This window comes from Blastococcus sp. SYSU D00868 (genome assembly GCF_054050575.1).
In genome coordinates this window covers 57,672-103,166 of the sequence record NZ_JBJGZO010000016.1, presented here as the reverse complement: position 1 = coordinate 103,166, position 45,495 = coordinate 57,672, and the positions used below count along the sequence as shown (strand labels likewise).

47 protein-coding genes and 2 tRNA genes are annotated in these 45,495 nt (G+C 75.8%); 30 read left to right on the top strand and 19 right to left on the bottom strand.

All coding sequences use genetic code 11. The annotated features are described in order from the left end of the window. Positions 1-1,927, bottom strand: a 1,927-nt coding sequence (locus ACI79F_RS14920; protein ID WP_456578916.1) for an AAA family ATPase, incomplete at its 3' end; no start/stop codon positions are given. A 125-nt stretch (positions 1,928-2,052) separates the two neighbouring features. Between ACI79F_RS14920 and ACI79F_RS14915 the strand changes: the two genes are divergently transcribed. The 10 genes from ACI79F_RS14915 (at position 2,053) to ACI79F_RS14870 (ending at position 14,683) form a co-directional block, all read left to right on the top strand. Further along, a complete protein-coding gene (locus ACI79F_RS14915) occupies positions 2,053-3,561 on the top strand; it encodes an MFS transporter (RefSeq protein WP_456545552.1) in 1,509 nt (502 codons plus the stop codon). 107 nt (positions 3,562-3,668) lie between these two features. Further along, complete coding sequence (locus tag ACI79F_RS14910) at positions 3,669-3,902, top strand: heavy-metal-associated domain-containing protein (protein ID WP_456545553.1); 234 nt, start codon at positions 3,669-3,671, stop codon at positions 3,900-3,902. Between the two features lie 103 nt (positions 3,903-4,005). Then, entirely contained in the window at positions 4,006-4,503 is a 498-nt protein-coding gene (locus tag ACI79F_RS14905) for an N-acetyltransferase family protein (RefSeq protein ID WP_456545554.1), read from the top strand. Positions 4,504-4,592: 89 nt separating this feature from the next. Then, the gene (locus ACI79F_RS14900; protein WP_456545555.1) at positions 4,593-7,823 is read left to right on the top strand and encodes a heavy metal translocating P-type ATPase; all 3,231 of its coding nucleotides are present in this window, start codon (positions 4,593-4,595) and stop codon (positions 7,821-7,823) included. A gap of 207 nt (positions 7,824-8,030) precedes the next feature. Then, a complete protein-coding gene (locus tag ACI79F_RS14895) occupies positions 8,031-10,721 on the top strand; it encodes a LuxR C-terminal-related transcriptional regulator (RefSeq protein ID WP_456545556.1) in 2,691 nt (896 codons plus the stop codon). 111 nt (positions 10,722-10,832) lie between these two features. Then, on the top strand, positions 10,833-11,117 hold the full coding sequence (locus ACI79F_RS14890; RefSeq protein WP_456545557.1) for a hypothetical protein: 285 nt from the start codon (positions 10,833-10,835) through the stop codon (positions 11,115-11,117). After that, entirely contained in the window at positions 11,114-11,860 is a 747-nt protein-coding gene (locus tag ACI79F_RS14885; protein ID WP_456545558.1) for a DUF4386 domain-containing protein, read from the top strand. The genes ACI79F_RS14890 and ACI79F_RS14885 overlap by 4 nt, the downstream gene beginning before the upstream one ends. Beyond that, positions 11,857-12,885, top strand: coding sequence for an NAD(P)-dependent alcohol dehydrogenase (locus ACI79F_RS14880; RefSeq protein ID WP_456545559.1), 1,029 nt, complete (start codon positions 11,857-11,859; stop codon positions 12,883-12,885). Before ACI79F_RS14885 ends, ACI79F_RS14880 begins: the two co-directional genes overlap by 4 nt. Next, entirely contained in the window at positions 12,882-13,826 is a 945-nt protein-coding gene (locus ACI79F_RS14875; protein ID WP_456545560.1) for an ABC transporter ATP-binding protein, read from the top strand. The genes ACI79F_RS14880 and ACI79F_RS14875 overlap by 4 nt, the downstream gene beginning before the upstream one ends. Then, positions 13,823-14,683, top strand: coding sequence for an ABC transporter permease subunit (locus ACI79F_RS14870; RefSeq protein WP_456545561.1), 861 nt, complete (start codon positions 13,823-13,825; stop codon positions 14,681-14,683). Before ACI79F_RS14875 ends, ACI79F_RS14870 begins: the two co-directional genes overlap by 4 nt. A 60-nt stretch (positions 14,684-14,743) precedes the next feature. On the opposite strand, the gene ACI79F_RS14865 is transcribed toward ACI79F_RS14870, so the two are convergent. The 3 genes from ACI79F_RS14865 to ACI79F_RS14855 form a co-directional block, all read right to left on the bottom strand. Continuing rightward, positions 14,744-14,816 (bottom strand) — tRNA-Arg (locus tag ACI79F_RS14865). 64 nt (positions 14,817-14,880) lie between these two features. Then, the gene (locus tag ACI79F_RS14860; protein WP_456545657.1) at positions 14,881-16,383 is read right to left on the bottom strand and encodes a PKD domain-containing protein; all 1,503 of its coding nucleotides are present in this window, start codon (positions 16,381-16,383) and stop codon (positions 14,881-14,883) included. A 54-nt stretch (positions 16,384-16,437) separates the two neighbouring features. After that, positions 16,438-16,821, bottom strand: coding sequence for a metallophosphoesterase (locus tag ACI79F_RS14855; protein ID WP_456545562.1), 384 nt, complete (start codon positions 16,819-16,821; stop codon positions 16,438-16,440). Between the two features lie 180 nt (positions 16,822-17,001). Between ACI79F_RS14855 and ACI79F_RS14850 the strand changes: the two genes are divergently transcribed. Next, positions 17,002-17,379, top strand: coding sequence for a hypothetical protein (locus ACI79F_RS14850; RefSeq protein WP_456545563.1), 378 nt, complete (start codon positions 17,002-17,004; stop codon positions 17,377-17,379). 43 nt (positions 17,380-17,422) lie between these two features. Further along, positions 17,423-17,872: an SRPBCC family protein gene (locus ACI79F_RS14845; RefSeq protein ID WP_456545564.1), complete on the top strand. Its 450-nt coding sequence runs from the start codon at positions 17,423-17,425 to the stop codon at positions 17,870-17,872. Between the two features lie 16 nt (positions 17,873-17,888). Here the strand turns inward: ACI79F_RS14845 and ACI79F_RS14840 are convergent, their stop codons facing one another. After that, positions 17,889-18,677, bottom strand: a complete 789-nt coding sequence (locus ACI79F_RS14840) for an alpha/beta fold hydrolase (protein WP_456545565.1) — start codon at positions 18,675-18,677, stop codon at positions 17,889-17,891. 169 nt (positions 18,678-18,846) lie between these two features. Between ACI79F_RS14840 and ACI79F_RS14835 the strand changes: the two genes are divergently transcribed. Genes ACI79F_RS14835 through ACI79F_RS14820 form a run of 4 tightly spaced genes read left to right on the top strand, consistent with a single transcriptional unit; the run spans position 18,847 to position 21,443 of the window. Further along, positions 18,847-19,248, top strand: a complete 402-nt coding sequence (locus ACI79F_RS14835; protein WP_456545566.1) for a DUF2695 domain-containing protein — start codon at positions 18,847-18,849, stop codon at positions 19,246-19,248. A 51-nt stretch (positions 19,249-19,299) separates the two neighbouring features. Beyond that, positions 19,300-20,157 carry an NAD-dependent protein deacetylase gene (locus ACI79F_RS14830; RefSeq protein WP_456545567.1) on the top strand — a complete coding sequence of 286 codons (858 nt, stop codon included), beginning with the start codon at positions 19,300-19,302 and terminating at the stop codon, positions 20,155-20,157. Continuing rightward, the gene (locus ACI79F_RS14825; protein WP_456545568.1) at positions 20,154-20,465 is read left to right on the top strand and encodes a biopolymer transporter Tol; all 312 of its coding nucleotides are present in this window, start codon (positions 20,154-20,156) and stop codon (positions 20,463-20,465) included. Before ACI79F_RS14830 ends, ACI79F_RS14825 begins: the two co-directional genes overlap by 4 nt. Positions 20,466-20,522: 57 nt before the next feature. Then, a complete protein-coding gene (locus tag ACI79F_RS14820) occupies positions 20,523-21,443 on the top strand; it encodes an MSMEG_6728 family protein (RefSeq protein WP_456545569.1) in 921 nt (306 codons plus the stop codon). A gap of 17 nt (positions 21,444-21,460) precedes the next feature. Here the strand turns inward: ACI79F_RS14820 and ACI79F_RS14815 are convergent, their stop codons facing one another. From ACI79F_RS14815 to ACI79F_RS14805, 3 genes are read right to left on the bottom strand one after another with little or no spacing between them, the layout of a single operon-like run. Continuing rightward, a complete protein-coding gene (locus tag ACI79F_RS14815) occupies positions 21,461-22,267 on the bottom strand; it encodes a phosphotransferase family protein (RefSeq protein ID WP_456545570.1) in 807 nt (268 codons plus the stop codon). Positions 22,268-22,299: 32 nt separating this feature from the next. Continuing rightward, on the bottom strand, positions 22,300-22,719 hold the full coding sequence (locus ACI79F_RS14810; RefSeq protein ID WP_456545571.1) for a PaaI family thioesterase: 420 nt from the start codon (positions 22,717-22,719) through the stop codon (positions 22,300-22,302). After that, the gene (locus tag ACI79F_RS14805; protein WP_456545572.1) at positions 22,716-23,078 is read right to left on the bottom strand and encodes a VOC family protein; all 363 of its coding nucleotides are present in this window, start codon (positions 23,076-23,078) and stop codon (positions 22,716-22,718) included. The genes ACI79F_RS14810 and ACI79F_RS14805 overlap by 4 nt, the downstream gene beginning before the upstream one ends. 116 nt (positions 23,079-23,194) lie before the next feature. Here ACI79F_RS14805 and ACI79F_RS14800 point away from each other — a divergent pair, with 116 nt between their 5' ends. Beyond that, on the top strand, positions 23,195-23,899 hold the full coding sequence (locus tag ACI79F_RS14800) for a YbaK/EbsC family protein (RefSeq protein WP_456545573.1): 705 nt from the start codon (positions 23,195-23,197) through the stop codon (positions 23,897-23,899). A 4-nt stretch (positions 23,900-23,903) separates the two neighbouring features. Here ACI79F_RS14800 and mscL read toward each other — a convergent pair whose 3' ends face one another. The 3 genes from mscL to ACI79F_RS14785 all read right to left on the bottom strand — a co-directional run bounded on the left by mscL (position 23,904) and on the right by ACI79F_RS14785 (position 25,450). After that, complete coding sequence (gene mscL / locus ACI79F_RS14795) at positions 23,904-24,341, bottom strand: large conductance mechanosensitive channel protein MscL (protein ID WP_456545574.1); 438 nt, start codon at positions 24,339-24,341, stop codon at positions 23,904-23,906. Between the two features lie 52 nt (positions 24,342-24,393). Further along, positions 24,394-25,005 (bottom strand): Flp pilus assembly protein CpaB, encoded by a 612-nt coding sequence (gene cpaB, locus ACI79F_RS14790; protein ID WP_456545575.1) that lies wholly within the window; start codon positions 25,003-25,005, stop codon positions 24,394-24,396. Positions 25,006-25,096: 91 nt separating this feature from the next. Continuing rightward, positions 25,097-25,450 (bottom strand): FmdB family zinc ribbon protein, encoded by a 354-nt coding sequence (locus ACI79F_RS14785; RefSeq protein ID WP_456545576.1) that lies wholly within the window; start codon positions 25,448-25,450, stop codon positions 25,097-25,099. Between the two features lie 342 nt (positions 25,451-25,792). Here ACI79F_RS14785 and ACI79F_RS14780 point away from each other — a divergent pair, with 342 nt between their 5' ends. Beyond that, a complete protein-coding gene (locus ACI79F_RS14780; RefSeq protein WP_456545577.1) occupies positions 25,793-26,089 on the top strand; it encodes an ArsR/SmtB family transcription factor in 297 nt (98 codons plus the stop codon). Further along, the gene (locus tag ACI79F_RS14775; RefSeq protein ID WP_456545578.1) at positions 26,086-26,475 is read left to right on the top strand and encodes a VOC family protein; all 390 of its coding nucleotides are present in this window, start codon (positions 26,086-26,088) and stop codon (positions 26,473-26,475) included. Before ACI79F_RS14780 ends, ACI79F_RS14775 begins: the two co-directional genes overlap by 4 nt. A 45-nt stretch (positions 26,476-26,520) precedes the next feature. Here ACI79F_RS14775 and ACI79F_RS14770 read toward each other — a convergent pair whose 3' ends face one another. Next, the gene (locus ACI79F_RS14770) at positions 26,521-28,110 is read right to left on the bottom strand and encodes a GMC family oxidoreductase (protein ID WP_456545579.1); all 1,590 of its coding nucleotides are present in this window, start codon (positions 28,108-28,110) and stop codon (positions 26,521-26,523) included. 114 nt (positions 28,111-28,224) lie between these two features. Here ACI79F_RS14770 and ACI79F_RS14765 point away from each other — a divergent pair, with 114 nt between their 5' ends. Beyond that, entirely contained in the window at positions 28,225-28,725 is a 501-nt protein-coding gene (locus ACI79F_RS14765) for a MarR family winged helix-turn-helix transcriptional regulator (RefSeq protein WP_456545580.1), read from the top strand. Here ACI79F_RS14765 and ACI79F_RS14760 read toward each other — a convergent pair. Continuing rightward, positions 28,722-29,081, bottom strand: coding sequence for a DUF1801 domain-containing protein (locus ACI79F_RS14760; RefSeq protein WP_456545581.1), 360 nt, complete (start codon positions 29,079-29,081; stop codon positions 28,722-28,724). The genes ACI79F_RS14765 and ACI79F_RS14760 overlap by 4 nt on opposite strands. A gap of 69 nt (positions 29,082-29,150) precedes the next feature. Between ACI79F_RS14760 and ACI79F_RS14755 the strand changes: the two genes are divergently transcribed. Then, on the top strand, positions 29,151-30,173 hold the full coding sequence (locus ACI79F_RS14755) for an LLM class flavin-dependent oxidoreductase (RefSeq protein WP_456545582.1): 1,023 nt from the start codon (positions 29,151-29,153) through the stop codon (positions 30,171-30,173). Between the two features lie 126 nt (positions 30,174-30,299). Here the strand turns inward: ACI79F_RS14755 and ACI79F_RS14750 are convergent, their stop codons facing one another. The 4 genes from ACI79F_RS14750 to ACI79F_RS14735 are packed head-to-tail and all read right to left on the bottom strand — an operon-like array spanning position 30,300 to position 35,008. Continuing rightward, positions 30,300-31,817, bottom strand: a complete 1,518-nt coding sequence (locus tag ACI79F_RS14750; RefSeq protein WP_456545583.1) for a carboxyl transferase domain-containing protein — start codon at positions 31,815-31,817, stop codon at positions 30,300-30,302. After that, positions 31,814-33,001, bottom strand: a complete 1,188-nt coding sequence (locus ACI79F_RS14745) for a CaiB/BaiF CoA transferase family protein (RefSeq protein WP_456545584.1) — start codon at positions 32,999-33,001, stop codon at positions 31,814-31,816. The genes ACI79F_RS14750 and ACI79F_RS14745 overlap by 4 nt, the downstream gene beginning before the upstream one ends. 17 nt (positions 33,002-33,018) lie before the next feature. Next, the gene (locus ACI79F_RS14740; RefSeq protein WP_456545585.1) at positions 33,019-34,383 is read right to left on the bottom strand and encodes an SLC13 family permease; all 1,365 of its coding nucleotides are present in this window, start codon (positions 34,381-34,383) and stop codon (positions 33,019-33,021) included. A 31-nt stretch (positions 34,384-34,414) separates the two neighbouring features. After that, positions 34,415-35,008 (bottom strand): 5-formyltetrahydrofolate cyclo-ligase, encoded by a 594-nt coding sequence (locus ACI79F_RS14735; RefSeq protein ID WP_456545586.1) that lies wholly within the window; start codon positions 35,006-35,008, stop codon positions 34,415-34,417. A 31-nt stretch (positions 35,009-35,039) separates the two neighbouring features. Here ACI79F_RS14735 and galU point away from each other — a divergent pair, with 31 nt between their 5' ends. From galU to ACI79F_RS14695, 8 genes are all read left to right on the top strand, one after another. Beyond that, positions 35,040-35,957, top strand: a complete 918-nt coding sequence (galU, locus tag ACI79F_RS14730) for a UTP--glucose-1-phosphate uridylyltransferase GalU (protein WP_456545587.1) — start codon at positions 35,040-35,042, stop codon at positions 35,955-35,957. A 35-nt stretch (positions 35,958-35,992) separates the two neighbouring features. Further along, positions 35,993-37,396, top strand: a complete 1,404-nt coding sequence (gene glp, locus ACI79F_RS14725; protein WP_456545658.1) for a molybdotransferase-like divisome protein Glp — start codon at positions 35,993-35,995, stop codon at positions 37,394-37,396. A gap of 1 nt (position 37,397) precedes the next feature. Further along, positions 37,398-38,021, top strand: a complete 624-nt coding sequence (locus ACI79F_RS14720) for a GNAT family N-acetyltransferase (protein ID WP_456545588.1) — start codon at positions 37,398-37,400, stop codon at positions 38,019-38,021. Between the two features lie 200 nt (positions 38,022-38,221). After that, positions 38,222-38,923 (top strand): divisome protein SepX/GlpR, encoded by a 702-nt coding sequence (gene sepX, locus ACI79F_RS14715; protein ID WP_456545589.1) that lies wholly within the window; start codon positions 38,222-38,224, stop codon positions 38,921-38,923. Between the two features lie 70 nt (positions 38,924-38,993). Continuing rightward, positions 38,994-39,067 (top strand) — tRNA-Ala (locus ACI79F_RS14710). Positions 39,068-39,347: 280 nt separating this feature from the next. Further along, a complete protein-coding gene (locus tag ACI79F_RS14705; RefSeq protein WP_456545659.1) occupies positions 39,348-40,616 on the top strand; it encodes an amidohydrolase family protein in 1,269 nt (422 codons plus the stop codon). Positions 40,617-40,701: 85 nt separating this feature from the next. Continuing rightward, positions 40,702-41,958, top strand: coding sequence for a 3-deoxy-7-phosphoheptulonate synthase (locus ACI79F_RS14700; RefSeq protein WP_456545590.1), 1,257 nt, complete (start codon positions 40,702-40,704; stop codon positions 41,956-41,958). A 5-nt stretch (positions 41,959-41,963) separates the two neighbouring features. Continuing rightward, positions 41,964-42,179 carry a hypothetical protein gene (locus tag ACI79F_RS14695; protein ID WP_456545591.1) on the top strand — a complete coding sequence of 72 codons (216 nt, stop codon included), beginning with the start codon at positions 41,964-41,966 and terminating at the stop codon, positions 42,177-42,179. 7 nt (positions 42,180-42,186) lie between these two features. On the opposite strand, the gene ACI79F_RS14690 is transcribed toward ACI79F_RS14695, so the two are convergent. Both ACI79F_RS14690 and ACI79F_RS14685 read right to left on the bottom strand, forming a co-directional pair. After that, entirely contained in the window at positions 42,187-42,981 is a 795-nt protein-coding gene (locus ACI79F_RS14690; RefSeq protein ID WP_456545592.1) for an enoyl-CoA hydratase/isomerase family protein, read from the bottom strand. Between the two features lie 71 nt (positions 42,982-43,052). Next, the gene (locus ACI79F_RS14685; protein ID WP_456545593.1) at positions 43,053-44,570 is read right to left on the bottom strand and encodes a dolichyl-phosphate-mannose--protein mannosyltransferase; all 1,518 of its coding nucleotides are present in this window, start codon (positions 44,568-44,570) and stop codon (positions 43,053-43,055) included. A 53-nt stretch (positions 44,571-44,623) separates the two neighbouring features. Between ACI79F_RS14685 and rsmI the strand changes: the two genes are divergently transcribed. Continuing rightward, positions 44,624-45,469 carry a 16S rRNA (cytidine(1402)-2'-O)-methyltransferase gene (rsmI, locus tag ACI79F_RS14680; RefSeq protein ID WP_456545594.1) on the top strand — a complete coding sequence of 282 codons (846 nt, stop codon included), beginning with the start codon at positions 44,624-44,626 and terminating at the stop codon, positions 45,467-45,469. The last annotated feature ends 26 nt before the right edge of the window (positions 45,470-45,495 follow it).

The following is a 45,495-nucleotide window of genomic DNA, read 5'->3' as shown; positions in this document are numbered from 1 at the left end:
GTACCTGGGCCTGCTCGGCGGGGGCCTGTGCTGAAAGCCGGGGGTGGGCGGTGCTCCTGGTCGGGGGGCGCGGCGGGGGGGGGGGGGCGGCGGCCGCCGCCCACGCCCCGGTGGCGATCTGGAACTGGGCGCCCCGGGTCAGCGCGTGCTCGACCATCGTGAGCGCGCCGGCGCCGCGGGCCGCCGTCAGCTGCTGTCCGTGCAGCCGCAGCCCGTGCTCGTCGTCGTCGATCACCAGGGCGGCGACGCCGAGGTTGGGCTGGAGCACGTGGTCGTCGACCGGATCGCCGTCGGTCAGGGCGAAGGCGCGCCGGAACGCGTCGGCCGCGGTCGCCCAGTCGGCGCGGCCGGCGGCGAGGAACCCGCGGAACAGGGCTGCCGCGGCCCGGGTGCGGCTCGGGGCATCGGGCGCGGGTGGGGGGACGAGCCCGGTCAGGTCGGTGGCGCGCGGTGACCGGGCGCCGAAGGCCGCCAGCGCGGCGGCCAGCATCGCCAGCTGCTGCGCCATCGCCTCGTCGACCCCGGCGGCGACCTGCGCGGCCTGCAGCACGAGGTCGTAGCCGTCGTCGAGCGAGCGGGTGTTCCACTCGATCTGGCCCTGCAGCGTCAGCAGCCGCGCGTGCAGCAGCGGCTCGGTGACGTCGGCCGTGGCGGCCCGGGCCAGCGCCGTCGCCTCCGAGGGGTGGGCCCCCAGCCACGCCGAGGACGCGGCCAGGTACAGCCGCCGTCCCCGGGCCTCGCTGCCGCCGGTGAGCTCCGCGGCCCGGGCCCAGGCGGCGGACGCGGCCTCGTGCCCGCCACGGGCGGCGGCGCGCTCGGCGACCGCGTCCAGCGCGGCGACGACCTCGTCGTCGGGCCGGTCGGCCGCGGCGGCCAGGTGCCAGGCCCGGCGGTCGGCATCCGCGCGCAGCGCCTCGGCGAGCGCCCGGTGGGCGGCGCGGCGCTGCGCACTCGTCGCGGCCCGGTACACGGCCGAGCGCACGAGCGGGTGGAAGAGCACGACGGTGTCCCCGTCCACCCGCACCAGCCCGGTGCGCTCGGCCTCGTCGAGGGCCCGGTCGTCGGCGCCCATCCGGTCCGCGGCCTCCCGGACGACGGGGAGCCGGGCCGTGTCGTCGGCGGCGGCGGTGAGCAGGAGCCGCTGGGCCGGCTCGGACAGCCGGCGGTACCGGTCGAGGAACGACCGCTCGACCCCGTCGGTCAGCGGGAGCTGGGCGGGCAGCGGCCCCCGGCCCGCCAGCTGGTCGGCGCTGAGCGCGGCGGCGAGCTCGCCGAGGGCCAGCGGGTTGCCGTCGGTCGCGGCGACGAGCCGGTCGCGGACCGCCGGGTCGACCGCGCTGCCGGCGCGCGCGGTCAGCAGCGCCTCGGCGTCCTCCCCGCCGACCCCGCCGAGGACCAGGGCGGGCAGGTCGGGTGCGTCGAAGCGGCGGGCGTCGCCGTCGCGCGCGGCGAACAGCAGGGCCACCCGTTCGGCCTGCACGCGGCGGGCGGCGAACAGCAGCGCCGCCGCCGACGCGTCGTCGAGCCAGTGCGCGTCGTCCACGACCGCGAGCACCGGTGCCTGCTCGGCCGCGTCGGCGAGCAGGCTCAGCGTGCCCAGGAACGCCAGGAAGCGGTCGCCTTCGCCCTCCGCCTCGCCCAGCGCCGCGCGCAGCGCCGCCTGCTGCGGGCCGGGGAGGGTGCCGATCCGGGAGCGCAGCGGCCACAGCAGGCGCTGCAGGGCGGCGAAGGCCAGGGGGGACTCGGACTCCACCCCGGAGGTGCGCAGCACCCGCACGTCCGGCGCTCCGGCGACGGCGTCGTCCAGCAGCGTCGACTTCCCGGACCCGGCCACGCCGGAGACGACCAGCGCGCCGCCCGACCCGGCGCGGGCGGCGTCGAGCAGTGCGGCGATCACCGCCCGCTCGGGGTCGCGTCCGGCCAGCACGGGCCGAACCGTATCGAGGGCGGAGGCCGGGCCGGGGGCGGGCAGACCCGGCGGTTTCCCCGGCGTGAGCGACCGCGGCGACGGCGAGCGTGGGCCCACACCCGCACGCCCCCCGAGGAGGAGCCATGTCGCCCCACACCGCCGCCGAACCGGTGGCCTCCGCGCACCACGGTCCCCGCCCGTCCACCGCGGCGCCCCAGGCCCCCGCGGACGGCCCCCGCCGGCCGTGGACGGTCTTCGCGCTGATGATCGCCGCCCAGTTCATGGTCGTCCTCGACGTGTCGGTGGTGAACGTGGCGCTGCCCTCCATCAGCGAGGGCCTGGCGCTGTCGGCCGCCGACTACCAGTGGGCCGTCTCGGCCTACGTGCTGCTCTCCGGCGGTCTGCTGCTGCTCGGCGGGCGCATCGCCGACCTGCTGGACCGGCGACGGGCGTTCCTGGCCGGCATCTCCCTGTTCACCGCCGCCTCGCTGGCCAGCGGGCTGGCGCAGACCCCGCTGATGCTGGTCCTGGCCCGAGCGGGTCAGGGCGCCGGCGCGGCGCTGCTGACCCCGGCGGCGCTGTCGATCGTCATGACCGCCTACGCGGGCCGGCAGCGGCAGGCCGCGCTGGCCGTGTGGGGGACCGTCGGCAGCCTCGGCATCGCCGCCGGCGTGCTGTTCGGGGGAGTGCTCACCAGCGCGCTGGAGTGGCGTGCGGTCTTCTTCGTCAACGTCCCGATCGGTCTCGCCGTCGTGCTCGGCACGCTGCGCGCCGTGCCGCGGGCCGGCTCGCGGCGCGGCGGGCTGCGCCGCCTCGACGTCCCCGGTGCCCTCACGCTGGTGGGTGGGCTGCTGGCTCTCGTCGCCGGCATCGAGGCGACCCGCTCGGCGGGCTGGACGGCTCCGCGCACCTGGCTCGCCCTCGCCGCGGCCGCGGTCCTGCTCACCACCTTCGCCCGGCTGGAGCGCCGCGCCCCCGAGCCGCTGGTGCCGCCGTCGACCTGGCGGATCCGCTCGCTGGTCTCGGCGTCGGCGGTCATGGCCGGCGTCACCGGCGCGGTCGTCGGCGTGGTCTTCCTCGGCTCGCTGTACCTGCAGGCCGTCGTCGGCGCCTCGCCGGTCGTCACCGGGCTGCAGTTCCTGCCGCTGGCCGCCGCCATCACCGTGTCCGCCGCGGTCGCGTCCCACGCCGTCGGGCACGTCGGCGCCCGCGCCCTGATCCTGCTCGGCCTCCCGGTCATGGCCGCGGGCGCGCTGCTGCTCGCCGCGAACGCCGGCGGGACGTCCTACGCCGCCGACGTCCTGCCCGGCTTCCTGCTCGTGGGTGCCGGTGTCGGGCCGATGTTCGTGGCCATCTCGGTCGCCGCCATGGGGGACGTGCCGGCCGAGCGGGCCGGGCTCGCCTCCGGGCTGATGATGACCGGTCACGAGATCGGCGCCGCGCTCGGCGTCGCGGCGCTCACCGCCGTCGCCGGCGACCTGGCCGCCACCACCGGCCTCGCCGACGGCTACGCCCGCGCCTTCACCGCGACCGCCGGCGTCCTCGCCGCCCTGTTCGTCCTCACCCTGCTCGCCGTCCCCGGCGGCCGGCCCCCGGCCGGCGCCACCGCCCACGGCCACGGCCATGCGCACGGCCACGGGCACGGGCACTGACCCGGCGATCCTCCGCACGGATCCCGGCGGTTCCACCGGTGAGAGCCACCCGGCCGCTCACCGACGCTCGACCCGTCCACCCAGCAGCGACCACACGAGGAGTCCCCATGCTGTCCGGCACGCCCCGCACCTTCGTCGGCTCGACCACCTTCACGGTCACCGGCATGACCTGCGCGCACTGCCAGCGCGCGGTCACCCAGGAGATCGCCGCCGTCGACGGCGTCGCGACCGTCACCGTCGACCTGGCCGGCGGCACCGTCACCGTCACCGCCGACCGACCCGTCGACCGCGCCGACATCGCAGCCGCCGTCGACGAGGCCGGCTACACCCTCCGCTCCTGACCGGCCGCCGGGCCGGGAGCCCGCTCCCGCGCGGCTCCCGCCCGGCCGATCCGCACCACCCCGCCGCTGCCGCGCAGCGGTCCCACGACGAGAGGAACCCACCGTGACCACCACCGCTGCGACCCCCACGAGCTCCCCGCTCACCATCCGCCGGGCCGACCCCCGGGACGCGGCCGACGTCGCCGCGATGGTCGGCGAGATCGCCGCGCACGAGGACCAGTCCGCGCACGTGCACGTCGACGCGGAGCAGTGGCGTCGGCTCCTGGGCCGGCCCGAGGTGGTCGTGCTGCTGGCCGAGCGGGACGGCGGCCCGGTCGGCTACGTGTCCGCCGTCCGCCAGCTGCACCTGTGGACCGGCGGCGACGTGCTGAACCTGGACGACCTCTACGTCCGGCCCGGCGCCCGCGACGCCGGCGTGGGACGGCGGCTGATGGGCGCCCTCGCCGCACTGGCCGTACCCGAGCAGCTGCTCGTCCGCTGGGGGATGGAGCCCGACAACGTCGGCGCCCAGCGCTTCTACCGCCGCCTCGGCGCCACCCTCCGGCCCAAGGTGCTGGCCGCCTGGACCCCGGCGGCCTACGCCGCCGCCGCGCAGGGCTGAACCCGGCGATTCCGCCGGTCCGACCGACCCGCCCCCGCGGCGAGGGTCGACCCGCACCCGATCCCGCCGCACCGACCAGGAGAGCCGAGATGACGACGACCGCACCGCCCACCGCCGCGTGCACCCTGGAGATCGGCGGCATGACCTGCGCGTCCTGCGTGGGCCGGGTCGAGAAGGCCCTCAACCGGCTCGACGGCGTGACCGCCGCCGAGGTGAACCTGGCCACCGAGGTGGCGACCGTCCGCTTCGACCCCGACCGGGTCGGCCTCGAGGAGCTGACCGCCGCGGTGACCCGCGCCGGCTACCGGGCGACGGCGCGGCGGGCGGCGCAGGAGCCCGCCCCGGCGCCGGCCGAGGACGGGGACGGCCCGGACGAGCGGGACGCCGAGCTCGCCGTCCTGAAGCGGAGGTGGCAGGTCACCCTGGCCGTCGGGCTGGGGCTGATGGGCCTGATGTACGTCCCGCTGTACATCGACACGATGGACTGGCTGATGCCCGCGATCCTGGTCGTCGCCACCGTCGTCCAGTTCTGGGCCGGGCGCGACGTCTACCGCGCCGCCTGGGCCGCCGCGAGGCACCGCTCGACGAACATGAACACCCTCGTCGCGCTGGGCACCGGCGTCGCCTGGGCGTACAGCGCGTTCGTCACCCTCTGGCCGGCGGCCGCCGAGAGCTGGGGCCTGCCGCTGCACGTCTACTTCGAGACCTCGCTGGTCATCCTCGCCCTCGTCCTGGCCGGGCGGTGGATGGAGGCCAGGGCGAAGAAGCGGACCGCCGCGGCGATCACCGCGCTCGTCGGCCTCGCGCCCAGGACGGCGCGCGTGCTGCGCGACGGCGCGGAGGTCGACGTCCCGGTCGAGCAGGTCGTCGTCGGGGACCTGGTGCGGGTGCGTCCCGGCGAGAAGCTGCCGGTCGACGGCGTCGTGACCGAGGGCGCCACCGCGGTCGACGAGAGCATGCTCACCGGCGAGAGCCTGCCGGTGGACAAGGCGGCCGGGGACACCGTCATCGGCGCCACGGTCAACCGGACCGGCACCGTGGTGCTGCGGGCCACCGCGGTCGGCGCGGACACCGCGCTGGCGCAGATCGTCCGCCTGGTCGAGGACGCCCAGGGCGCCAAGGTGCCGCTCCAGCGGCTCGCCGACCGGGTCTCGGCCTGGTTCGTGCCGGTCGTGCTCGCCCTGGCCGCCGCCACGTTCGCCGCCTGGGCGCTGTTCGGTCCGGACACCGGGTCGATGACCATGGCCATCACCACGACCATCGCGGTGCTCATCATCGCCTGCCCGTGCGCGCTCGGGCTGGCCACGCCGACCGCGGTCATGGTCGGCACCGGCCGCGCCGCCGAGCTCGGCATCCTGATCGGCAACGGCGACGCGCTGGAGACCGCCCGCCGGGTCACCGCCGTCGTGCTCGACAAGACCGGCACCATCACCCGCGGCAAGCCGGCTCTCACCGGCATCACCACCACCGGCGGCTGGGACGACGACGACGTCCTGGCGCTCGTGGCGGCCGCCGAGACCGGCAGCGAGCACCCCGTCGGCGAGGCGCTCGTCGCCGCCGCGAGGGCGCGCTCGCTCGACCTGCCGCCGCTGCGCTCCTTCGACGCGATCCCCGGGCACGGCATCGACGCCACCGTCGGCGACCGCCACCTCCTGGTCGGCAACCAGGCGCTGATGACCGCCCGCGGGGTGGACGTCGCCGGCCTCGCCGCCACCGCCGCGCGTGCGGCCGCCGCCGGGCAGACCGCGATGTTCGTCGCCGTCGACGGCCGGCCGGCCGCCGTCCTCGCGGTCGCCGACACCGTCCGGCCCGAGTCCGCGGAGGCCGTCGCGCAGCTGCAGGCCCTCGGCGTCGAGGTCTGGATGCTGACGGGCGACGGCGCCGCCACGGCCCGCGCCATCGCCGCCCAGGTGGGGATCGAGCACGTCCTCGCCGAGGTCCTGCCCGCCGACAAGGCGGCGGAGGTCCGCCGGCTCCAGGGCGAGGGGCACGTGGTCGCCATGGCCGGCGACGGCATCAACGACGCCGCCGCCCTGTCGGCCGCCGATGTCGGCATCGCCATCGGCACCGGCGCCGACGTCGCCGTCGCCGCCTCCGACATCACGCTCGTCGGCGGCGACCTGCGCGGCATCGTCTCGGCCATCGCCCTCTCCCGGCGCACCGTGGCCACGATGAAGCAGGGCCTGGGCTGGGCCTTCGGCTACAACCTGCTGCTCATCCCGGTCGCCGCCGGCGCCCTCTACGGGTGGGACGGGCTGCTGCTGGACCCGGTGCTCGCGTCGGCGGCGATGGCGATGAGCTCGGTCAGCGTGCTCACCAACGCCCTGCGGCTGCGCCGGTTCCGGCGCCCGGCCACGGTCGCGGAGATCCTGCACCCGCCGCTGCGCGCCCGGGTCGGCCAGTACGCCTACCTCACCGCGGTGGCCGTCGTGGCGCTGGCGCTCGGCGCCGGGCTGACCGCGGTCAGCCGGATGGACTTCGCCGAGCGGGGGATGAACGGCACCCTCGCGTGGATGCAGGGCACCGGCATGCCGATGCGCCCGGCGATGAGCGTGATGATGACCGCCGAGGTGCCGCCGGTCGACGCCGCCGACGCCGGGGTCGACGTCCGCCTCGACGTGCCCGCGCAGGCCCGGCCCGGGGAGCCGACCCGGGTGGTCGTCACCGTCGTCGACGACACCGGCCGGCCGGTCGAGGACCTCACCCGCAGCCACGAGGCGTGGATGCACCTCATCGCCACCCGCGAGGACCTGGGCACCTTCGCCCACGTGCACCCCGAGCCCACCGGACGGCCGGGCGAGCTCGCCGTCGACCTCACCTTCCCCACCGCCGGCCGCTACGTCGTCAACACCGAGTTCCGGCGGCAGGGCGAGATGGGTGACGTGCACCAGCGGCAGGTCGTCACCGTGCACGGGGAGGCCCCCGCGCCCGTGGTCCTGACCGAGGGGCCGCGCACGGTGGTCGTCGACGGCGTCCGGGTCGCCCTGGAGGGCGAGGCCGAGGCCGGCGGCCGCAGCGACCTGCACCTCTCGTTCACCGACGCCGGCACCGGCGCGGCGATCGACGACCTGCGGCCGTACCTCGCCGCCGCCGGGCACGTGGTGGTCATGCGGGCGGACGGGGAGACCTTCGCCCACGAGCACGCCGAGGTGGAGGACGGCTCCGGTCGGCCGGTCTTCGCCCTCCCGGGGCAGACGTTCGGCCCGGAGCTCGACGTGCACGCGGAGTTCCCGACCGCCGGCACCTACCGGCTCTGGGGTCAGTTCCGGCTCGGCGACGGGTCGGTCCTGACCGTGCCGTTCACGGTGCGGGCGAGCTGAGGCGCGGCGTGCCCGCAGGGGCCCGGACCCACCGTGCGTGGGTCCGGGCCCACCTGCCGGTGCCGGCCGCCGCTGCAGGACGACGAGGCGGGAGCCCGTCGACACCGCCGGACGGCGCTGACAGGATGCGTGCCCTGCGCCGACGGTGGAGCCGGTGACCCGGAGTCGTCGGCGCCGGCGCCTGACCCCGCGAGGGTGGTGGTCGGAGTGGGCCCTCTGCTCAACACCAAGCTGCACGTGCCCCGACGTCGACGTGGCCTGGTGCCGCGTCCCCGGCTGATCGAGCGCCTGAGCCGCGGGGACGCAGCTCTGACGCTGGTCTCGGCCCCGGCCGGGTTCGGGAAGACCACCCTCCTGACGGAGTGGTTGGCTGCCACGGCCGAGGGGCGGTCGATCGCCTGGGTCTCGCTCGACGAGCGGGACGACGACCCGGTGGTCTTCTGGACGTACGTCGTCGCAGCTCTCCGGACCGCCGTCGACGGCGCGGGTGTCGGCGCGCTCGCCGTGCTGCAGGAGGCACGCTCCTCGATCGACGAGGTGCTCGCGACGCTGGTCAACGAGCTGGACACGGTCCACGACGACGTGGTCCTCGTGCTGGACGACTACCATGTGGTCTCCTCGCCGGAGGTGCACGACCAGCTGAGCTACTTCCTCGAGCGGCTGCCTCCGCACGTCCACCTGGTGATCGCCACGCGCGCCGACCCCGTCCTCCCGCTGGCCCGGCTGCGGGCACGAGGTGAGCTGGTCGAGGTCCGCGCCGCGGACCTGCGCTTCACCGCAGCGGAGGCCGCGGTCTACCTCAACGAGGCGATGGGGTTGACCCTGACCGCCGAGCACGTCGCCGCGCTCGACGCGCGCACCGAGGGGTGGATCGCCGCGCTGCAGCTCGCGGCGCTGTCGATGCAGGGCCGCGACGACGTCGCCGGCTTCATCGCCGGGTTCGCGGGCGACGACAGGTACATCGTCGACTACCTGGCCGAGGAGGTCCTGCAGCGGCAACCCGCCGACGTCCGGACCTTCCTCCTGCAGACCTCGATCCTGAGCCGGTTCGACGGCGCGCTGTGCGACGCGGTCACGGGGAGGGACGACGGGCGAGAACTGCTCGGGACCCTCGAGCGCGCCAACCTCTTCCTGGTCCCCCTCGACGACCGCCGCCACTGGTACCGCTTCCACCACCTGTTCGCCGACGTCCTCCGGGCACGGTTGCTGGCCGAGCGGCCGGAGACGGTCTCCCAGCTGCACCGGCGCGCCGGCGCCTGGTTCGAGCGCAACGGCGACAGGTCCGAGGCGATCGAGCACGCGCTGGCCGCAGGGGACCACCAGCGCGCGGCCGACCTGATCGAGCGGGCCATCCCCGTCCTCACCCAGGGCCGGCAGGAGGTCACGCTGCGCCGCTGGATGGAGTCGCTGCCGGTCGAGTCGTTCCGGACCAGGCCCGTCCTGGGCGTCGGGTACGCAGGGGCGCTGATGTCCACGGGGGAGCTGAGCGGCGTGGAGCCGCTGCTGCGGGACGCCGAGCGGTGGCTGGAGGACCCGTCATCAGCGGCGGAGACACCCGTCGCGGACCTGGACGCGGCGCGCCGGCTGCCCGGACAGCTGGCCATGCACCGCGCCGGGTACGCGCTGGCCTCCGGGGACGTGGCCGCCGGCATGGCGCACGCCCGACGGGCCCTCGACCTCGCGGCACCGGACGACCACCTCGCCCGCGGCGGACCGGCCGCCATCCTCGGGCTCGCGTACTGGACGACCGGGGACCTGGCCGCGGCCCACCGCTGGTACGCCCAGGGCATGGCGTGCCTGGACGAGGGCGGCTACTCCTCCGACGTGGTCGGCGGTGCGGTCACCCTCGCCGACATCCGGATCGCCCAGGGGCGTCTCCGCGAGGCCATGGGCATCTACGAGCGGGGACTCGCGCGAGCCGAGACCGCGGTCCCGCCGCTGCGGGGAGCGGCGGACATGCACGTGGGCATGAGCCGGCTGTTCCTGGAACGCGACGACCGGGAGGCGGCTCGGCACCACCTGGCCAGGAGCGAGGAACTGGGCACGCGCGCCGACCTGCCGAAGAACCCGCACCGCCGCCTGCTGGCGAGGGCCCGGCTCGCCGAGCTCGACGGCGACCTCGCCGCAGCGCTCGACCTGCTCGACGAGGCCGAGCGCCGCTACGACGGCGACTTCTCACCCGACGTCCGGCCGATCCCCGCGGTCAGGGCCCGGCTGTGGCTCGCCGACGGCAGGTTGGCCGATGCCGTGGACTGGGTCCGGGAACGGGGGCTCTCCGTCGACGACGACCTCTCCTATGTGCGCGAGTTCGAGCACATCACCCTCGTCCGGGTGCTCCTCGCCCGGTACGCCGCCGACCGTGCCCCGTCCGTCCTGCGCGAGGCGACCGGCTTGACCGAGCGGCTCCTGCGCGCGGCCGAGGAGGGGCAGCGGACGGGCAGCGTCATCGAGCTGCAGGTGCTGACCGCGCTCGCGCGCCGGGCGGACGGCGACGTCCGCGGCGCTGTCGGCCCGCTGGAGCGGGCGCTCGACCTCGCGGAGCCCGAGGGCCTCGTGCGCCTCTTCCTGGACGAGGGGCCGACGATGGCCGAGCTGCTGCAGGCCGCGGCCGAGCGGGGAACCGCGCCCGCGTACGCGCGCCGGCTCCTGGACGCCGGGCCCGACGGCCACGTCGGGACCGCTGTCCAGCACGGGCTGGCCGATCCACTCAGCGTCCGGGAGCTGGAGGTCCTCCGCCTGCTCGGTAGCGACCTGGACGGCCCGGCGATCGCGCGCCGGCTCTTCGTGTCGCTCAACACGCTGCGCACCCACACCCGGAACGTCTACGCGAAGCTCGGCGTCAGCAGCCGTCGGGCGGCCGTCCGCCGGGCCGGGGAACTCGGCCTCCTCCCGCGCTGACCACGGGGAACCGACTCCTCGCGGATCACCACCCGGATCACCAGGTGTGGTGATCCCGGCTCACCACCTCCGCTCCTAGCTTTCCCGCGTCCGGAGAAGCGGGAGCAGGCGATGAGCAGATCGACGACAGGTCGTCCGGACGTCCCCCGGCGCTACGAGATCCGGCTCGAGGGCCGCCTCGACGCCCGGTGGGCCGCCACGTTCGACGGGTTGTCCCTCGACACCGAGCCCGACGGCACCACCGTCCTGCGCGGCACGGTCCTCGACCAGGCCGCACTGCACGGCGTCCTGCAGGTGGTGCGGGACCTGGGTCTGCCACTGCTGTCGCTCGTCCGCCTCGACGCGGATCCGACGCACACCACCACGTCCCGCCAGCCCGAGAGGGAGACGCCATGACCATCACCGCGTCCAGCACGGCAGTGACCCGCCCCCCGGCAGACCCGTTGCGCCGGACCTCGCTCGCCGCCGGGGTCCTCTACCTGCTCACGTTCGTGTCCGTGCCGACCCTCGCCCTGTACCAGGACGTGCGTGAGGAGGACGACTTCGTCCTCGGCGCCGGCAGCGACGCCGGCGTGCTCTGGGCGGCGTTGTCGGAGGTCGTCGTCGCGCTGGCCGGCATCGGCACCGCCGTGGTCCTGTTCCGCGTCGCGAGGCGGCAGAGCGAGACCGCCGCGCTCGGGTTCGTCGCCTCCCGGGTCGTCGAAGGCGCCCTCATCATCGTCGGCGTCGTCAGCGTGCTCACCCTGGTCACGCTGCGCCAGGACGTCGCCGGCACCGCCGACGCGGACCCGGCGTCCCTGCTCACCGCCGGCCACACCCTGTCCGCGACCTACGACTGGACGTTCCTGCTCAGCCAGAGCCTCATGCCGGCCGTCAACGCCCTCTGCCTGGGCGCCGTCCTGTACCGCTCCGGCCTCGTGCCGCGGATCCTCCCGACCATCGGCCTGATCGGCGCCCCGCTGCTGCTGGCCTCCGACCTGGCGATCTTCTTCGACCTCTACGACCGCACCTCGCCCGCCTCGCTCGCCGGCGTGCTCCCCATCGCGGTGTGGGAGTTCTCCCTCGGCGTCTACCTCGTCGTCAAGGGCTTCAAGCCGGCCGCCGTCGCCGCCCTGCAGGCCCGGCAGGACCAGCGATGAGGGCCGCGGTCTACCGCCGCTTCGGCGGCCCGGACACCGTCGAGGTCGAGGAGGTCCCACGGCCGACGGTCGGCCCGGACGACGTCCTCGTCCGGGTGCACGCCAGCACCGTCAGCGCCGCCGACCACCGCGCCCGCAGCCGCGAGGTGCCCCGCGGGCTCGGCCTGCTCGCCGCCACCGGGATCGGACTGCTGCGGCCCAAGCGCCGCGTGCTCGGGATGGACGCCGCCGGTGTCGTCGAGGCCGTCGGCCGCGACGTCACCCGGTTCGCGCCCGGTGACGAGGTGATCGCGATGCTGGGGGCGGACTTCGGCGGGCACGCCGAGTACGCCCGGATCCGGTCCGACGGCGCGATCGCCCGCAAGCCCGCGGACATGACGTTCGAGGACGCCGTCACCCTCGTCTTCGGCGGCCTCACCGCCCGCCGCTTCCTGCAGCAGGCGCACCTCGTCCCCGGTGCCACGGTGCTGGTGAACGGCGCCTCCGGTGCGGTCGGCACCGCGGCGGTGCAGCTGGCCGAGCACGCCGGCGGGCACGTCACCGCGGTCTGCAGCGGGGCCAACCGCGACCTGGTCACCTCCCTCGGAGCCGACCGGGTGGTCGACTACGCGACCGAGGACGTCACCGCCGGTCCGGCCCGCTACGACGTGATCGTCGACTGCGTCGGCAACGCCCCCTACGAGCGGGTCCGGCACCTGCTCCGGCCCGGTGGCGCGCTGCTGCTCGTCATCGCCGACCTGCCCGCGATCCTGCGGGCACCCCTGCGCAGCCGGCGCACCGGCCACCGGATCGCCACCGACGGCGGCAAGCCCGTCGCCGCCGATCTCGAGGCCCTCGTCGAGCTGGCCGAGGCCGGTGCCTACCGGGCGGTCGTCGACCGCGCCTTCGACCTGGCCGACGTCGCCGAGGCGCACCGCTACGTCGACACCGGCCACAAGCGCGGCAACGTCGTCCTCCGCGTCCCCGGTGGACCCGGATCGACGACCTCGTCCCTCCAGCAGCACTCGCGAGAGGAAGCGCCATGATCGAGGCCCACGAGCTCACCAAGCGCTACGGCTCCACGACCGCCGTCGACGGCATCAGCTTCACGATCGCCCCCGGCTCGGTCACCGGCTTCCTCGGGCCCAACGGCGCCGGCAAGTCCACCACCATGCGGATGATCATGGGGCTGGACCGGCCCACCTCCGGGACGGTCACCGTCAACGGCAGGCCCTACGCCGCCCACCGCTCCCCGCTGAGCGAGGCCGGTGCGCTGCTGGACGCCAAGGCCGTGCACCCCGGCCGCAGCGCCCGCTCCCACCTGCGCACCATGGCCGCCACCCACAACATCCCGTCCTCCCGGGTGGACGAGGTCATCGAGATGACCGGCCTGGGCACCGTCGCCGGCAAGCGGGTCGGCGGGTTCTCCCTCGGCATGGGCCAGCGCCTCGGCATCGCCTCGGCGATGCTCGCCGATCCGCGGACGCTGGTCCTCGACGAGCCCGTCAACGGACTGGACCCCGAGGGGGTCCAGTGGGTGCGCCGGCTCGTGCGCTCCCTCGCCGACGAGGGACGGACGGTCTTCCTGTCGTCCCACCTCATGAGCGAGATGGCCCAGACGGCCGACCAGCTGCTGGTCATCGGCCGCGGGCGGATCATCGCCGCCGGCCCGGTGCAGGAGGTCATCGACTCCGTCTCCGGTGCCGCCGTCCGCGTGCGCAGTCCCCGCGCCGGCGAGCTGGCCGAGCTCGTCCGGGGCGACGGCATCAGCGTCACCTCCCCGGAGCCGGGGACGCTCGACCTGCGCGGCATCGACGCCGAGACCGTGGGAGAGGTCGCCTGCGCCTCCGGCATCGCGCTGCACGAGCTCAGCCCGCGCAGCGCCACCCTCGAGGAGGCCTACATGAGCCTCACCCAGGACGCGGTCGAGTACCGGTCCGACCTGGCCGCCACCAGCCCGTCCGCCCCGGAGGGGGAGAACCGATGAGCACGACCGTCGCCGTCACCGCACCCGTCCCGGTCCCCGCCGTCCGTGTCGCCGTGCAGGCCCGCCCCACCTTCCCGGGGGTCCTCCGCGGCGAGCTCACCAAGCTGCTCTCCCTGCGGTCGACCTGGTGGACGCTGGCCGCCACGGTGCTCCTGATGACCGGCGTCTCCCTGGCCGTGGCCGCCTCCCTCGACGCCATGGCCGCCGACCCCACGACGGCGCCCGAGCTCGCGGCCCTGAGCGGCGCCGAGGTCGTCTCCGGCGGCTTCCAGCTCGGCATGCTCACCGTCGCGGTGCTGGGCGCGCTGCTCATGACGGGGGAGTACTCCACCGGGATGATCCGCTCGACCCTGGCGGCCGTGCCCACCCGCGTGCCGGTGCTGGCCGCGAAGGCCACGGTGCTGGCCGTGGCGACCGTCGCGGTCGCCACGCTGGGGATCGCCCTGTCCTACGTCGCGACGATGCCGCTGCTGTCCGAGCACGACATGGTCCCCGCCCTGGACGAGGCCCGGACCTGGCAGGTGTTCGGCGGCACCGTCTACTTCCTCGTCGCCGCGGCGCTGTTCGCACTCGGCGTGGGCACGCTCCTGCGCTCCAGCGCCGGCGCCATCACCGTGGCGCTGTCGGTCCTGCTCCTGCTGCCCACCGTGCTGGTGTTCATCACCCTGGACTGGGTCGAGGTGCTCGTCGACTACCTGCCGCTGCCGGCATCCGGGGCGTTCCTCGGCGGCGGTGAGGACTCCCTCTCGGCCGTCGGCGACGAACTGGCCCCCGCGACCGGGATCCTGGTCGTCGCGGCCTACGCCCTGGTGCCGCTGGTCGCGGGAGCGCTGGCGCTCCGCCGACGCGACGCCTGAGCCCGGCGCCCGGTCCGCGCCTGTGGTGACCACGCCCTGGGCGCGGACATCGCTGAAGGGTGCCCCCGGCAGGATTCGAACCTGCGACACACGGTTTAGGAAACCGATGCTCTATCCCCTGAGCTACGGGGGCGCGGCCGTCACGATCCCACAGCCGTGTCGGTGGCCCGGAGCGGACTCCCCGGAACGTCGACGGCTCAGCCGACCGGCCGCGCGCCGAGCTGGGAGATCCGCAGCGTCACCGGTGCGTTCGTGGCGCTGCTGGAGAGGTAGGCGGTGACCCCGACCGCGCCACCGGCCTGCAGGCCGGCGCCGCTGTCCGTGGCCGACAGCTGCCAGGCGGCCGGCTCGGGCTGGTCGGCGCGCCAGACCTTGACCCGCAGCTGGGTGGGGCTCGTGCCGGTCACCTGCAGCCGCACGTTCAGCGGCGTGCCGGCGGCGTAGGAGACCGCCGACACCGGCAGCGTCGTCCCCGCCGCGATGGTCGACGCCGTCGCCGAGCCGCGGAGCGCACGCAGCGAGACGTTGACCCGGCCGTCGGCCAGGAGCACCACCCGGGCCTGGTACTCGGTGTCGGTGCCCACCCGCCGGCCGACGACGTCGACGTAGGCCCCGTTGCCGGTGGGCACGCGGTCGACGGCGAGGGTGAGCCGCAGGTCGGTGTCGGTGCGGGCCGGTCCCACCCAGGCGGACCGCGTCGTGCCGGCCCGGGTGAGGGCCAGCGCGGCGGCGCCGGAGCCGACCGAGTAGCCGGTCGTGCCCGACGTCGTCCAGGCACCGCCCACCTCGGCGGTGCCCCACCCGCCGGTGACCGTGCGGGCGAACGTGTCGGTGACGAACGCGCCGGTGGGCGGCGCTGCCGCGACGGTGACCGTCCGGGTGAGGACGGCCGTCGCGCCGTCGTCGTCGGTGACCGTCAGGGTCACCGGGTAGCTGCCGGCGGCGGCGTAGGTGTGCTGCACCTGGGCCCCGACGGCCGGGGCCGTGCCGTCGCCGAGGTCCCAGCTGTGCCCGGCCACCGTGCCGTCGGGATCGGTCGAGGCCCGGCCGTCCAGCGCCACGGTGAGCCCGGCGGCCGTGGACGTGAAGGACGGCGTCGGCCGGGCGTTGGGCGGCGGGGGCGGGGCCTCGCCGCGGCGGATGGTGAAGGAGTCGGTGAACGTGCCGCCGGAGACCGGGAGGAAGCGCCCGGCGAGCTGGTCGGCGGTGATCCGCAGGTCCAGGAAGCCGTAGGAGGGGCTGCGGTTGCTGCCCGAGGAGGCGGCGAAGAAGCCGGCCTCGGGATCGGCGGTGTTCACGCTGCGCAGCTCCTGCCCGCCGGCGCCGGAGGTGGCGAAGACGGTGCCGGCGCCCTGCGCCATGTCGGCGTCCGCGTCGGCGACGCAGTCGGCGTCGAACACCCCGGGGGTGACGGCGGCGCAGCCCGTGCGCGTGCCGAGCTGGTGCGTGCGCTGGTACAGGTGCTCGTGGCCGTGCAGCACCAGGTCGACCCGGCGGTCCACCAGCAGCTGCATCAGGTCACCGCCGATCTCGCAGCTGTAGACGCCGAGCGACAGGCACGGCTTGTGGATGCCGACGACCACCCACGGGATGCCCTCGGCGCGGGCGCCGTCGATCGCGGCGGTGGTCCAGGCGTACCGCGGGGTGCCGGCGGCGTAGCTCCACGTGCCGTCCGGGAACGGCAGGGCGGGGGAGATCATCACGAACCGGGCGATCGGGTCGACCTGCGGGACGTCGACGAAGTACTGGCGCCCCTAGGTGCCGACCAGGCCCGGCAGCTGGTTGGGCAGGCAGGCGGAGAAGTCGTTGATGTTGCCGTTTTGCCCGTTGCTCTCGTGGTTGCCGGCCAGCAGCTCGAAGGGGAACCCCGCGCCGAGCGAGGAGGTGACCAGGTCGCACCAGGACTGCTCCTGCCCGGTCAGGCCGTAGGACAGGTCGCCCAGGGCCAGCGCGAGGTCGGGCTGCTGGGCCGCCATCCCGGCGAGGACGGCGCGCGTGTTCCCCGACGCCCCGAAGTCGCCGGCCGCGGTCACGTGGACGACGCCCGGCTCGCCGGCGCCCTGAGCCGTCGGCGCACCGACCACCAGGCCGACGAGCAGGGCGAGCAGCAGGACCTGGACCAGGGACCGCGAGCGCATGGCGCACCTCCGTGCGGGCCGGGCGGCTCGCGCGGCGGGACGGTAACGGCGTCCCGGCGCCCGGAGATCACGCAGCGCGACCGGCCGCGCGGGGTCCACCCGATCGGTGGACGACGACCACACCGCCGGGCGGCGCCGCGGGATGCAGCCGCCACCGGCGGGGCGCACTACCGTCGGGTCATGCCCGGTGTGGTGGCAGCGGTGGCCCTGGTGGCCGTGCTGGCGCTCGTCATCGTGTGGGTCACCTGGCCCGAGCGCCGGCTGTGGTCGCTGGCGGGAGCGGAGCGGCCGGCCCTGCCGCCGCGGCAGCGGGCCCGGATGGCCGAGGCGGTCGCCGCCGCCCGCTGGGCCCCGGCCCACGACGAGGTCGACGGGCGGACGCGGGTGCTGCTGCGCCGCTCCTGCACCGGCCTCGACGGGCTGCCCGTCGTCCTCGAGGAGCGGGTGTTCGCCGAGTTCCCGGCCGACGACCCGGCCTGGGAGGCGCGGTTCACCGAGGCCATGGCCGGCGCGCGGTTCCGCTGCGGATACCTCAACACCGAGGAGGGCGGCGGCTGACCACCCCCGCGGCCGCGGGTGGGACGACGGCAGGATGGCGGGCATGGGACAGGTCGTCGCCACCGCCGAATCCGTCGTGCACGCCCCGGTCGACCGGGTGCGGGCCGGGCTCGCCGACTACGCCGGCGTCCGCCGGCGGTCGCTGCCCGAGCAGTTCTCCGACTACCGGGTCGAGTCCGGCGGTCAGGGCGCGGGCACCCGCGTCGCGTGGCGGTTCGCCGCCACCTCCAAGCGGGTGCGCGAGCAGCTGGTCGAGGTGACCCAGCCGGACGCCGACACCCTGGTCGAGCGCGACACCCGCTCCTCGATGGTGACCACCTGGACGGTGGCCCCGGCCGGCGCGGACGCCACGACCGTCCGGGTGCGCACGACGTGGGACGGCGCGGGCGGCATCGGCGGCTTCTTCGAGCGCACCTTCGCGCCGAAGGGCCTGCGCCGGGTGTACGCCGACCTGCTCGGCCGGCTGGAGCGGGAGCTGGGCGCCGCGGGCTGACCGCCGGTCGCCCGGGTCAGCCCGCCCGGCGCGCGGTCCGCTCCACCAGCTCGACGATCGTGCCGGGCCGGTCGGACTGCGGGGCGTGGCCCGCGGCGAGCAGCGGCCGGAACCGCGAGCCGGGCACGAGCGGCAGGTAGCGGACCGTCTGGCCCGACGCGATCCAGTCGGCGGCGCCCTGCACCAGCGTGACGGGGACGTCGATGCGGTCCATGCCGCGGGGGACGTCCAGCAGCAGCCCCCACAGCAGCGTCCGCCAGTAGTCGCGGGAGTCCGCGAACCCCTCGCGGGCGCCGATCCCCTCCTCGACCGAGGCGCTCCACGGCCGCGCCTTGAGCGTGGCCAGCAGCGCCGTGCGGCCCAGCGCCGACCGGGACAGCGGCTCGACCAGCGGCGCCGTCGTCCGCGCCACCACCCGGGCCACCGCCATGCCGGTGCCCTGGACCAGCCGCTCGGGGAGCAGGTCCAGCCCCGAGGGGGCGATCGCGACGACGGACCGTGCCCGCCCGCGGCGGGCGAGCTCCAGCCCCAGCCGGGCGCCGAGGGAGTTGCCCAGGACGTGGGCGGTGGCGACCCCCTCGGCGTCGAGCGTGCGCTCCACGACGTCGGTGAGGGCCGCGACGGTCGGCCGGCGGTCCAGCGCCGGGGAGCGGCCCACCCCGGGGAGGTCGGCGTTCAGCACGGCGAAGGACGCCGACAGGGCGGGCAGGACGGCGGTGAAGTCCCGGCGCGAGCTGCCCATGCCGTGCAGCAGGAGCAGCGGGTCGCCGCCGCCGGAGCGGGCCACGGAGAGCGGTGCGGTCACCGGCCTCCGGTACCCGGCTGCGGCAGCGGGCAGGCGGTGAGGCACGCCACGGCCGGTCCGTCCAGCGGTCCGGCGGATCTGTGGACGACGGGGACCGCTGGGGAGGTCCGGTGCCGCGCTGTCCGACCCCCGCGGTGTCGTGCGGTCCCCGACCGATGTGGAGGACCCCGTGGACGCCACGACACCCGACGAGATCGAGCGGCACCTCGCCGCGCTGCAGGTCTCCCTCACCACGCCGCGAGCCGGCGAGTGCGTGTTCTGCTTCGTCGACCGCATGCTCGACGCCTTCGGCTGCGCAACCACCCTGCGGTGGGCCCGGCGCTGGCGCGACCTGCGCCTGCCCCGGGCAACGGGGCTGGAGCGGCGGCTCGGCGCCCGCGGCGGCCACTGCGACTGCGAGGTCTTCCTCAACGGCTGGGACCTCCGGCCGGACCTCCAGGTGCCCGACGAGCAGGGCGAGCCCGGCTGGCCGCGGCCACGGCCGGAGTGCGCGGGGGTCGGCCCACGGTCGTCGCAGCCCTGCGCGCACTGGGTCGCGCGCCGGCGGGACCGGCGGCCGGGGTGGTGGTGACGGTCGCCGCACGCTCCGGCACGAGCCGGTCCGGCGGGGGACCATGGGCCGGTGACCCCCGCGCTGCCCGCCGCCGAGGAGACCGTCGTCCCCGGCCTGGGAGACCTGGCCGAGCTGGTGGCCGACGGCGACGTCATGGTGCTCTCCGGGGCCGGCCTGTCGACCGATTCGGGGATCCCGGACTACCGAGGCGCCACCGGCTCGCTGCGCCGGCACAGCCCGATGACGTGGCAGACCTTCCGCCGCGACCCCCGCGGCCGCCACCGCTACTGGGCGCGCAGCTTCGTCGGCTGGCGGCAGATGCGGGCGGCCCGGCCGAACGCCGGGCACCGCGCGGTCGCCGACCTGCAGGCCGCCGGGCTGCTCAGCGGCGTCGTCACGCAGAACGTCGACGGGCTGCACCAGGCCGCCGGCGCCCGGGACGTGGTGGAGCTGCACGGCGGGCTGGACCGCACCATCTGCCTGCAGTGCGGCGACCTCGGCTCCCGGGCCGAGCTCGACGAGCGGCTGCGGGCGGCCAACCCGCACTTCGGCCCGCGCGCGGACGAGGTCAACCCCGACGGCGACGCCGAGCTGCCCGACGAGGTGCTCGACGGGTTCGTCATGGTCGACTGCCTGGTCTGCGGCGGGGGACCGCTCAAGCCCGACGTCGTCTTCTTCGGCGAGACGGTGCCGCGCGACCGGGTCGACCGGTGCTTCGGCCTGCTGGAGGACTCGGGCAGCCTGCTGGTCCTCGGCTCGTCCCTGACGGTGATGAGCGGCTACCGGTTCGTGCTGCGGGCGGCCGAGCTCGGTATCCCGGTCGGCGTGGTCAACCTCGGCGCGACCCGCGGGGACGCGAAGGTCGACGTCAAGGTCGACGCCCCGCTCGGTGAGGTGCTGCCCGCGCTGGTCGCCCGGCTCGCGTGACCCGCGAGGTCGGCCGCACCGACGACGGCCGGTGGATCGTCGTCGACGGGCGTCGCTGGCGGGCCGCCGACCCGGCGCTGCCCGACGACGTGCGGGCCCGGCTGCTGCACCACCTGGGGGTGGCGCGGGCCGCGGTGCGCGGCGCCGGCCGGTCGGACGACCCGGTCGCGCTGGCCGCCGCCCGCGCCCGCGTGCAGCTGGCCAAGACCGGGCTGGGGGAGCGCGGCGAGGTCTGGTGGGAGCAGGACGACGACGCGCGCCGGGCCCGGTGGGAGGCGGCGCTGCGCGAGCTCGACGCCGACCGCTGAGGGCCGCCGCGCCGCTGACCGGGCGCGACGGCCCGCCCTCGGCGAGGATCGACGGCGATGCAGACCTTCCTGCCGGTGGCCGACTTCGCGGAGAGCGCGCGGCTGCTGGACTCGCCTCGGCTGGGCAAGCAGCGCGTCGAGACCCTCCAGGTGCTGCGGGCGCTGGAGCTGCCCGACTACGGGTGGGTGTCCCACCCGGTGGTCCGGATGTGGCGCGGCCGCACGCCCGCGCTGGTCGCCTACGGCCTGGCGATGGTGCGCATCTGGCGGGAGCGCGGCTTCGCCGACAGCACCTACACGCTGATCGGCGAGTTCGCCCCCGAGGTGGTCGACGCGCCCCAGGAGGAGCTGCAGCGGGCGGGCCTGCTGCCCTCGTGGCTGGGCGACCCGGCGCTGCACCTGTCCCACCGGTCCAACCTGCTGGCCAAGGAGCCGGACTTCTACCGGCCGCTGTTCGCCGAGCGGTTCGGTCCCGAGCCCGACGACCTGCCCTACGTCTGGCCCGAGCCCGACGACCTCCCGCCCGCGCCCGAGCCCGACGGTGTGCGGGTGTGGGTGGTGCGGCCGCGGTCGCACAACGAGCTCGGCGCCTGCCTGGCAGCCGGCGTCGTCGGGCTGGGCACCCAGTCGGGCATCGACGTCGACGCCACCGGCCTCACCCCGGCGGAGCTGCGGGCGCTGTCCAAGGAGCTGTCCGGCCGGCGGCCGGCCAAGGACCTGCGCCAGCTGTCGGCGCTCCTCGACGAGATGGCGCCCGGCGACCTGGTGGGGCTCCCGGTCGAGCACGGGGCCGGGCTGCTGCTCGGCGAGGTCGTCGGCGGTTACCTGTTCGAGGGCCGGGAGCTGCTGCCGCACCGGCGGCCGGCCCGCTGGGACCGCGTCGTCCCGCGCGCCGCCGCCCGGCCGCCGGCCACCCTGCAGGACCCGCGGGCACTGTTCTCCGTCGTCCTCGACCCGGCGCACGTGCCCGGCGCCTGACCGCCGGCGCCCGGGCCTCAGCCGAACTCGGCGGTCAGCCGCTCCCGCGCCGCGGCGCGGTGGGCAGGCCGGTGCACGGCCAGGACCGCGGTCCAGACGGCGGCGTGCATCCGCCGCAGCTCCAGCCAGGGCGCCAGGTCGGCGTCGGAGGGGGCGCCGGGGAGGGCGTCCAGCGCCGCCCGGCCGTCGAGCCGGCTCGTGAGCCGCAGGCAGGCGAGGTCCCACGCCGGCGGACCGGGGCAGGTGTCCTCGAGGTCGGTCCACCGCCACCCGTCCGCGGTGGCCAGGAGGTTGCCCGGGTGGGCGTCGCCGTGCAGCGCCGTCGCGGGGCCGGCCAGCCGCGGCCGCAGCTCCGCCAGCCGGTCCCGCAGCCGCCCGAGCTGCGCGGCCGAGGCACCCCACCGGCCGCCGTCCGCGGCGAAGGCGGTGAGGTCCTCCAGCGGTCGGTCCAGCGGCTCCCCGGCGGGCGGCGGAACGGCGTCCAGGTGCTCGCGCAGCGCGGCCAGCGCCCGGGCCACCTCCGCCGGGCCCGGCCGCTCAGGGCGCACCTCGACCCACCGCCAGAAGGAGAGGACGAGCCCGTCGCGCACGTGCGGTCCCGCCGGCACGAGGTCGCTCGGCGGCACCACGGCCGCCCCGGCCGCCGCGAGCGCGCCGGCCAGGGCCACCTCCCGGCCGAAGGGTCCGGCGGGGTCGGGCCGCAGGTCCGCCGTCACCGTCGCGACCCGCGCCACCAGCGGTGCCGGGCCCAGGTGGACGACGACGTTGACGCCGTCGGCCAGCACCCGCGGCTCGGTGGAGGGCACACCCGCGGCGGCGGCCACGGCCCGAGCGGCGGCGACCGCGGCCGCCGCGGTCACGCCGCGGGCAGGGGCACGTTCTGGAGCCGCACCTGACTGCGGGCGACGAGCTTGCCGTCCTCGGCGCGGGTGAGCACGACCTGCCACAGCTGCAGCGTCCGGCCCTGCTGGACCGGCTCGGCGACGACGTCCAGCCGGCCGGCGGTCATCGGCCGGACGAAGTCGGTGTTGTTGTTGACCCCGACGGCGAACTGGCCGCGGTCGGCGACGGCGGCACTGGCCCCGATGCTGGCCGCGGACTCGATCACCGCGCAGTACAGCCCGCCGTGGACCACACCCCAGGGCGTGTGCTGCTGCGGGCCGGTCTCGACGGTGCCGGTGACCCGGGTGCCGGTGGCCTCGGTGACGTCGAAGGCGGTCGCCGCGACGAACGGGCTGGCCGAGAGGAGGTCGACCGGCGGCAGCTCCGCGCTCACACGGCGTCCCAGACCAGGCAGAAGGGGTGGCCGACCGGGTCGGCGTAGACGCGGAAGTCCCCGCCGCCGCCGGGCAGCTTGCGGGCGCCGAGGGCGAGCACCTTCGGCTCGGCCTCGTCGACGTCGGTCACGAAGACGTCGAGGTGGAACTGCTGCGGCCGGTCGGGGTCCGGCCAGTCGGGCGGCTGCAGGTCCGGCGCCTGCTGGAAGGCCAGCCGGTGCCCCTGCCCGGTGACGACCACCCAGTCGTCGCCCGGGCCGCCCTTGCTCACCTCCATCCCGAGCAGCTCGGCGTAGAAGGTGGCGAGGGCGTGCGCGTCGGGCGCGTCGATCACGACGGAGTGCAGCTGACCGATCATGACCCCCATCCTGGCGGCGCCGATGACGCCCGCCCAGCCGGGATCCGGCCAGGGAGCGCAGCGATCCGGCCGGACCGGCCTGCGGGCCCGCCGGCGGATGCCGCAGGATCGGACCCGTGCCCGACCCCGCCTCCGCCCCCCGCCTCGGCTCGCTGACCTGGCTGCCCGCGGCCGAGCGCCCCGAGCTGCTCGGCGCGCCGGTCGCCGCGGCGCTGCCGGCGCTCGGCGGCGCCGCCTGGGTGGCCGCCATCGACGAGGACCTCGCCGACACCGCGGCGTTCAGCGAGGCCTACGACGTGCCGCTGACCGCGTCGGCCAACTGCGTGGTCGTCGCGGCCCGGCGGGCGGGGCAGACCACCCTCGCGGCCTGCCTGGTCCTGGCCACCACCCGGGCGGACGTCAACGGCCTGGTGCGGCGCCACCTCGGCGCCCGCAAGGCGTCGTTCGCGCCGCAGGACGTCGCCGTCGCCGAGAGCGGCATGGCCTACGGCGGCATCACCCCGGTCGGGCTGCCCGCCGGCTGGCCGGTGCTGGTGGACGCCGCGGTGGCCGCCGGTGACCTGCTGGTCGTCGGCTCGGGGACCCGCGGGAGCAAGCTCGCCGTCCCCGGCGCGGTGCTGGCCACCCTGCCCGGCGCCGAGGTGGTCGAGGGCCTGGGTCAGCCGCTGCCGGAGGAGCAGCCGCGGCCGGCCGGGCCGGTCGCGGCGGCCGAGCGGGCGCCCGACGACCGCGACCTCGGCTGGGGCGAGCGGCCCGCCGACCCCCGCGACGACGAGCGCCGGTACCTGGAGGACCGCCCGCCCCACTGGGGCAGCGACTGACGGCTCAGAGCTGGCCGGGCAGCACCGTCGTGCCCGGGCCGACGTGGTCGACCCCGGGGCCCAGGCCCTGCTGCGCGCGCAGGAGGTCGCGGATCTCGGCCAGCAGCTCCACCTGGGTCGGGGCGACCGGGCCGGCCTCCTCGCCCTGCTTGCGCCGCTCGATGATCTTCTTCAGCGGCAGCACCACGAGGAAGTAGACGACCGCGGCGGTGATCACGAAGGTGATCACCTGGCTGATGAACGCGCCGTAGTCGAAGACCTGGCCGCGGATCGTGAACGTCCCGCCCAGCTCCCCGCCGCCGCCGAACACCGCGATGAGCGGCGTGAGGAACGAGTCGGTGAACGCGGTGACCACCGCAGTGAACGCCGCCCCGATGACCACCGCCACCGCGAGGTCCACGACGTTTCCGCGCAGCAGGAAGTCCTTGAATCCCTTCAGCATGGCGCCCATTGGTCCACAGCGTCGCCGTGCGCGTCCACCCGGGCACGCCGGGTCACGGGGGCGGCAGGCTGAGGGTGAGGGTGGCCGTCGTCGCCGCGGCGGCGAGATCGGCGGCCGTGCCGGCGTCCACGGCGAGCAGCAGCAGCCCGGCGCCCGGGTCGTCGGCGGGCGGGGCGGCCAGCAGGACCAGCGCGCCGGCGGCGACCAGCCGGGCCCGGGGCTCGCCGTCGGTCGTCGCCAGGACGTCGACCCGGTCCCCGGCCCGCGGCAGCGCCCCCACCGCGGCGTCGGCCGGCCGCACCGGCGCCGCGACCGTGCCGGCCGGCAGCAGCGACGTCAGGCCCGAGCCGACCAGGCGGACGTCGGTGACCGGCTCACCGGCCCGGACGGCGCCGGCCAGCGTGCGGCCCACGAGGTCCTCGGGCGCGCCGGCCGCGCCGCCCGGCGCGGCCGGCCACCGGGCGACCGCCAGGTCCGCGAGGGTCAGCACCCTCCCGGCCGGCAGGTCGGCCGCCGCGGTCACCACCGCGACGGCGGGGTCCTCCCCGGGCGGCGGCCCCGGTTCCGGTCGCAGCGCGAGCACGAGCGCGCCGGCGGCGAGCAGCCCGGCCAGGCACTGGCGCAGCAGGTGGACGACCGATCGGGGGCGGCGCAGACGGACCATGCCCCCGACGATGCGCGGCCGGCCCCCGGGGGAGGGGACCGGCCGCCGAGGTGTGGACGGGCGCGCCGCCTGTGGACGGCGGCTGCCGGGCTCAGCCGGCGCTGGCCGCCTTGGCGCCGCTGCCGGAGGACGAGGAGGACGAGGAGGACGAGGACGACGACGAGCTGCTCGCCGGCTCCTTCTTGGCGCTGCCGCCGTCCGACCCCGAGGACCCGGACGAGGACCCGGACGAGGACGACGAGGACTCGCTCGACGACGCGCTCTTCCGGCTGTCGGTGCGGTAGAAGCCCGAGCCCTTGAACACGACGCCGACCGAGCCGTAGACCTTGCGCACCGGGGCGCCGCACTCGGGGCACTCGCTGACGGGCGCGTCGGTGAAGGACTGCACGACCTCGAACTGGTGCTTGCCGTCGGGGTTGGTGCAGGCGTACTGGTAGGTCGGCACGGCGGGATGCTCCTGGTGGGGCGGGAGTTCGGCTGTACCGGGTTGGCACTCTCACCCGGCGACTGCCAATGATGCGCTCTCTCGCGCCGTCCGTCCATCACCGCCCCGGTCACCGGCCCGCTGTCCAGCCGGCGGACCCGGTCGGTGACCGCGGCCAGGGAGGTGTCGAGCGCCGGGGCTCGTCCACCTCCGAGCCCGTCGTGACCACCGCGCCGGCGGCGCTCGTCCTCGGGGAGTTCCTCACCCCGGTCCAGCTCGCCGGCGTGCTGGTGCCGGCCTCCGTCGCCGTCGTCCAGCCGGCACCCGTTGACAGGCAAGTCCTGACTTGCCTATAACGGTGCCGTGGACGCCGATCCCGACCTGTTCCGGGCCCTCGGCGACGCGACGCGACGCATCATCCTCGACGAGCTGACCGACAGGGACGGCCAGACGCTGTTCGAGATCTGCGGCCGGCTGGCGATGAAGCACGGCCTGGCCTCCTCGCGCCAGGCCGTCTCGCAGCACCTGGCGGTGCTCGAGCAGGCCGGTCTCGTGCACACCCGGCGGCAGGGCCGGTACAAGTTCCACCACCTCGACACGGGCCCGCTGCGGGCGATCGTCGAACGGTGGCCCCTCGACAGGGAGGCACCCAGCCCGTGATCCGGATCAACGTGACCAGCGTGTTCGTCGACGACCAGGCCAAGGCGCTCGCCTTCTACACCGAGAAGCTGGGCTTCACGAAGAAGACCGACGTGCCCGCCGGCGAGGCCCGGTGGCTCACGGTCGTCTCGCCCGCCGACCCGGACGGCGTCGAGCTGCTGCTGGAGCCCGACGGGCACCCGGCGGCCCGCCCGTTCAAGGAGGCGCTGGTGGCCGACGGCGTCCCGTTCACCCAGTTCGCCGTCGACGACGTGTACGCCGAGGTCGAGCGGCTCAAGGGGCTGGGCGTGCAGTTCACCCAGGAGGCCACCGACTACGGCCCGGTCGTCGTCGCCGTCCTCGACGACACCTGCGGCAACCTCGTCCAGCTCGCCACGATGAAGTAGCCGGCGCCGGCCGCCCGCCCGGTCCCGGGCGGGCGGCCGCGCCGGTCAGGCGTCCTCGAGCACGAAGTCGGCGGCGCGCCAGGCCATCGCCATCATCGGGGCGTTCAGGTTGCCCGAGATCATCGCCGGGAGGACCGACGTGTCGATGACCCGCAGGCCCTGGACGCCGCGCACCCGCAGCCGGCTGTCGACGACGTCGGAGTCGTCCGGGCCCATCGCGCAGGCGCCCGAGGCGTGGTAGCCGGGGCCGCCGTGGAGGAAGCCGGACTCCAGGACGTCCTCGTCGCTCTTCACCACCGCGCCGGGCTGGATCTCCATCGCCACCTTGTCGGCGATCGGGGACTGCTGGAGCACCTCGCGCATCCGCCGGAACATGCCGACCGACACCTCGCGGTCGTGGTCGGTGCGCAGGTAGCCGGGGTCCAGGCGGAGCGGCATGTCCGGGTCGTCCGAGACGATGTGCGCCGAGCCGAGGCTGGTCGGCCGCAGCGCGAACCCGAGCATGGAGAAGCCGGGGCGGTTCTCCACGGCGAACTTGGTCGGCGCCCAGCCCATCGTGAACGGCGTGACCAGCACCTGCGCGTCGGGGCGCGTGGCCGACTCGGTCGCCCGGAAGAAGGCCAGCATCTCGTAGGCAGGGGTGCCGATCGGGCCCTGCCGGTCGATCAGGTACCTCGCGCCGGTGACGCCCTGCCGGACGACGCTGGCGAGCACCTTGTTGTAGCCGATGTTGTCCGTGATCCGGACCTGCAGCGGGAAGCAGCGGTGCTCGCGCAGGCCCTCGCCGACCTGCGGGCTGTCGACCCGCACCTCGACGCCGGCCTCGGTCAGCACCGAGCGGGGGCCGATGCCGGAGAGCTGCAGCAGCTGCGGGGAGCCCAGGTTGCCGGCGGAGAGGATGACCTCCCTGCGGGCCCGGAACTCCGTGGTGGCGCCGTCGGCCCGGGCGCTGACGCCCACCGCCCGGTCGCCCTCGAACAGCACCTCCGTCACCTGCACGCCGCTGCGCACGGTGAGGTTGGGCCGCTTCTCCACCGGGTGCAGGAACGCCTTGGCCGCGCTCTGTCGCAGGCCGCGCCTGATGCTGCCCGGGGTGTAGCCGATGCGCTCCTCGTCGGAGGAGTTGACGTCGTCGGTGCGCTTGACGCCGATCGCCCCGTAGGCGTCCATCAGCATCTCGCTGAGCTCCTCGGGCCTCGTGCGCACCGTGACGCCCAGCGGCCCGCCCTCGCCGCGCATCGGCGAGGAGCCGAGGTTGTGGTCCTCCATCCGCTTGTAGATCGGGAGGATCTCGTCCCAGCCCCAGCCGGGGTTGCCCAGCTCGACCAGGTTGTCGAAGTCGGCCTGCGAGCCGCGGTTGTAGACCATGCCGTTGACCGAGCTGGAGCCGCCGATCATCTTGCCGCGGGTCCAGTACTCGGTCTGCTGCCGCGGGCCGAACGGCACGGTGGGGTTGATCCACATCTTGTCCGGACCGAGGAAGGCCAGCCCCTTGGGCACGTGCACCCAGGGGTTGCGGTCGCCGCCTCCCGCCTCGACGAGCAGGACCGACGTCCCCGGGTCCGCGCTGAGCCGGTTGGCCAGCACGCAGCCGGCCGACCCGGCCCCCACGATGACGTAGTCGTAGCCACTCATGGACGAGCACCCTCCCGGGGGACGAACGGGACATCGAACCTTCTACGATCATCGAACTGATGTAGAGCGACGCCGGGGTGATCCACCGGCCCGCGCCGGCCGTACCGTCGCCCCGTGGCGACGCGGTGGCTGGACGACGAGCAGCAGCGGGCCTGGCGCGCCTGGCTCAGCGTGAGCGAGTTGGTCCCGCGGGTCCTCGACGCGCAGATGCAGCGGGACGCCGGCCTCAGCCACGCCGCCTACGTCGTCCTGGCGATGCTGTCCGAGGCGCCGGGGCGCGCCCGGCGGATGAGCGACCTGGCCCGCCGCGCCAACCAGTCGCAGAGCCGGCTGTCGCACACCGTCGCCCGGCTGGAGGAGCGGGGCTGGGTGCGCAGGGAACGGGCCTCCGAGGACGGGCGCGGCAACCTCGCCGTCCTCACCGACGCGGGGTGGGACGTCGTCCAGCAGGTGGCGCCCGGCCACGTCGAGGCGGTGCGCACCGCGATGTTCGACCCCATGACCGCGGAGCAGACCCGCGTGCTGCGGGAGGTGCTGGAGCAGGTGCTCGAGGGGCTCGACCCCGACCACAGCCTGCGCGTCGAGCACGGCGCGGACGCCGCCGCCGAGCGCTAGGCGGAGCGCACGGCCGGGGTGGCGGTGTCCCTCGCCGCTTCGTCGCGGATGGTGAGGACGCCGCGGTCCTCCGACGGCCAGGACAGCAGCCCCGTCGGGTCGTCGAAGGAGGTCGGGTCGTCGAAGGAGAAGGTGTCGGCGTCGGCCCGCCGTCGGGCGCCGCGGTGGAGGACGAGCAGCACCCGGTCGGGCCGCGCGAGGTCGGAGGTGATGCGGTCCTCGTCGGCGTACCGGGAGCTCGGCGCGTTCCACTTCACGACCTCGGTGAGCGCGGGGTCGGAGTCGAGGAGGGCCGCGCGCAGGCGGCCCACGCCGGCGGCCATCGGATGGGTCGAGCCGGTCAGCAGCCGGTCCACGGCGGGGTCGCGTACGGACGCCGTCCTCTCGGGGGAAGCCGGCCGGGTGCCGGGGACGTTGCCGCCAGCATGACCGAGCCGTTGCCGCTGTCCGTCCTGGAGCTGGCCACCGTGGGGTCGGGCCAGTCCACCGCCGAGGCGCTGGCCGCCACCACGCGGGTCGCGCAGGCCGCGGACCGGTTGGGCTACGCCCGGATCTGGGTGGCCGAGCACCACAACATGCCGGCCGTGGCCAGCACCAGCCCGCCGGTGCTGATCGCGCACCTGGCGGCGGTGACCGAGCGGATCCGCGTCGGCTCGGGCGGGGTGATGCTGCCCAACCACGCGCCGCTGGTGGTCGCCGAGCAGTTCGCCCTGCTGGAGGCCCTGCACCCCGGCCGGATCGACCTCGGCATCGGCCGCGCCCCGGGCACCGACGCGCACACCGCGATCGCGCTGCGCCGCGACCCGGCGGCCCTGTCGGCCGAGGACTTCCCGCAGCACCTGCTCGACCTGCTCGGCCTGCTGGGCGACCCGCGGGTCGAGGGCGGCCTGGCCGAGCGGTTCAGCGCGACGCCGGCTGCGCGCAGCGCCCCGGCCGTGGTGCTCCTCGGGTCCAGCGGCTTCTCCGCGCAGCTGGCCGGTCAGCTCGGGCTGCCGTTCGCCTTCGCGCACCACTTCGGCGGCCCGAACGTGCAGGCGGCGGTCGCGCTCTACCGCGACACCTTCCGCCCCTCGCCGGTGCTCGACCGGCCGTACACCGTGGTGACGGCGAACGTGCTCGCCGCCGACACCGACGAGGAGGCCCGCCGGCTCGCGCTGCCCGGGCAGCTGATGCGGCTGGCCATCCGCACCAACCGGCTGCGGCCGGTGCCGTCGCTCGAGGAGGCGCTGGTCGACCCGGAGCGGGCGGCGGCCGAGGCGATGCCGAGCAACGCCGTCGTCGGCTCGCCGGCGACCGTCGCCGCCGCGCTGCGCGGGCTGGCCGCGGACACCGGCGCCGACGAGCTGATGCTGTCGGCCTCGACCCACGGGGTCGGGGAGCGGGTCCGCAGCCTCGAGCTAGTGGCCGGGGCCTGGGGGCTCCCGGCCGCGGAGCGACCGGCCGCCTGACCGGGGCCTCACCGGCCTGCTCGGGCCGCCGGCACGCCGTCCTCCCTCACCGCAGCGCGTCCTCCCTCACCGCACACCGTGAGGGAGGACGCGTCACGATCAGGTCACCTGATCCCGGCCGGGCGCCTAGCGGCCCAGGTGGCGGTAGCGGTGCAGCCGGCTGCGGAAGCGCTCGTTGTCGTCGCGGCCGAGCAGGCCGGCCAGCTCCTCGCCGAGCACCCGGCCCAGCCGCCGGCAGAACTCCACCGGCTCGTCGGCGGCGTCGGGGCGCTCGGGGACGACCCGGTCGACGATCCCGGCCCGCCACAGGTCGGTCGCGCGCACGCCCTGGTCGGCGGCCATCTGGTCGGCCCGGTCGACCGTGCGGTGCACGATCACGCTGGCGCCCTCCGGCGGCAGCGGGCCCAGCCAGCCGTTGGCCGCCGACAGCACCCGGTCGGCCGGCACCAGCGCGAGTGCGCCGCCGCCGGTGCCCTGGCCCAGCAGCACCGCGATCGTCGGCGCCTTGAGCATCACCAGGTCCTGCAGGCAGCGGGCGATCTCGGCGGCCAGCCCGCCCTCCTCGGCCTCCTGCGACAGCGCGGCGCCGGGGGTGTCGATGAGGGTGACCAGCGGCAGCCGCAGCTCCGCGGCCAGCCGCATGCCCCGCCGGGCCTCCCGCAGGGCGGCCGGGCCCAGCGGCGCGGACAGCGACTGCCCGCGCCGGTCCTGGCCCAGCACCACGCACGGCGCCCCGCCGAACCGGGCCAGCGCCAGCAGCAGCCCGGGGTCCTTCTCGCCGGCGCCGGTGCCCGACAGGCCGACCACGTCGGTGGCCGCGGTGCGCAGCAGCCGCCGGACGCCGGGCCGGTCGGTGCGCCGCGACGCGGTGACCACGTCCCAGGCGGTGCGCCCGTCCTCCGGGTCGTCGGCGCCGGTGCCGTCCTCGGCGGTGGGCCGCTCGGCGTCGCGGACGTCGAGGTGCCACGTCTGCCGGGCGGCCAGCACGCTCAGCGCCCGGTCGGCGACGTCGCCAATGTCCTCGTGCGCCACCACCGCGTCGATCAGCCCGCGCTCGGCCAGGTGCTCGGCGGTCTGCACGCCCTCGGGGAACGGCTCGCCGTACAGCGCCTGGTAGACCCGCGGGCCGAGGAAGCCGATCGAGGCGCCGGGCTCGGCGATCGTCACGTGCCCGAGCGAGCCCCAGGAGGCGAGCACGCCGCCGAAGGTGGGGTGCCGCAGGTAGACCAGGTAGGGCAGCCCGGCCTCCTTGTGCCGGGCGATGGCCGCGGTGATGCCGATCATCTGCAGGAAGGCGACCGTGCCCTCCTGCATTCGTGTACCGCCGGAGACCGGTGCGGCCAGCAGCGGCAGCCCCTCCTCGGTGGCCCGCTCCACCGCCGCGATCAGCCGCTCGGCGGCGGCCACCCCGATCGAACCGGCGAGGAAGCCGAACTCCCCGGCCACGACGGCGACGCGGCGCCCGCGCAGCAGCCCCTCGCCGGTGATGATCGACTCGTCCTGGCGGGTGCGCTCCGCGGCCCGGGCCAGCTCCGCGGCGTACCCGGGGTCGACGTCGCGCACCGGGATCGGGGCGTCCCACGACTTCCACGAGCCGGGGTCCAGCACCCGGTCGCGGAGCGTGCGGGCGTCGGTGCCACTCATGTGTTCCCCTCGGTCAGCCAGGCGCGGAGCTGAGAGTCTGACGCGCCGAGCACGGGGGGAGCGGTGTGGTCGCGGCGGGTGGTCTCCGTCTCGCCGTCCGGCCCGGCCGCGAAGAAGCGCAGCGGCGGGCCGGGCAGCTGCAGCCGGCCGAGCGTGGCGTGCTCGACGTCGACCAGCAGGCCCTGGGACAGGGTCTGGTCCCAGCCGTAGGTCTCGTCGAGGGTGCGCACCTTGCCCGCCGGGATGCCCGCGGCGGCCAGCCGGGCCAGCAGGTCCTCGGGCGCGATGCCGGCGAACGCCTCCTCGAGCAGGGCGATCACCCGGTCGCGGTTGCCCACCCGCTCGCCGTTGGTGGCCAGCCCCTCGGCGTCGGGGTCCAGGCCGAACTCCGCGCACAGCCGCCGCCACAGCGACTCCGAGCCGCAGGACAGCTGCACGCTGCCGCCGGCGCAGCGGAACAGCCCGTACGGGGCGATCGAGGGGTGGTGGTTGCCCTGGGCCCGGTTGACCTGCCCGCCGACGGTCCACGCCGTCCCCTGGAAGGCGTGCACGCCGACGATCGCGGCGAGCAGCGAGGTGCGCACGACCTGGCCGCGGCCGGTCCGCTCCCGCTCCAGCAGCGCGGCGAGCACGCCGTAGGCGCCGTAGATGCCGGCCAGCAGGTCGCCGATGGGCACGCCCACCCGCTGCGGGTCGTCCGGGCCCGAGCCGGTCAGCGACATCAGCCCCGCCTCGCCCTGCGCGATCTGGTCGTAGCCGGCGCGCCCGCCCTCCGGGCCGTCGTGCCCGAACCCGCTGATCGCCAGCGTGACCAGCCGCGGGTTGAGCTCCGCCAGCACGTCGGTGCCGAACCCGAGGCGGGCCAGCGTGCCGGGCCGGAAGTTCTCCAGGAGCACGTCGGCGCGCCGCACCAGCTCCCGCAGCAGCTCCTTGTCGCCCTCGTCCTTCAGGTCGAGGGTGAGCGACTCCTTGTTGCGGTTGGCCGACAGGAAGTACGTCGACTCGCGGTCGCCCGAGTCCGGCTGCACGAACGGCGGGCCCCAGCCGCGGGTGTCGTCCCCGCTGCCGGGGTTCTCCACCTTGATCACGCGGGCGCCGAGGTCGCCGAGCATCATCCCGGCGTGCGGGCCGGCCAGCGCCCGGGTCAGGTCGACGACGAGGATCCCGTCCAGCGGTCCGGGCACGGGGGACTCCGATCGGTTCAGAGCCAGCCGGGCACCACGAAGACGAGCCAGGCCAGCAGCGGCCCCACGACCACGACGATCGTCGAGTAGCCCAGGATCTGCTTGTAGAAGCGGTCCCTGTCCACGTCCTGCGCGTTGGCCAGGACCAGCGCGCCGTTGGTCGAGAACGGGCTGACGTCGACGATCGTCGAGGCCACGGAGAGGGCGACCACCACCCCGACGGTGCCGATGTCCCCGGACTGCAGGAACGGCACCGCCAGCGCGATGGCGACACCGATGATCGCGGTCGACGACGCGAACGCCGACACCACCCCTCCGATGTAGCAGAGCAGCAGGGCGATGAGCAGCGGCGTGCCCAGGCCGATGACGGCCTCGCCGACGTAGTCGATCGTGCCCGCCTCCTGCAGCACGAACACGAAGCTGAGGACGCCGGCGATGAGCAGCACGGTGGACCAGCTGATCTGGCTGACCGCGTTCTTGTGCCGGGCGGCGGCGAACGCGGCCAGCACCGTGGCCACGGTGATCGACACGAAGCCGATGTCCAGGTCGAAGACCAGCGCCAGGACGGCGACGGTGGCCAGCCCGACCAGCGTGAGCACCTGGTCGACGGTCACCCGCTGCGCGGTGAGGACGCCGCCGCCGTCGTCCCGCCCCGGGCCGCCCACGGCCGGGCCGGGCGCGGCGCCGTGCCCGCGGACCTCGGTGCGGTCGTCCGGACCGGCGTCGACGGGGGCCTCGACGACGATCCGCCGCCCCATCAGCTGCCGGCCGCCGAGCACGAGGAACAGCACCAGCGCGATCGCGAGGTTGAAGAACAGGCTGCCCAGGAACACCGTCAGCGGGGCGGACTCCAGCCCCTCGTCCTCGACGATCGTGTTGACGGTGACGCCGTAGACGCTGATCGGCGAGAACCCGCCGCCCTGCGCGCCGTGGATGACCATCATCCCCATGAGCAGCGGGTTGATCCCGTGCCGGGCGGCGAAGGTCAGCGCGATCGGGGCGATGATGGCGACCGCGGCGGGGGAGAGGGCGCCGATCGCGGTGAGCAGCGCGGTGACCGCGAACATGATCCACGGGATCGCCGCCACGTGGCCGCCGACCAGCCGCACCGCGCCGCGGACGAGCAGGTCGACCGTGCCGTTGTTCTGCGCGATCGCGAACAGGTAGGTGACGCCGATCAGCGTCACCACCAGCTCGGCGGGGAAGCCGGCCAGGATGTCGTCGGTGGTCATCCCCACCGACAGGGTGCCGACCAGGAACGCGGCGACGAACGCCAGCGCCCCCATGTTGATCGGCAGGAAGGTCGCGACCGCGAAGATCGCGACCAGGGCCAGGATCGAGACGATCTCGGGGGACACGCGGGAGCTCCAGTCGTCGCCCATGTCGCCGTGCTGACGAACTGGGCCCAGCCTCTCAGTGACCGGCGGGTAGCGCCTGCCAGCCGCCGGAGGGGGTGACGACGACGCCGACCCGGCGGTCGTGCGGCTCGGCCGGCAGCGCGTCGAGCAGCTCGTCGTCGTACACGACGGCGATCAGCAGCGCGTCGGGCCGGGTGTGCACCAGCGCCCGGTCGTAGTAGCCGCCGCCGCGGCCCAGCCGCACGCCCGCCCGGTCCACCGCCACGGCGGGGACGACGACCGCCTCCGCCGTCCCGAGCGCGGTGGGGCCCAGCCGCGGGCCGAGGGGCTCCATCAGCCCGAACCGCCCGGGAGCCAGCCGCCCGGTGTCGACGGCCCAGCGCAGCTGCGGGTCGCCGTCGGAGACCACGGGCAGCAGCACCCGGGCGCCGAGCTGGGTGAAGGCCGCGGGCAGCCGGCCGCTGCCGGGCTCGTCCTCGTCCGGGCAGAACGCGGCGACCGTGCGCCGGCCGGCCAGACCCCGGAGCAGGGCCGAGGTGACCGCCGCGGCCGCCGCCGCCCGCTCGGGGCCGGTCCGGGCGCGGCGTCGCTCCCGCAGGCACGCACGCAGCTCGGCCTTGGCCGCGCCCACCTCGTCGGGGGGAGTCACCGCGGCAGGCTAGCTGGCTAGGCTCGCCGCCATGTCCACCCCGAGCTCGCGCGCCGCGCGCAAGGCCGTCATCCCCGTCGCCGGGATGGGCACCCGCTTCCTGCCCGCCACGAAGGCGGTGCCCAAGGAGCTGCTGCCGGTCGTCGACCGGCCTGCCCTGCAGTACATCGTCGAGGAGGCCGCCCGCGCCGGGCTGGCCGAGGTCCTCATGGTCACCGGTCGCAACAAGGCCGCGATCGAGGACTTCTTCGACCGCGTGCCCGAGCTGGAGACCGCGCTGGAGAAGAAGGGCGACGCCGGCCGGCTGGACGCGGTCCGCGAGTCCACCGACGTCGCCCAGGTGCACTTCGTCCGGCAGGGCGAGGCCCGCGGCCTGGGCCACGCCGTGCTGCAGGCCGCCGCGTTCGTCGGGGACGAGCCGTTCGCCGTGCTGCTCGGCGACGACCTGATCGACGCCCGCGACCACCTGCTCGAGCAGATGCTGGCCGTGCAGGCCGAGCACGGCGGCTGCGTGGTCGCCCTGCTCGACGTCGGGCGGGAGAACATCGACAAGTACGGCGCGGTCGCCATCGAGGAGGACGTCCAGGACGGCGTGGTGACCATCACCGGCCTGGTCGAGAAGCCGCCCGTCGACGAGGCGCCGAGCGGCCTGGCGATCATCGGCCGCTACGTGCTGGCGCCCGAGGTCTTCGGCGTGCTGCGGGACACCGTCCCCGGCCGGGGCGGGGAGATCCAGCTGACCGACGCGCTGGCCACGCTGGTCGAGCGCGGGGAGCCGGTGCACGGCGTCGTCTTCGACGGCCGCCGCTACGACACCGGCGACAAGCTCGACTACCTCAAGGCGGTCGTCCGGCTGGCCGTCGAGCGCGACGACCTCGGCCCGCCGCTGCGCGCCTGGCTGACCGAGTTCGTGGCCCAGCTGCCCGCCGAGGGCGCGTCGCAGGCCTGACCCGCGCCCCGCAGGGGGGAGCATCGACCGTCGTGATGGGGAGCAACGAGGACACCGCCGGGGCGGCCGTGCGGGAGCACCGGGACACCACGGCGCTCGACCTGCGCTCGGGGTCCGTGCAGTCGGCGGCGGGGCTGCCGGGCGGCGGGGTGCAGCACACCGCGCAGATCGACCCGTCGGCGGTGCCGCCGCCCCCGGGCCCGGCGGAGTCGCCGCTGCCGCGCACGGTCGAGCAGCACCTCGACGAGATCCTCGCCGCGGTGCCCCAGCCGGACCCGATCGAGCTCGCCGTCCTCGACGCGCAGGGCCTGCTGTGCGCGGAGGAGGTCGTGAGCAAGCGGGCGCTGCCCGCCTTCGACCAGGCCGCGCTCGACGGGTACGCCGTCCGCGCCGCGGACGTGGCCGCGGCGACGCTGGAGGCCCCGGTGCAGCTGTCGGTGGTGGGGGAGACCGCCGCCGGCGCGGCCGGTCCCTCGTCCATCGGCCCCCGGCTGGCGCACAAGGTCGCCGCCGGGGCGCTGCTGCCCGGCGGCGCGGACGCCGTCGTCCCCGCCGTGTGGACCGACCGCGGCGTGGTGACCGTGACCGTGCACGCGAGGGTGGAGCCCGGCCACTACGTCCGCCGCGCCGGGGACGACGTCGCCCCCGGCACGCCCGCCGTCGGCGTCGGCACCCCGATCGGGCCGGCGCAGATCAGCCTGCTGGCCGCCGTGGGCCGCGAGCGGGTGCTGGTGCGCCCGCGGCCGCGGGTCGGCATCCTCTCCGGCGGCGGCGAGCTCGTCGACATCACCACCGACCCCGCGCCCGGCCAGGCCGTCGACGTCAACAGCTACGCGCTGGCCGCCGCCGCGCGCGACGCCGGGGCCGACGCCTATCGGTCGGGGATCGTGCCGGCCGACCCGCGCCGGCTGTCGGAGGTGCTGGAGAGCCAGACGCTGCGCAGCGACCTGGTGCTCATCTCCGGCACCTTCCCCGACGAGGGCGACGCCGTCCGCGAGGCGCTGGCCGCGCTCGGCGACGTCCGGTTCCGTCCCGTGACGATGCACCCGGGACCCGTGCAGGCCTTCGGCCGGATCGGCCGGGAGCAGGTGCCGGTCATCGTGGTGCCCGGGGAGCCGGTGGCCGCGCTGGTGGCCTTCGAGGTGTTCGTCCGCCCGGCGATCCGGCTGATGCTGGGCAAGCGGCAGCTGTTCCGCCGCACGGTGCAGGCGATCGCGGCGCAGCCGGTGTTCTCGCCGCTGGGCTACCGGCAGTACCTGCACGGCCAGGTCATGCGGCACCCCGACGGCGGGTACGTCGTCGAGCCGCTGGGCGACGGCGACGAGGCGATGCTCGCCCGCATGGCGCGCGCCAACTGCCTGATCGTCGTCGACGAGGACGTCACCGAGGTGGCCGCCGGCGGGCTGGTGACGGTGATGCCGTTGCTGCTCGGCGGCTGACGTGCCCGCCGATCCCGCGCTGCGCCCGGGGTGGCCCGCCCGGCTCTCCTGGGGCCCGGTCGAGCTGTACCCGCTGCGCCGCTCCGACGCGGCCGAGTGGAGCCGGGTGCGGCTGGCCAACGAGGACTGGCTGACCCCGTGGGAGCCCACCGCCACCCAGCCGTGGGCGCAGCGGCACACCCCGGCGGCGTACCGCGCGGTGCGCCGGCGCGTGCTGCAGCGCGCCCGCATGGGGCTGAGCTACCCCTTCGCCGTCCGGGTCGAGGGCCGGCTGGCCGGGCAGGTGACGATCGACAACGTGGTCCGCGGCGCCCTGCGCTCGGGCAACGTGGGGTACTGGATCGACCGCGCGGTCGCCGGCCGCGGCATGGCCTCGCTGGCGGTGGCGCTGGTGTGCGACCACGCCTTCGGCCCCGCCGGGCTGCACCGCCTGCAGGCCGACATCCGCCCCGAGAACGGGCCGAGCCGGCGGCTGGTGGAGCGGCTGGGCTTCCGTCAGGAGGGGTTGTTCCGCCGCTACCTGGACATCGACGGCGACTGGCGCGACCACCTCTCCTACGGGCTGCTGGCCGAGGACGTGCCCGGCGGGGTGCTCGGCCGCTGGCTGGCCCGCGCCGGCGGTTGAGGACCGTCCGCGGCGGGTATGGAGCGACGCCGCTTAGCACGGAACCGACCGGTCCCCGTCTGTCGCCGAGTCGACACGCCGTCTCCGCGGCACTCCCGTCACACAACACTCCGGCGACACACCGCGCGCCTCCCTCGAATGGGGCAGCGACCTGCATAACCTGCCGCGGCAAGTGACTCGTGTGACGGGTGGTGTTCTCCATGGGATCGGGTGTGCTGCTGGCCGCTCTGGTCGTCCTCTGGTTCGTCGTGCTGGTGCCGATGGTGGTGACCCGCGGCGACGAGCGGACGCGACCGGTGGCGAGCGACTCGGGCCGCACGCTGCAGCGCCGCCGGGTCGTCGACCCGGTCGTGCACGCGGCGACCGAGCGGGTCGCCGTCGACCGCGGCGCCCTGCTGGAGACCGGTGAGCTGCGGGTGGACGTGCACGCCGTCCGGCGCCGCACCCTGGCCGGGCTGGTCGCCCTCGCGGTGCTCGCCCTGGTCGGGGCGCTGCTCGTCGCGCCGTGGGTGTGGGCGCTGCAGGCGCTGTTCGACGTCGCGGTGGTGGCCTACCTCGCGGTGCTGCGCGCCGCGGCCCGCCGCGAGCAGGCCGCCGCCCGCCGGGCCGCCCGGCTCGCCGCGCGCCGCGCCGCCCGGCCGGCCGCGCGTCCCGCCCCCGTGGTCGCGGAGGAGCCGCTGGAGGAGGTCCACGAGGCCGAGCCGGTGCACCACACCGTGGGCCTGCGGCACCCGAGCCTGCCGCTCGCGCCGGTGCACCCGCTGCGCCCCGGCCGGGTGGTCGCCGCCCGCGCCGGCGCGCCCGCCGGCTGGCAGAACAGCGCCGTCGTCGGCCTGGACGACGACGACATCGGGTTCGCCGACATCGACGAGTACGAGCCGCGGCGCGTGGTCAACGGCTGACCCCGACACCCCGGCGCCGCGACCCCGTCGCGGCGCCGGGTCCGGCGGGCGGTACTCTTGCCAACCGTCAGGGGCTGTAGCGCAGTCCGGTAGCGCACCTCGTTCGCATCGAGGGGGTCAGGGGTTCGAATCCCCTCAGCTCCACCCCGACACCCAGGGCGTCCTCCGCACGGAGGGCGCCCTGAGTCGTTCCCGGGCACGGACCCGCCCGGCCGGCTCCTGCGGTGTCGTCCGCGCCCTCGCGGTGCTGCAACGCCGCGAGAGCACGAGGAACACCGCACGAGGGGCTGAGCGGCGGTGCCCGGGCCGTGCGGGGCGGCCTATCGAAAGCCTTGCCACACGGATCCACCGCTGGTGTGATGCAGCTCACAGGGCCGCGCGGTCCTGGCCCTCATCCCGCCCGCGAGGAGGACCTCCCGTGCAGATGGACGACATGATCCTGGTGAGCATCGACGACCACATGATCGAGCCGCCGGACATGTACGAGAACCACGTGCCGGCCCGGTGGGCCGACCAGGCGCCGCGGGTGGTGCGCAACGCCCAGGGCGTGGACGAGTGGGTGTTCGGCGGCGAGAGGACCGCGACCCCGTTCGGCATGGCCGCCACCGTCGGCTGGCCCAAGGAGGAGTGGGGCTTCAACCCCGGCGCCTACACCGAGCTGCGGCCGGGCTGCTTCGACGTGCACCAGCGGGTCCGGGACATGGACGTCAACGGGGTGCTGGCCCAGCTCAACTTCCCGACCATGGCCGGGTTCAACGCGCGCACGTTCCACGAGGCCGGGGACAAGGAGATGGCCCTGGTCATGCTCCGCGCCTACAACGACTGGGCGATCGACGAGTGGGCCGCCGCCTATCCGGACCGGTTCATCTCCCAGGGCATCGTCCCGATGTGGGACATCGACCTGTGCGTCGAGGAGGTGCACCGGCTGGGGAGGAAGGGCTGCCGGTCGATCAGCTTCCTGGAGACGCCGCACGTGCAGGGCTTCCCGAGCTTCCTGTCCGGCCACTGGGACCCGATGCTCAAGGCGCTGTGCGAGGAGAACATGGTGCTCTCGCTGCACATCGGCGCCGGCTTCGAGGTGATCAAGCGGCCGCCGGAGGCGCCGATCGACCACCTGATGGTGCTGGCCACCCAGATCAGCGCGATCACCGCGCAGGACCTGCTGTTCGGGCCCACCCTGCGGCAGTTCCCCGACCTCAAGGTGGCGCTGTCCGAGGGCGGCATCGGCTGGGTGCCGTTCTACCTGGACCGGATCGACCGGCACTTCACCAACCAGGCGTGGCTGCACGGCGGCGGGGACTTCGGCGGGAAGCTGCCCAGCGAGGTGTTCCGCGAGCACTTCCTGGTCTGCTACATCACCGACCCGTCGGGCCTGCTGCTGCGGCACCGGATCGGCATCGACACCATCGCCTGGGAGTGCGACTACCCGCACACCGACACCACCTGGCCGGAGTCGCCGGAGTTCGCCTGGCGCGAGTTCCAGGAGGCGGGCTGCAGCGACGAGGACATCCACAAGATCACCTGGCAGAACGCCTGCCGGTTCTTCGACTGGGACCCCTTCGCCCACACCCCGCGGGAGCAGGCCACGGTCGGCGCGCTGCGGGCCCGGGCGCGCGACGTCGACACGACCCGCATGTCGCGCACCGAGTGGAAGCAGCGGAACGAGGCCGCCGGCATCGGCGTCTTCTCGTAACGTCGTCCCCGGGAGGCCCCGCCCGTCCGGGTCGGGCCTCCCGGCGCGGGGGCCGCCTCGTGCCCGGGGACGAGGGGGACAGCGGATGCCGTACGAGGGTGAGGTGCCGGCCGACCGGCTGCTGCCGGAGGCGGCGCGCATCGCCGACCAGCTGCTCGCGGTGCAGCAGCGGGTGAACGAGCAGGTCGACCTCCTGCAGGCGAGCCTGCTGCCCGACGTCCGCCGCCGCCTCGGCACCCCGGAGGACGACGCGGTCGACGTGTCCGACCTGGTCAACGCGCGGATCGCCGGGCTGAGCGTCGTCGTCACGCCGGAGGCGGTGGCCAGCGTGCTGCCGCTGACGGCGCCGTCCGCGGCCACGACGCGGGCCGGCCGGCGGGCCGTCACCGGGATCGTCACCGGCGCCGACGACCGGCTGGCCGTGATCGCCGGGCCGTGCTCGATCCACGACCCCGTCTCGGCGCTGGAGTACGCGGCGTTCCTCGCCCGGATGCGCGAGCGGCACGGCGCCGACCTCGAGATCCTCATGCGCACCTACACCGAGAAGCCGCGCACCGAGGTCGACTGGAAGGGCTTCGCCTACGACCCCTACCTGGACGGCTCGAACCGGATCAGCGTCGGCCTGGTCGCCACGCGGATGCTCATGGGCGCGATCACCGCGCTGGGCGTCCCGGTGGCCGCCGAGCCGCTCAACGCCCTCACCCCGCAGTACGTCAACGGGCTGGTCACCTACAACGGCGTCGGCGCGCGCAACGTCACCGACCAGACCGCCCGCGAGCGGGTGTCCGGCTTCTCCGCCGTCGTGGGCTTCAAGAACTCGCCGGAGGGCAGCATCGAGGTCGCCGTCCAGGCCGTCGTGTCCGCGCGGGCGCCGCACGACTTCCTCGGCGTGGACCGGCACGGGATGACCGCGCAGCTGTCCACCACGGGCAACGAGACGGCCCACGTCATCCTGCGCGGCGACGTCAACGGTCCGAACCACTCGGCCGAGCATGTCGCGGCCACCCGCGCCGCGCTGCGGGCCCGCGGCCTGCCGGAGGTCGTGGTCGTCGACGCCTCGCACGGCAACAGCCGCAAGGACCACCGCCGCCAGCCCGCGGTCGTGCACGACCTCGCCGAGCAGGTCGCCGCCGGCGAGACAGCGATCCGCGGCGTGATGCTGGAGGGTCACCTGCGGGCCGGCCGGCAGGACCTCGACCAGCGGGATCCCGGCGCGCTCGAGTACGGCGTGAGCGTCACCGACGCCTGCGTCGACCCCGCCACGGCCGAGGCGATGCTCGACGAGCTCGCCGCCGCCACCCGGGCGCGGCGCCGCGCCGCCGCGCCGGTCGCCGCCGGCTGACCCGCGTGGACGTCGTCGCCGCCGCCCTGGCCGCGATGGCCGACCGCGACTGGGCCGCCCTGCGGCCGCTGTTGCACCCGTACCTGCACTGGACCGGGCCGGACGACGCCGTCGTCCGGGGGCGGACGCGGGTGCTGGCGCTGCTGGCCGCCGCTCCGCGGCCAGGGCCGCCGTCGGCCGTCGAGCTGCGCGACGGGCAGGTCTACCGCTGGACCGCCTGAGCCGGCGTCAGCGGGCGCCGCGGAAGTCCGGCATGCGCTTCTCGACGAAGGCCCGCACGCCCTCGCGGCCCTCGGGGTCGCCGGCGGACTCGGCGATCAGCCGCGCCTCCTCGTCCAGCTGCTGCTCGAGGGTGCGGATCGCCGCCTGCCGCACCAGCGACCGGGTGCGCACCATCGACCGCACCGGGCCGGCCGCGACCGAGCGCGCCAGGCCGATCGCGGCGTCGTGCACCTCCTCGTCCTCCACCAGCCGCGCGACGAGGCCGGCCTGGTGCGCCTCGGCGGCGGTCAGCGAGCCGTTGGTGAGGCACAGGTCCAGCGTGCGCGGGGCGCCCAGGGCGCGGGTGAGCGCCCACGAGGCGCCGCCGTCGGGGGAGAGGCCGATCGCGCCGTAGGCCGGGCGGATCTTCGTGGACCGGGCGCAGACGACGATGTCGCAGGCGCCGATCAGCCCGACCGCGGCGCCGGCGACCGCGCCCTGGATGCCGGCGACCACGGGGACGGGGCAGTACAGCACCTGCCGGACCACGCGGTGCCAGACCTCGGCGAGCTCCCCGACGAACCGGCCGGGGTCCTCCGCCGCGGCGAACAGCCGGACGTCGCCGCCGACGCTGAACCGCGGGCCGTTGGCCAGGAGCAGCACCGTGCGGGCGCCCTCCGGGCGGGCCTCCAGCGCCGCGGCCAGCTCGGCGGCCAGCACCGGCTCGATGGCGTTGCCCGTGTCCGGCCGGTCGATCGTGACCTGCCAGACGTCGCCGTCGGACGCGGTCAGGACGGCGGGGCGGTCGGCGGTGCTGGTCATCGTCGTCCCCTCGGTCGGTCCGGGACCCCACCGTAGGTGGCGGCGCGGTCAGGCGCGCGCCCGCGCGTGCGTCAGAACCAGGAGGGGAACCACATCCGGGCCAGCCACTCCGCGTGCGACAGCGGCTGGCCGGTGAGCACCGGGTAGAAGAAGACGAACGTCGCGGCCACCAGCCCGACGTAGCCGCAGACCACGCCGAGCCCGACCCGGCGCCGCAGCGGCGAGGCCGTCGCCGGGCCCAGCGCGTCCTGCAGCACGAGGACGACGGCGAGCACGAAGAACGGCACCACGGGAGCCATGTAGAAGACGAACATCGTGCGCTCGGCGTTGAGGAACCAGGTGCCCCAGCCGGCCGCGATCATCACCGCCAGCAGGATCGCCGCCGGGTCCCGCCGGGCCACGACCCGCCAGGCCAGCCACACCAGCGCCGGCGCGAAGGCGAACCACAGCGTCGGCGTCCCGACCATGAGGATGTAGCGGACCACCTGGTCGCCGGCGGAGTCCGTGAGCCCCTGCGGGTTCCACAGCAGGATCGGCCGGCCGTTGACCAGCCAGCTCCACGGCCCCGACTCCCACGGGTGCGGCGAGGACAGCCCGTTGTGGAATCGCAGCCACTCGGCGTGCTGGTGCCACAGCGAGCGCAGCGCGTCGGGCACCCACGGGAACGCGGTGTCCGGGTTCTGCTGCGCCCAGGCCTTGCCCTGCGAGGTCTCGCCGAGGAACCAGCCGGTGAAGCTGGCCAGGTAGGTGAGCACCGGGACGGCGGCCAGCGCCCACGCCGCGCCCGGCAGTCCGCGGCGCAGCGCCACCCGCGTCGGCCGGGGGACGCCGGCCTCCCGCCACGCCGCGCGGTCCCAGAACAGCGACAGGACGGCGGCGAAGGCCAGGAAGTACACGCCGCTCCACTTGACCGCGCAGGCGCAGCCGAAGAGGAAGCCCGCGGCGATCCGCCAGCCGCGCGGGCCGAGCCGGAACCCGGTGGCGGCCACCTCGCCGGCGTCCCGCACGCGCTGCCGTATGCGGTCCCGGTCGACCACCAGGCAGGCCACCGCGGAGACGACGAAGACCTGCAGGAAGACGTCGAGCAGGCCGATCCGGGACAGGCTGAAGGAGAACCCGTCCAGCGCGAGCAGCAGCCCGGCGACGAGCCCGAGCAGGGTGGAGCCGGTCAGCCGGCGGGCCAGCCGGACCAGGACGACGACGGCGATCGTGCCGGCCACCGCGGACGGCAGCCGCCAGCCGAACGAGTCGTAGCCGAACGCCTTCACGCCCAGCGCGATCAGCCACTTGCCCAGCGGCGGGTGGACGATGAACGTGTAGCCGCGGTTGTACTCGTGGCCCCAGGTGAGCAGCTCCTGCGCCTCGGGCGGGTAGTAGGCCTCGTCGAACAGCAGGTCCCGCGGGTAGCTGATGTCCCAGAGCCGGGTGACGAACGCGGCGACGCCGAGGACCGCCGTCAGCACCCACGACAGGCGGGTGTCGCGCGGCAGCGGCGGGGTGCGGTCGACCCGGCGCACCGGCAGCCGCCGTCGCCGCACGACCTGCACCGGTGGCTCCTGCTCCTCGCGCTCGGGAGCCAGGACCGCCATGGCCCCAGGGTAGGGGCGCCGGGGAGGAGGCCCGGCGTGACAGGCTCGTCGGCGTGACAGGTCGGCTGGTGCTCGGTGGCGCGCCGCTCGGGCAGCCCGGCGACGTCGGCCCGCGGCTGCGCTCGGTCATGGCGACCGCCGACGTCCTCGCGGTGGAGGACACCCGCCGGCTGCACCGGCTGGCCGCCGACCTCGAGGTGACGCTGACCGGGCGGGTGGTCACCTTCCACGAGTCGGTGGAGCGCGCCCGACTGCCCGGGCTGCTCGAGGCGCTGGCCGGCGGGGCCACGGTGCTGCTGCTGACCGACGCCGGCATGCCCTCGGTCTCCGACCCGGGCTACACGCTCGTGCGCGCCGCGATCGACGCCGGGGTGGAGGTGACCTCGGTGCCCGGGCCGTCGGCGGTGACGACCGCGCTGGCGGTGAGCGGCCTGCCGGTCGACCGGTTCTGCTTCGAGGGCTTCCTGCCCCGCAAGGGCGGCGAGCGGCGGTCACGGCTGGCCGGGCTGGCCGCCGAGCGGCGGACGATGGTGTTCTTCGAGTCCCCGCACCGGCTGGCCGACGCGCTCACCGACGCGGCCGCCGCGTTCGGCGACGACCGGCCGGCCGCGGTCTGCCGGGAGCTGACCAAGACCCACGAGGAGGTCCGGCGGGGGTCGCTGGCGTCGCTGGCCGCCTGGGCCGCCGAGGGCGTGCGCGGGGAGATCACGCTCGTCGTCGGGGGAGCGCCGGAGGTGGCGGTGGAGCTCTCGCCCGAGGCGCTGGCCGCCGAGGTCGCCGCCGAGGAGGCCGCCGGCGCCAGCCGCAAGGACGCGATCCGCGCCGTCGTCGTCCGCACCGGCCTGCCGCGCCGCACGGTCTACGACGCGGTCGTGGCCGCGAAGACCCCCGAGGCATAGGAAGCTAAACGCACGTCCTCTGCGCC

Bases quoted from the DNA above. Each gene is read 5' to 3' on its own strand.
- ACI79F_RS14915 (WP_456545552.1), top strand. From the start codon at position 2,053: ATGTCGCCCCACACCGCCGCCGAACCGGTGGCCTCCGCGCACCACGGT.
- ACI79F_RS14910 (WP_456545553.1), top strand. From the start codon at position 3,669: ATGCTGTCCGGCACGCCCCGCACCTTCGTCGGCTCGACCACCTTCACG.
- ACI79F_RS14900 (WP_456545555.1), top strand. From the start codon at position 4,593: ATGACGACGACCGCACCGCCCACCGCCGCGTGCACCCTGGAGATCGGC.
- ACI79F_RS14890 (WP_456545557.1), top strand. From the start codon at position 10,833: ATGAGCAGATCGACGACAGGTCGTCCGGACGTCCCCCGGCGCTACGAG.
- ACI79F_RS14885 (WP_456545558.1), top strand. From the start codon at position 11,114: ATGACCATCACCGCGTCCAGCACGGCAGTGACCCGCCCCCCGGCAGAC.
- ACI79F_RS14880 (WP_456545559.1), top strand. From the start codon at position 11,857: ATGAGGGCCGCGGTCTACCGCCGCTTCGGCGGCCCGGACACCGTCGAG.
- ACI79F_RS14875 (WP_456545560.1), top strand. From the start codon at position 12,882: ATGATCGAGGCCCACGAGCTCACCAAGCGCTACGGCTCCACGACCGCC.
- ACI79F_RS14870 (WP_456545561.1), top strand. From the start codon at position 13,823: ATGAGCACGACCGTCGCCGTCACCGCACCCGTCCCGGTCCCCGCCGTC.
- ACI79F_RS14860 (WP_456545657.1), bottom strand. From the start codon at position 16,383: ATGATCTCCCCCGCCCTGCCGTTCCCGGACGGCACGTGGAGCTACGCC.
- ACI79F_RS14855 (WP_456545562.1), bottom strand. From the start codon at position 16,821: ATGCGCTCGCGGTCCCTGGTCCAGGTCCTGCTGCTCGCCCTGCTCGTC.
- ACI79F_RS14850 (WP_456545563.1), top strand. From the start codon at position 17,002: ATGCCCGGTGTGGTGGCAGCGGTGGCCCTGGTGGCCGTGCTGGCGCTC.
- ACI79F_RS14845 (WP_456545564.1), top strand. From the start codon at position 17,423: ATGGGACAGGTCGTCGCCACCGCCGAATCCGTCGTGCACGCCCCGGTC.
- ACI79F_RS14820 (WP_456545569.1), top strand. From the start codon at position 20,523: ATGCAGACCTTCCTGCCGGTGGCCGACTTCGCGGAGAGCGCGCGGCTG.
- ACI79F_RS14805 (WP_456545572.1), bottom strand. From the start codon at position 23,078: ATGATCGGTCAGCTGCACTCCGTCGTGATCGACGCGCCCGACGCGCAC.
- mscL (WP_456545574.1), bottom strand. From the start codon at position 24,341: ATGCTGAAGGGATTCAAGGACTTCCTGCTGCGCGGAAACGTCGTGGAC.
- cpaB (WP_456545575.1), bottom strand. From the start codon at position 25,005: ATGGTCCGTCTGCGCCGCCCCCGATCGGTCGTCCACCTGCTGCGCCAG.
- ACI79F_RS14770 (WP_456545579.1), bottom strand. From the start codon at position 28,110: ATGAGTGGCTACGACTACGTCATCGTGGGGGCCGGGTCGGCCGGCTGC.
- ACI79F_RS14755 (WP_456545582.1), top strand. From the start codon at position 29,151: ATGACCGAGCCGTTGCCGCTGTCCGTCCTGGAGCTGGCCACCGTGGGG.
- ACI79F_RS14750 (WP_456545583.1), bottom strand. From the start codon at position 31,817: ATGAGTGGCACCGACGCCCGCACGCTCCGCGACCGGGTGCTGGACCCC.
- ACI79F_RS14740 (WP_456545585.1), bottom strand. From the start codon at position 34,383: ATGGGCGACGACTGGAGCTCCCGCGTGTCCCCCGAGATCGTCTCGATC.
- galU (WP_456545587.1), top strand. From the start codon at position 35,040: ATGTCCACCCCGAGCTCGCGCGCCGCGCGCAAGGCCGTCATCCCCGTC.
- glp (WP_456545658.1), top strand. From the start codon at position 35,993: ATGGGGAGCAACGAGGACACCGCCGGGGCGGCCGTGCGGGAGCACCGG.
- sepX (WP_456545589.1), top strand. From the start codon at position 38,222: ATGGGATCGGGTGTGCTGCTGGCCGCTCTGGTCGTCCTCTGGTTCGTC.
- ACI79F_RS14705 (WP_456545659.1), top strand. From the start codon at position 39,348: ATGGACGACATGATCCTGGTGAGCATCGACGACCACATGATCGAGCCG.
- ACI79F_RS14700 (WP_456545590.1), top strand. From the start codon at position 40,702: ATGCCGTACGAGGGTGAGGTGCCGGCCGACCGGCTGCTGCCGGAGGCG.
- ACI79F_RS14690 (WP_456545592.1), bottom strand. From the start codon at position 42,981: ATGACCAGCACCGCCGACCGCCCCGCCGTCCTGACCGCGTCCGACGGC.
- ACI79F_RS14685 (WP_456545593.1), bottom strand. From the start codon at position 44,570: ATGGCGGTCCTGGCTCCCGAGCGCGAGGAGCAGGAGCCACCGGTGCAG.